This window comes from Minwuia sp., from assembly GCF_048263705.1.
GTDB lineage: Bacteria > Pseudomonadota > Alphaproteobacteria > Minwuiales > Minwuiaceae > Minwuia.
In genome coordinates, this window is sequence record NZ_JBLXDV010000006.1 from 1 (window position 1) to 55,687 (window position 55,687).

57 protein-coding genes and 1 pseudogene (1 of these 58 cut by a window edge) are annotated in these 55,687 nt (G+C 63.6%); 20 read left to right on the forward strand and 38 right to left on the reverse strand.

Annotation, left to right across the window (positions count from 1 at the left end; genetic code table 11):
- Both ACN0X7_RS09975 and ACN0X7_RS09980 read left to right on the forward strand, forming a co-directional pair.
- Positions 1–127: pseudogene (locus ACN0X7_RS09975) on the forward strand (IS5/IS1182 family transposase); the annotation flags it as partial.
- A gap of 102 nt (positions 128–229) precedes the next feature.
- Positions 230–796 (forward strand): rhomboid family intramembrane serine protease, encoded by a 567-nt coding sequence (locus ACN0X7_RS09980; RefSeq protein WP_417516709.1) that lies wholly within the window; start codon positions 230–232, stop codon positions 794–796.
- Positions 797–801: 5 nt separating this feature from the next.
- On the opposite strand, the gene ACN0X7_RS09985 is transcribed toward ACN0X7_RS09980, so the two are convergent.
- Positions 802–1,329, reverse strand: coding sequence for an acyloxyacyl hydrolase (locus tag ACN0X7_RS09985; RefSeq protein ID WP_417516711.1), 528 nt, complete (start codon positions 1,327–1,329; stop codon positions 802–804).
- Between ACN0X7_RS09985 and ACN0X7_RS09990 the strand changes: the two genes are divergently transcribed.
- From ACN0X7_RS09990 to ACN0X7_RS10010, 5 genes are all read left to right on the forward strand, one after another.
- Complete coding sequence (locus ACN0X7_RS09990) at positions 1,319–2,179, forward strand: thermonuclease family protein (RefSeq protein WP_417516713.1); 861 nt, start codon at positions 1,319–1,321, stop codon at positions 2,177–2,179. The two genes, ACN0X7_RS09985 and ACN0X7_RS09990, sit on opposite strands and share 11 nt — an antisense overlap.
- Positions 2,176–3,645, forward strand: a complete 1,470-nt coding sequence (locus ACN0X7_RS09995; RefSeq protein ID WP_417516715.1) for a M48 family metalloprotease — start codon at positions 2,176–2,178, stop codon at positions 3,643–3,645. The genes ACN0X7_RS09990 and ACN0X7_RS09995 overlap by 4 nt, the downstream gene beginning before the upstream one ends.
- Before the next feature lie 61 nt (positions 3,646–3,706).
- On the forward strand, positions 3,707–4,264 hold the full coding sequence (locus tag ACN0X7_RS10000; protein WP_417516717.1) for a helix-turn-helix domain-containing protein: 558 nt from the start codon (positions 3,707–3,709) through the stop codon (positions 4,262–4,264).
- Between the two features lie 8 nt (positions 4,265–4,272).
- Positions 4,273–4,809 carry a GNAT family N-acetyltransferase gene (locus ACN0X7_RS10005; RefSeq protein ID WP_417516719.1) on the forward strand — a complete coding sequence of 179 codons (537 nt, stop codon included), beginning with the start codon at positions 4,273–4,275 and terminating at the stop codon, positions 4,807–4,809.
- A gap of 128 nt (positions 4,810–4,937) precedes the next feature.
- On the forward strand, positions 4,938–6,140 hold the full coding sequence (locus tag ACN0X7_RS10010; protein ID WP_417516721.1) for a multidrug effflux MFS transporter: 1,203 nt from the start codon (positions 4,938–4,940) through the stop codon (positions 6,138–6,140).
- Here ACN0X7_RS10010 and argE read toward each other — a convergent pair.
- Complete coding sequence (gene argE / locus ACN0X7_RS10015; protein ID WP_417516723.1) at positions 6,137–7,300, reverse strand: acetylornithine deacetylase; 1,164 nt, start codon at positions 7,298–7,300, stop codon at positions 6,137–6,139. The genes ACN0X7_RS10010 and argE overlap by 4 nt on opposite strands.
- Before the next feature lie 50 nt (positions 7,301–7,350).
- Between argE and ACN0X7_RS10020 the strand changes: the two genes are divergently transcribed.
- The gene (locus ACN0X7_RS10020; protein ID WP_417516725.1) at positions 7,351–8,016 is read left to right on the forward strand and encodes an SOS response-associated peptidase; all 666 of its coding nucleotides are present in this window, start codon (positions 7,351–7,353) and stop codon (positions 8,014–8,016) included.
- 2 nt (positions 8,017–8,018) lie between these two features.
- Here ACN0X7_RS10020 and ACN0X7_RS10025 read toward each other — a convergent pair whose 3' ends face one another.
- From ACN0X7_RS10025 to ACN0X7_RS10085, 13 genes are all read right to left on the reverse strand, one after another.
- Positions 8,019–8,429 (reverse strand): DUF4864 domain-containing protein, encoded by a 411-nt coding sequence (locus tag ACN0X7_RS10025; RefSeq protein ID WP_417516727.1) that lies wholly within the window; start codon positions 8,427–8,429, stop codon positions 8,019–8,021.
- A gap of 55 nt (positions 8,430–8,484) precedes the next feature.
- Positions 8,485–8,721, reverse strand: coding sequence for a hypothetical protein (locus ACN0X7_RS10030; protein WP_417516729.1), 237 nt, complete (start codon positions 8,719–8,721; stop codon positions 8,485–8,487).
- On the reverse strand, positions 8,718–9,329 hold the full coding sequence (locus tag ACN0X7_RS10035) for a LysE family translocator (protein ID WP_417516731.1): 612 nt from the start codon (positions 9,327–9,329) through the stop codon (positions 8,718–8,720). Before ACN0X7_RS10035 ends, ACN0X7_RS10030 begins: the two co-directional genes overlap by 4 nt.
- Positions 9,326–9,655 carry a hypothetical protein gene (locus tag ACN0X7_RS10040; protein ID WP_417516733.1) on the reverse strand — a complete coding sequence of 110 codons (330 nt, stop codon included), beginning with the start codon at positions 9,653–9,655 and terminating at the stop codon, positions 9,326–9,328. The genes ACN0X7_RS10035 and ACN0X7_RS10040 overlap by 4 nt, the downstream gene beginning before the upstream one ends.
- A 145-nt stretch (positions 9,656–9,800) precedes the next feature.
- Positions 9,801–11,450 carry a chaperonin GroEL gene (gene groL, locus ACN0X7_RS10045; protein ID WP_417516735.1) on the reverse strand — a complete coding sequence of 550 codons (1,650 nt, stop codon included), beginning with the start codon at positions 11,448–11,450 and terminating at the stop codon, positions 9,801–9,803.
- A 58-nt stretch (positions 11,451–11,508) separates the two neighbouring features.
- Positions 11,509–11,796: a co-chaperone GroES gene (gene groES / locus ACN0X7_RS10050; RefSeq protein ID WP_417516736.1), complete on the reverse strand. Its 288-nt coding sequence runs from the start codon at positions 11,794–11,796 to the stop codon at positions 11,509–11,511.
- A gap of 157 nt (positions 11,797–11,953) precedes the next feature.
- Positions 11,954–13,255, reverse strand: coding sequence for a GTPase HflX (gene hflX, locus ACN0X7_RS10055; RefSeq protein WP_417516738.1), 1,302 nt, complete (start codon positions 13,253–13,255; stop codon positions 11,954–11,956).
- Between the two features lie 25 nt (positions 13,256–13,280).
- Complete coding sequence (gene hfq, locus ACN0X7_RS10060) at positions 13,281–13,523, reverse strand: RNA chaperone Hfq (protein WP_417516740.1); 243 nt, start codon at positions 13,521–13,523, stop codon at positions 13,281–13,283.
- 175 nt (positions 13,524–13,698) lie between these two features.
- Positions 13,699–14,586 (reverse strand): D-amino-acid transaminase, encoded by an 888-nt coding sequence (locus ACN0X7_RS10065; RefSeq protein ID WP_417516742.1) that lies wholly within the window; start codon positions 14,584–14,586, stop codon positions 13,699–13,701.
- Between the two features lie 14 nt (positions 14,587–14,600).
- Entirely contained in the window at positions 14,601–16,061 is a 1,461-nt protein-coding gene (locus ACN0X7_RS10070) for a TrkH family potassium uptake protein (protein ID WP_417516744.1), read from the reverse strand.
- A 17-nt stretch (positions 16,062–16,078) separates the two neighbouring features.
- Positions 16,079–17,455 (reverse strand): Trk system potassium transporter TrkA, encoded by a 1,377-nt coding sequence (trkA, locus tag ACN0X7_RS10075; protein WP_417516746.1) that lies wholly within the window; start codon positions 17,453–17,455, stop codon positions 16,079–16,081.
- Positions 17,456–17,508: 53 nt separating this feature from the next.
- Positions 17,509–18,903, reverse strand: a complete 1,395-nt coding sequence (locus ACN0X7_RS10080) for a sigma-54-dependent transcriptional regulator (RefSeq protein WP_417516748.1) — start codon at positions 18,901–18,903, stop codon at positions 17,509–17,511.
- Positions 18,904–18,912: 9 nt separating this feature from the next.
- Complete coding sequence (locus ACN0X7_RS10085; protein WP_417516750.1) at positions 18,913–21,186, reverse strand: ATP-binding protein; 2,274 nt, start codon at positions 21,184–21,186, stop codon at positions 18,913–18,915.
- Positions 21,187–21,300: 114 nt separating this feature from the next.
- Here ACN0X7_RS10085 and ACN0X7_RS10090 point away from each other — a divergent pair, with 114 nt between their 5' ends.
- The gene (locus tag ACN0X7_RS10090; RefSeq protein ID WP_417516752.1) at positions 21,301–23,082 is read left to right on the forward strand and encodes an acyl-CoA dehydrogenase family protein; all 1,782 of its coding nucleotides are present in this window, start codon (positions 21,301–21,303) and stop codon (positions 23,080–23,082) included.
- 5 nt (positions 23,083–23,087) lie between these two features.
- Positions 23,088–24,182 carry a sensor histidine kinase gene (locus ACN0X7_RS10095; RefSeq protein ID WP_417516754.1) on the forward strand — a complete coding sequence of 365 codons (1,095 nt, stop codon included), beginning with the start codon at positions 23,088–23,090 and terminating at the stop codon, positions 24,180–24,182.
- An 18-nt stretch (positions 24,183–24,200) separates the two neighbouring features.
- Here ACN0X7_RS10095 and ACN0X7_RS10100 read toward each other — a convergent pair whose 3' ends face one another.
- On the reverse strand, positions 24,201–25,343 hold the full coding sequence (locus tag ACN0X7_RS10100) for a pyridoxal phosphate-dependent aminotransferase (protein WP_417516756.1): 1,143 nt from the start codon (positions 25,341–25,343) through the stop codon (positions 24,201–24,203).
- A gap of 173 nt (positions 25,344–25,516) precedes the next feature.
- On the opposite strand from ACN0X7_RS10100, the gene ACN0X7_RS10105 reads away from it, so the two are divergent.
- On the forward strand, positions 25,517–26,785 hold the full coding sequence (locus ACN0X7_RS10105; RefSeq protein WP_417516758.1) for a M48 family metalloprotease: 1,269 nt from the start codon (positions 25,517–25,519) through the stop codon (positions 26,783–26,785).
- 82 nt (positions 26,786–26,867) lie between these two features.
- Positions 26,868–27,626, forward strand: coding sequence for a DsbA family protein (locus ACN0X7_RS10110; RefSeq protein WP_417516760.1), 759 nt, complete (start codon positions 26,868–26,870; stop codon positions 27,624–27,626).
- On the opposite strand, the gene ACN0X7_RS10115 is transcribed toward ACN0X7_RS10110, so the two are convergent.
- Both ACN0X7_RS10115 and ACN0X7_RS10120 read right to left on the reverse strand, forming a co-directional pair.
- A complete protein-coding gene (locus tag ACN0X7_RS10115) occupies positions 27,595–27,801 on the reverse strand; it encodes a DUF1289 domain-containing protein (RefSeq protein ID WP_417516762.1) in 207 nt (68 codons plus the stop codon). The two genes, ACN0X7_RS10110 and ACN0X7_RS10115, sit on opposite strands and share 32 nt — an antisense overlap.
- A 63-nt stretch (positions 27,802–27,864) precedes the next feature.
- Positions 27,865–29,418 (reverse strand): hypothetical protein, encoded by a 1,554-nt coding sequence (locus tag ACN0X7_RS10120; protein WP_417516764.1) that lies wholly within the window; start codon positions 29,416–29,418, stop codon positions 27,865–27,867.
- 90 nt (positions 29,419–29,508) lie between these two features.
- On the opposite strand from ACN0X7_RS10120, the gene ACN0X7_RS10125 reads away from it, so the two are divergent.
- Complete coding sequence (locus ACN0X7_RS10125; protein WP_417516766.1) at positions 29,509–30,435, forward strand: SMP-30/gluconolactonase/LRE family protein; 927 nt, start codon at positions 29,509–29,511, stop codon at positions 30,433–30,435.
- A 22-nt stretch (positions 30,436–30,457) separates the two neighbouring features.
- Here the strand turns inward: ACN0X7_RS10125 and ACN0X7_RS10130 are convergent, their stop codons facing one another.
- Complete coding sequence (locus tag ACN0X7_RS10130; RefSeq protein ID WP_417516768.1) at positions 30,458–31,075, reverse strand: acetyltransferase; 618 nt, start codon at positions 31,073–31,075, stop codon at positions 30,458–30,460.
- 130 nt (positions 31,076–31,205) lie between these two features.
- Here ACN0X7_RS10130 and ACN0X7_RS10135 point away from each other — a divergent pair, with 130 nt between their 5' ends.
- The gene (locus ACN0X7_RS10135) at positions 31,206–32,357 is read left to right on the forward strand and encodes a DegT/DnrJ/EryC1/StrS family aminotransferase (RefSeq protein ID WP_417516770.1); all 1,152 of its coding nucleotides are present in this window, start codon (positions 31,206–31,208) and stop codon (positions 32,355–32,357) included.
- Between the two features lie 2 nt (positions 32,358–32,359).
- Here the strand turns inward: ACN0X7_RS10135 and hemA are convergent, their stop codons facing one another.
- Positions 32,360–33,589 (reverse strand): 5-aminolevulinate synthase, encoded by a 1,230-nt coding sequence (gene hemA, locus ACN0X7_RS10140; protein ID WP_417517202.1) that lies wholly within the window; start codon positions 33,587–33,589, stop codon positions 32,360–32,362.
- A gap of 193 nt (positions 33,590–33,782) precedes the next feature.
- On the reverse strand, positions 33,783–34,307 hold the full coding sequence (locus tag ACN0X7_RS10145) for a hypothetical protein (protein ID WP_417516772.1): 525 nt from the start codon (positions 34,305–34,307) through the stop codon (positions 33,783–33,785).
- A gap of 122 nt (positions 34,308–34,429) precedes the next feature.
- Between ACN0X7_RS10145 and ACN0X7_RS10150 the strand changes: the two genes are divergently transcribed.
- Complete coding sequence (locus ACN0X7_RS10150) at positions 34,430–35,356, forward strand: MJ1477/TM1410 family putative glycoside hydrolase (RefSeq protein WP_417516774.1); 927 nt, start codon at positions 34,430–34,432, stop codon at positions 35,354–35,356.
- Here the strand turns inward: ACN0X7_RS10150 and ACN0X7_RS10155 are convergent.
- From ACN0X7_RS10155 to ACN0X7_RS10170, 4 genes are read right to left on the reverse strand one after another with little or no spacing between them, the layout of a single operon-like run.
- The gene (locus ACN0X7_RS10155) at positions 35,339–36,004 is read right to left on the reverse strand and encodes an ABC transporter ATP-binding protein (protein WP_417516776.1); all 666 of its coding nucleotides are present in this window, start codon (positions 36,002–36,004) and stop codon (positions 35,339–35,341) included. The genes ACN0X7_RS10150 and ACN0X7_RS10155 overlap by 18 nt on opposite strands.
- Positions 36,001–36,744: an ABC transporter permease gene (locus tag ACN0X7_RS10160; RefSeq protein ID WP_417516778.1), complete on the reverse strand. Its 744-nt coding sequence runs from the start codon at positions 36,742–36,744 to the stop codon at positions 36,001–36,003. The genes ACN0X7_RS10155 and ACN0X7_RS10160 overlap by 4 nt, the downstream gene beginning before the upstream one ends.
- Before the next feature lie 24 nt (positions 36,745–36,768).
- Entirely contained in the window at positions 36,769–37,743 is a 975-nt protein-coding gene (locus ACN0X7_RS10165; protein ID WP_417516780.1) for an ABC transporter substrate-binding protein, read from the reverse strand.
- Between the two features lie 53 nt (positions 37,744–37,796).
- Positions 37,797–38,738: a transcriptional regulator GcvA gene (locus tag ACN0X7_RS10170; RefSeq protein WP_417516782.1), complete on the reverse strand. Its 942-nt coding sequence runs from the start codon at positions 38,736–38,738 to the stop codon at positions 37,797–37,799.
- Positions 38,739–38,845: 107 nt separating this feature from the next.
- Here ACN0X7_RS10170 and ACN0X7_RS10175 point away from each other — a divergent pair, with 107 nt between their 5' ends.
- Both ACN0X7_RS10175 and ACN0X7_RS10180 read left to right on the forward strand, forming a co-directional pair.
- Complete coding sequence (locus ACN0X7_RS10175; RefSeq protein WP_417516784.1) at positions 38,846–39,070, forward strand: DUF1127 domain-containing protein; 225 nt, start codon at positions 38,846–38,848, stop codon at positions 39,068–39,070.
- A gap of 3 nt (positions 39,071–39,073) precedes the next feature.
- Positions 39,074–39,547, forward strand: coding sequence for an OsmC family protein (locus ACN0X7_RS10180; RefSeq protein WP_417516786.1), 474 nt, complete (start codon positions 39,074–39,076; stop codon positions 39,545–39,547).
- Positions 39,548–39,561: 14 nt separating this feature from the next.
- Here ACN0X7_RS10180 and ACN0X7_RS10185 read toward each other — a convergent pair whose 3' ends face one another.
- Positions 39,562–40,800 carry an acyl-CoA dehydrogenase family protein gene (locus ACN0X7_RS10185; RefSeq protein ID WP_417516788.1) on the reverse strand — a complete coding sequence of 413 codons (1,239 nt, stop codon included), beginning with the start codon at positions 40,798–40,800 and terminating at the stop codon, positions 39,562–39,564.
- Between the two features lie 118 nt (positions 40,801–40,918).
- On the opposite strand from ACN0X7_RS10185, the gene ACN0X7_RS10190 reads away from it, so the two are divergent.
- Positions 40,919–41,821 carry a DMT family transporter gene (locus ACN0X7_RS10190; RefSeq protein ID WP_417516790.1) on the forward strand — a complete coding sequence of 301 codons (903 nt, stop codon included), beginning with the start codon at positions 40,919–40,921 and terminating at the stop codon, positions 41,819–41,821.
- On the forward strand, positions 41,818–42,498 hold the full coding sequence (locus ACN0X7_RS10195; protein WP_417516792.1) for a 2OG-Fe(II) oxygenase: 681 nt from the start codon (positions 41,818–41,820) through the stop codon (positions 42,496–42,498). The genes ACN0X7_RS10190 and ACN0X7_RS10195 overlap by 4 nt, the downstream gene beginning before the upstream one ends.
- Before the next feature lie 14 nt (positions 42,499–42,512).
- Here the strand turns inward: ACN0X7_RS10195 and ACN0X7_RS10200 are convergent, their stop codons facing one another.
- The 6 genes from ACN0X7_RS10200 to ACN0X7_RS10225 form a co-directional block, all read right to left on the reverse strand.
- The gene (locus tag ACN0X7_RS10200; RefSeq protein WP_417516794.1) at positions 42,513–42,749 is read right to left on the reverse strand and encodes a hypothetical protein; all 237 of its coding nucleotides are present in this window, start codon (positions 42,747–42,749) and stop codon (positions 42,513–42,515) included.
- 137 nt (positions 42,750–42,886) lie between these two features.
- Positions 42,887–43,519 carry a MarC family protein gene (locus tag ACN0X7_RS10205; RefSeq protein WP_417516796.1) on the reverse strand — a complete coding sequence of 211 codons (633 nt, stop codon included), beginning with the start codon at positions 43,517–43,519 and terminating at the stop codon, positions 42,887–42,889.
- A gap of 25 nt (positions 43,520–43,544) precedes the next feature.
- Entirely contained in the window at positions 43,545–45,857 is a 2,313-nt protein-coding gene (locus tag ACN0X7_RS10210; protein WP_417516798.1) for a xanthine dehydrogenase family protein molybdopterin-binding subunit, read from the reverse strand.
- Positions 45,858–45,972: 115 nt separating this feature from the next.
- Entirely contained in the window at positions 45,973–46,824 is an 852-nt protein-coding gene (locus ACN0X7_RS10215) for a carbon-nitrogen hydrolase family protein (protein WP_417516800.1), read from the reverse strand.
- Positions 46,821–47,078 (reverse strand): glutaredoxin 3, encoded by a 258-nt coding sequence (gene grxC / locus ACN0X7_RS10220; RefSeq protein ID WP_417516802.1) that lies wholly within the window; start codon positions 47,076–47,078, stop codon positions 46,821–46,823. The genes ACN0X7_RS10215 and grxC overlap by 4 nt, the downstream gene beginning before the upstream one ends.
- Before the next feature lie 38 nt (positions 47,079–47,116).
- A complete protein-coding gene (locus ACN0X7_RS10225) occupies positions 47,117–47,989 on the reverse strand; it encodes a ComF family protein (protein WP_417516804.1) in 873 nt (290 codons plus the stop codon).
- Positions 47,990–48,019: 30 nt separating this feature from the next.
- Between ACN0X7_RS10225 and ACN0X7_RS10230 the strand changes: the two genes are divergently transcribed.
- Complete coding sequence (locus tag ACN0X7_RS10230; RefSeq protein WP_417516806.1) at positions 48,020–48,814, forward strand: methyltransferase domain-containing protein; 795 nt, start codon at positions 48,020–48,022, stop codon at positions 48,812–48,814.
- A 14-nt stretch (positions 48,815–48,828) separates the two neighbouring features.
- Here the strand turns inward: ACN0X7_RS10230 and boxB are convergent, their stop codons facing one another.
- The 6 genes from boxB to ureC all read right to left on the reverse strand — a co-directional run.
- A complete protein-coding gene (boxB, locus tag ACN0X7_RS10235) occupies positions 48,829–50,277 on the reverse strand; it encodes a benzoyl-CoA 2,3-epoxidase subunit BoxB (protein ID WP_417516808.1) in 1,449 nt (482 codons plus the stop codon).
- A 39-nt stretch (positions 50,278–50,316) separates the two neighbouring features.
- Positions 50,317–51,993, reverse strand: coding sequence for a 2,3-epoxybenzoyl-CoA dihydrolase (boxC, locus tag ACN0X7_RS10240; protein WP_417516810.1), 1,677 nt, complete (start codon positions 51,991–51,993; stop codon positions 50,317–50,319).
- Positions 51,994–52,108: 115 nt separating this feature from the next.
- Entirely contained in the window at positions 52,109–52,723 is a 615-nt protein-coding gene (ureG, locus tag ACN0X7_RS10245; RefSeq protein ID WP_417516812.1) for an urease accessory protein UreG, read from the reverse strand.
- Entirely contained in the window at positions 52,720–53,403 is a 684-nt protein-coding gene (locus ACN0X7_RS10250; RefSeq protein WP_417516814.1) for an urease accessory protein UreF, read from the reverse strand. Before ACN0X7_RS10250 ends, ureG begins: the two co-directional genes overlap by 4 nt.
- A 196-nt stretch (positions 53,404–53,599) precedes the next feature.
- The gene (locus tag ACN0X7_RS10255; RefSeq protein ID WP_417516816.1) at positions 53,600–54,058 is read right to left on the reverse strand and encodes an urease accessory protein UreE; all 459 of its coding nucleotides are present in this window, start codon (positions 54,056–54,058) and stop codon (positions 53,600–53,602) included.
- Positions 54,059–54,060: 2 nt separating this feature from the next.
- Positions 54,061–55,687 carry the 3' portion of an urease subunit alpha gene (ureC, locus tag ACN0X7_RS10260; RefSeq protein WP_417516818.1) on the reverse strand. Its footprint extends 86 nt past the window's final position, so only the last 1,627 of its 1,713 coding nucleotides appear in the window; the start codon falls outside the window, past its right edge — the gene reads right to left on this strand; its stop codon occupies positions 54,061–54,063.

The following is a 55,687-nucleotide window of genomic DNA, read 5'->3' on the forward strand; positions in this document are numbered from 1 at the left end:
CTTCAACAAGATCAAACACTTCCGTGCCATCGCAACGCGATACGAAAAGCACCCCGAGAACTATCTCGCCCTCATAAAGCTCGCGTCAGTTCGTATCTGCTTGAGAGCTAATGAGTCGGTGTCCTAGTCTGCGCCGTTGTGCACTTCCGCCCGATCGTCCGGGCCAACCGAGGAAACCGTCATTACCGATCGACTGAAACCGCCACCGCTCATCAACGCCCCCCGCGCCGTGATCTGGACCTGTCTGCTGCTGATCGCGATTCACCTCGTGCGGTCATTGCTGCCGCCGGAGACCGATGCCGAACTCCTGTTTCGCGGCGCGTTGATTCCTGCCGTGCTGGATCAGGGCGCGCCCTACTACTGGACGCTGGTCACCTACATGTTCCTGCATGCGGACTTCGGGCACGTCCTGATCAATGCGGCCTTCATCCTTGCCATCGGCAGCGGCGTGGCACGGTTGTCCAGCGGTCCGGTCTTCGTGACAATCTTCGTATTGAGCGGGCTGGGTGGCGGGCTGGCCATCTATCTGTTTTCGGATCCGCTGTCGCCCACGATCGGCGCGTCGGGTGGACTGAACGGCCTGATCGGCGCCGCCGCCGTGATGTTCTACCGTCATCGCGATCACGATCCCCGCGCCCGCATGATGGGAGCGATGGTTGCCATCGTCCTGATCATGAACGTGTTTCTGGCGCTTACGGGCGCGTCAGGCATCTCATGGCAAGGTCATCTGGGCGGTCTGCTGGCCGGACTGATCTATGGCTACGCGGCCCTGGGGCGTGCACCGCAACGAAGTTGAGCGGATCAGAAAAGCACGCTGAACGGGATCAGCAGTGAAATCACCGCAGACTCGGTGCCCGGATTGCGACGCCCCGACCCTGCATTGGAAATATGATTGAAACTGACCGAGGTACGGACCCCGTTGCCGAAGCGCCATCCCACTTCGATCTGCGAGCGGAATTCGATGGGGTGGCCCAGGTTCTTGCTTTGCCCGCGCAGGAAGACGCCGGGCGAGAAGCTGGGCGAAACGTAGAGATTCTCGGTCAGAAAGATCTCGGAATAGAGACCCACATGCAGGAAGACGCCGCCTTCCGTATTCGCCGTGACCCCGGCCAGCGGCTTGAACCACCAGTCGTTGTTCTGGCGATATTCGAGACGGCCTTCAACCGCGGGATCTTCCAACTGTACGGAATCGAAGAAACCGCCGCTGATGCCCAGCAGCGGTCCGGTCTCGTAGCGCGCCGCGTCCTTGGCCTGCACCGCACCGCAAAAAGCGACCGCCGTGCAGGCGACAGCGAATGCCATCGCCAGCCGAGACAGGATGGTCTTCATCAGAATCAGGCCCCTCTACCCATCGTTATTTGGTAATACGGAACAGTGGGATGGAGGTAAAGCATTGAACCGCGCTTTTGTGATCGCGATCTGCTTCATGGGCGCGTGCCTGGCCCAGCCGTCCGCCGCCGGATGGCAGGAACTGCCCGTGAAGCCCGGCGGTGCCGTCTCTGAAGTGATCGATGGCGACACCGTCATCCTGACCAATGGCGACGAGGTGCGGTTTGTCGGCATCCAGGCCCCGAAGCTGCCGCTCGGCCGGAAGGGTTTCCGCAAGTGGCCGCTTGCGGATGAGGCGCGGGAGACCCTGAGAACGCTGGTGCGGGGCCGAACCTTCGACGTCCGTATCGGCGAAACGGGGATGGACCGGCATGGCCGTGTGCTTGCACATCTGGTCAGCACCGAAGGCATCTGGCTCCAGGGCGAAATGCTGCGCCTCGGCATGGCCCGCGTCTACTCGTTTCCCGACAACACGGCGCTGGTCGGCGAGATGCTGCGGATCGAAAGACGGGCGCGCGCTGCCCGGTTCGGCATTTGGTCGCATCCATTCTACGCGATCCGATCCCCAGATGAACTGGGAGGACTGATCGGAACCTTTCAGATCGTGGAGGGTTCTGTTCAGGAGGCAGCGGATGCGAGGGGGACGATCTATCTCAATTTCGGTGAGGACTGGCGGACGGACTTCACGGTTGCCATCGACCGGCGTGCACGCAGCAGGTTCACCGATCCGGACCCGATCGACCTCGAGGGAAAACATATTCGCGTGCGGGGCTGGATCCGATCCCGGAACGGTCCCCTGATCCAGGTCACGCATCCCGAACAGATCGAGATAACGGAAGAAGAAAAATGATCAGATCACTACGTATTGTACTTCTGTCGGCGGGCCTGCTGTTCGCGGCTTCATGTCAGACGGTCCAGAATCCGGCGACAGGTGAAGACCAGTTCACCACCGTCTCGCCCGAACAGGAACGGCAGATCGGACGTCAGGAGCACCCGAAGGTGCTTGCCGAATTCGGCGGCGAATACAACGATCCGCAGCTGCGCGCCTACGTGGAGAATGTCGGTCGCAAACTGGCGGCCAATGCGGAACTGCCGGCCGAGCAGTTCACGTTCACCCTGCTGGACAGCCCAGTCGTCAACGCTTTCGCACTGCCCGGCGGCTATGTCTACATCACCCGCGGCATGCTTGCCGTTCTGAATTCGGAAGCCGAGATGGCCGGCGTTCTGGGACACGAGATCGGGCACGTGACAGCACGGCACAGCGCGACGCGCCAGACCAAGGGCCTGTTCGCCAATCTGGCCGTGATCGGTGCCGCCGTGCTGACCGGCAGCCAGCAGGTCGCCCAGCTCGGTCAGGTCGCGGCGCAGGGATATCTGGCCGGCCATTCCCGCGATCAGGAGCGCCAGTCCGACAGTCTGGGAATCCGCTACCTGTCCCGGGCCGGCTATGACCCGGACGGCATGGCCGAGGGTCTGAAGGCGCTGGGGCGCCACGGACAGCTGCTGGCCCGGATGTCGGGACGCGAAGCGCAGCAGATCAGCTTTCTTTCCACCCACCCCCAGACGCCTGAACGCGTCGCCGCCACCGAGCGCGAAGCACGTCAGACCGAAGTCGCCGGGGAAGCGCGCGTCGGTCGCGATGCCTATATGGATGCCATTGACGGCATGATCTACGGCAGCAGTCCCGAACAGGGCTATGCGCGCGGCAACCGCTTCTCGCACCCGCAACTGAGGTTCACCTTCACGGTGCCCGAGGGTTTCACGATGGACAACCTGCCCCAGGCCGTCGTGGCACGCGACCGCAACGGCCGGGCGCAGATCATTTTCGATCAGGAACCCGATCGTCGCGTGGCCGCCTCGGGCATCGGGATGGACAGTTACATCACACAGCAATGGGCCAGAGGTGCCAGGCTGGTCGACGTCGACCGGATTGATGTGAACGGCATGCCTGCCGCGACGGCGGTTGCCCAGATCAATTCGAACGGCCAGCAGATCGACGCCCGGCTTGTGGCGATCCGATATAATTCCGAGAAGATCTACCGGTTCGTGTTCGCCACGCCGGCCAGTCAGACGCGCAACTTCACCCGCGCCTTCCAGCGGACGACCTTCAGTTTCCGCAAGCTGAGCCAGCGTGAGGCCAGCCGCCTGCAGCCGCTGCGCATCGAGGTGCAGACCGTGCGGTCCGGCGACACGATCTCGAAGCTGACACGCGGCGATCAGCAGGACGGCTTCGAGGACGAACGCTTCCGCGTCATCAACGGCATGGGTCCTTCGGAGCAACTGCGGGCCGGCGAACTGGTGAAAGTCATCCGCTGACGGGCCGCGCTCCCGCGAATAAGCTATTGACGTGATCCATATGTGAGATAATTTCTCACATATGGATCATTCGCCTTTCGACATGAGGCTGGCCGCCCGGCTGAGGTCATTGAGAGATGACCGGGGCTGGTCATTGCAGAAGCTGGAACAGTTGAGCGGCGTCAGCCGTGCATCGCTTTCCCGGCTGGAGAATGGTGAGGTGAGTCCCACGACCCAGGTGCTCGCCAGGCTGTGCAACGCCTACGGGATGACCCTTTCGCGACTGCTGCTGTCAATCGAGGACGGGTTCGAACCCGTCGTCAGAACCGCTGATCAACCGGTCTGGCGGGACAGCGACGCCGGATTCGAACGGCGCTCGGTGTCGCCGCCGTCCCACGCGCTGGCCGCAGAGGTTCTATGGTGCCGGCTCGATCCGGGCGCATCCATTTCCTACGAAAGGCCGCCCCGGGAGGGGATGGAGCATCATCTGGTCATGCTGGAAGGTGCACTGACGGTCTTCCAGGACGGTCGCACGCATCGCCTGAAGCCCGGCGATTGTCTGCGCTACGTGCTGACCGGTCGGAGCCACTTCGAAACCGGCGATGATGCCGGTGCCCGCTATTTCCTGTTCATCATCTGAGACCCGCCATGACATCTGCCCCTGCCATTACCTACCGCGCCCTGACGGCCGACGAACTGGACGACCGTCTGGACGAACTGGTCAGCCTGCTGCACGACTGCGTGCATGATGGCGCGAGCGTGAACTTCGTCATGCCGTTCCCGCGCGCCGAGGCGGAACACTTCTGGCGGTCTATGGTGCTCGGCCCCGCACGCCGCGGCGACCGCACGATCCTGATCGCGGAAGCCGCAGGCCGGATCGTCGGTTCGGTGCAGCTCGACTGCGACACGCCGCCCAATCAGCCGCATCGGGCCGAGGTGACCAAGCTGCTGGTTCATCCGGATTTCAGACGGCGCGGCATCGCCAGACGGTTGATGCAGGATCTGGAGGCCCTGGCGATCCGGCGCGGACGCAGCCTGATCACGCTGGATACGCGGACGGGAGACAGCGCGGAACCGCTTTACACCTCGCTCGGGTATCAGACGGTCGGCTCGATCCCCGGTTTCAGCCGGGACGTGTTCACCGACAGGCTGGACGCGACGACTCTGATGTACCGGACGCTCTGAATTCCGGTCACCGTGCGCTGGTCCGACTTGATCCGCAGCACGTACCGCGTCATCTATTCATTCCGCGAACGGTCAGGCGACTCGGCAGTCGCAACGGGGCATGTCGCAACATTGCTGCGGGGGTTCGCATGACATCCACCACATCCGACCGACTGCGCGTGACCGGTTTCCTGATTGCGCTGCTGGCGGCACTGTCGGCCATCGGCCAGTTTGCCACGAACATTTATCTGCCCGCGCTGCCGTTCATCTCGGGCGAACTGGGTGTCTCCCCCGCCGAGGCCCAGCTGACGCTGACAGCCTATCTGCTGACCTTTGCCGCGACGCAGCTTTTCTACGGCCCGCTTTCGGACCGGTTCGGACGCCGCATCATCCTGACCGTCGGAATCCTGATCTTCATCGCGGGCAGCATTGTCTGCGCGCTGGCACCGGACCTGGAAACACTCGTGATCGGCCGCGTGCTGCAGGCGGCGGGCGGTGGCGGCTGCACGGTGGCTGCGCGCGCCGTGGTCCGCGACTGTTTCGACGGTCCGGCCCTGCAGAAGGTGATGGCACTGATCGCGATCCTGTTCGCGCTGGTGCCCGGCCTGTCGCCACTGTTCGGTGCGCTGCTACAGGAATATGCCGGCTGGCGGACGATCTTCTTCGTGACCGGTGGTGCCGGGGCGATCGTCGCCGTCCTGATGATCAGCCGCCTGCCCGAGACACTGATGCAACGGCTGCCGAAGCTGGATCTGCGGGAACTTGTCCACGGCTATGCGGTCGTTCTCGGTCAGCGCGAGTTTCTGCGCTACGCCCTGCCGACCTGTCTGATCTTCAGCGCGATGTTCGCCTTCTTCGGTGGTTCGCCCTACACCTTCATTCGCTTTCTGGACGTGTCGACGACCGAGTATGGTTTCTATCCGCCCTTCGCATCGACCGGGTTCGTCATCGGAGGTCTGGTCGTCCGGCAGTTGGCGGGCAAGGTCAGCGGACCCGGAATCTGCGCCATCGGTCTGGGCGTGGTGACGCTGGCCTGCGCCGTCGGCGTGATCGTTCCGGCGTTCATCGTCGTCCACAAGATGGCCTACATCATTTCGGTTGTGATGTTCGTCGCCGGTCTGGGCGTCTTCATGCCGACCGCCATGGCCAGCGCGCTGCAGCTCTTTCCGGAACGCGCCGGAACGGCGTCGGCCACGCTGGGCTTTCTGCAGATGGCGGGTGCCGGGCTCGGCAGCGCGCTGGTCGGCGTATATCAGGAACAGGCGCCGCTCTTCGCCTATCCGGCGATCATGCTCGTTTCCGTCGTCACCGCCGGACTGCTGTTCGCCGTGCTGAGGCCCTCGCGACCCTAGTTCTTTCCGGCCCAGTCGATCAGGCGGGCGAAGAAGCCCTCGCATCTGGCGATCTGGTCGAGCGCCACGAACTCGTCCGGCTTGTGAGCCTGCTCGATGTCGCCGGGCCCGCAGATGATCGTCGGCACGCCCGCATCGTGGTAATGCCCGGCTTCCGTACCGAAGCTCACCTTCGAGGTATCGTTCGACTGCGCGAACGCCTTGGTCAGTGTCACGACCTCGGACTCCTCGTCCGTGCCCAGGCCGGAAAACCAGGAAATGCGTTCGATCCCGATGCCCGTGTCTGGCTGTATGGCCTGCATTTCGACCGACAGTTCCGCCGCGCGGGCCTCGACGATACGGAACATGTCATCGATCTCGTCGGCAGGCAGATTGCGGAACTCGAACAGGAACTCGCAGTCCTTCGGCACGATGTTCAGCGCGGTCCCCCCCTGAATGACGCCAGTGTGGACCGTCGTGTAGGGCGGATCGAACGCGTCATCGAACGGGCCGTTGTCGCGCTTGTCGTGAGCCAGCTTTCGGATCGAACTGATCAGTTCCGCCGCATATTCGACCGCGTTCACCCCCTGATGGGTCAGCGAGGAATGGCATTCATGGCCGGTCAGCTTCACCCGCCACGAGGACTTGCCCTTGTGGCCGGTCACGACGCCCATGCTGGTCGGTTCGCCCACGACACACAGGCGCGGCTTGATCTCCAGCCCGCGCAGCATCGCGGCAAGCTGACGCCCGCCCAGACAGCCGACTTCCTCATCATAGGAGAAGGCGATGTGCACCGGCGTCTTCAGATCCGCCGCCGTGAAGTCCTCGACGTGCGACAGGCAGATGGCCAGGAAGGCCTTCATGTCCGCCGTCCCGCGCCCGTAGAGCAGGCCGTCCTTCTGGCTGAGGGTGAACGGATCGGTCGCCCAGTCCTGCCCGTCGACCGGCACCACGTCCGAATGGCCGGAAAGCATGATACCGGGCGTATCCGCCGGGCCGATGGTCGCCCAGAGATTGGCTTTCTCACCGGTCTCGTCGAATTGCAGTTCCGACGCGACGCCGCGTGCCTTCAGATAGTCTTCCGCCCAACGGATGAGATCGAGGTTGGAATTGCGGCTGGTCGTATCGAAGGCGATCAGGTCGCGCAGGATTTCGACGGTCTTGGTTCTTGGAGTGCTCATGGGACCGGATGTAGCATTTCCCGGGATTCCCCGAAAGCAGGATGGTTTCGATGTGCGGACGCTACAGTTTCACTTCCCCGTTGGAAGCCATGCGCCGGACGTTTCCGATCGAAGGTTCACCGAACCTGCAGCCCCGATACAATATCGCGCCGACGCAGACCGCACCCGTCCTGCGGCGGCACCCCGACGGACGTCTGCTCTGTCACGAGATCCGCTGGGGCCTGATCCCCTCCTGGTCGCGGGACATGACCGGCGCGGCCCGGATGATCAACGCGCGCGCCGAAACGGTTGACGAGAAACCGGCCTTCCGCGCCGCGTTCGGGCGGCGGCGCTGCCTGATCCCGGCGGACGGGTTCTACGAATGGGAAAAGCTGCCGGACGGTACGAAACAGCCCTGGCGCATCGTCATCGGCGACGGCCAGCCGTTTGCCTTCGCCGGACTGTGGGAACGCTGGGCGCATCCCGAAGAGGGCAATATCGATACCTACACGATCATCACGACAGAGGCCGCCGCGACCATCTCCTCGATCCACCACCGGATGCCGGTCATCCTGCAGGACACAGATCACCGCAACTGGCTCGACCCCGAAGCCGATGCGCCTGCGCTGAAGGCGCTGCTGCAGCCGAACGCCGGCGCGCGCGGTTATCGCGTGTCCTCCCGGGTCGGCAATGTCAGGAACGACGACGCAGCACTTTTCGACGAAGTGGACGCCTGACGTCAGACACCCAGTTCCGGGGCCTGACGCAGATCGACGCCGGTGATCTTCCAGACACCTTCGGCGTTCTGCTGCATGAAATAACGCGCTACCACGGCAGACCCGTTCTGGCCGAAGAAGAAGACTTCCTGAATGGTCAGCGACCCGGACTGTTCAAGCTGCTGGAACTCGACGGCGCGCGGCCGGTAGACCTGCGGATAGCCGGTCCGGACCATCTCCATGAAGTTCTCCGGGTTCCGGAAACGGGCCTGGATGCCGGGCGAGGCATGGCTGAAAGCCCGGTCGCCATCGTCCGTCTCGAAGGCCGCGATCTGATCCTCGATCACGGCGCGGATATCGTCCGCAGACCCGGCGAGCACCGGCGTCGTCAAGAGGACCGCAAGGCTCAGCACGACAATCTGCACCAGTTTCATAATCGCCTCCGATTTCCCGCTTCGACAATGTTACGTCGCGTCGGGCCGATGTGGATCACGTTGGTGCGCGTTGCCGAACCCTGATCCAGCGCCGCAACGCTATCAGCGACCACAGCCCTTCCGCGATCAGGAACGGCCACGACCCGATCAGCCAGGCATAGGTCGCTGCCAACGCACAGCCAGCGCTGAACAGGATGATGAAGTGACTGCTGGCGTCTTCCAGGGCATAGCTGCCGACCATGATGATGATCGCCACAACACCGAGGGTCTCGATCCAGCTTTCAGGGCTCACCGATCCGCCAGCGCCAGCTTCAGGCCGAGCAGACCGAAGGCACCGGCGAACGAGCGCCGAAGCCATTTCATCACGCCGGGACGGGAGATCACGTGGTCCCGCGCCAGGGCCGCGCAGGCCCCGTAGCCGACGAAAACGGCAAGGGTCATCGCCATGAAGACCAGCGCAAGTCCCAGCATGACGACGGTCGAACCGGCGGCACCCGTATCCACGAACTGCGGCAGGAACGCCAGGAAGAACAGCGAGAGCTTGGGGTTCAGGACATTCAGCAGAATGCCGCTGCGGATGATGCGCAGCGCCGACATCCGCGTCTGACGTTCAGGCATCTGCAAGGCCCCGCTTTCACGACTGATCGACCAGGCCATGTAGATCAGATAGGCGACACCGAGGTAGCGCACGACCTCGAAAGCGACGGCGCTGGTGTGCAGGATGGCCGACAGGCCGACAATCGACGCCACGATATGCGGCACGATTCCCAGGGTACAGCCGAAGGCCGCGACGACGCTCGCTCGCATCCCCTGCCCCAGCCCGATGGCCAGCGTGTAGATGACGCCCGTCCCGGGCAGCAGCACGACGACCAGCGACGTCAGCAGAAACTCGATGCTCATGCGTCAGCCAGCGCCTTGCCGTCAACACGCACCTCACCGGCTTCATTGTCGACGATGACGGCATTGTCGAAGATTTCGAGCGTCGGACGCACACCGAAGCGGCTCTCCATCCAGTCGGCCCAGCCCTCGTGGTACCAGGCGTCGGCATTCTCGCGGGTATCGAACATGTAGACCCCGCCGTTGGCCGCGTCGCCCATCAGATAATGCTTGCTGATCAGCCCCTTCACGTCGCGATAGATCGGCGTCGATTTCAGCGAATTCTCGATCACTGCATCTCGCGGGGCGCGGTCGCCCTCGAACGGAATGCGGACAATGGCGATGATCATGGCAAAGCTCCCTCTCGATACGGAGCGCGAGCCTACGCCTGTTTTCCGGAAACAGAAAGGCCGCACCCCTTTCCGGAGCGCGGCCTTCCCGTTCGTTCTTCAGGCAGATGCCCGTCCGGCGAACCGGCCGGGCGTCAGCGCATGATTACATCATGCCGCCCATGCCGCCCATGCCGCCCATGTCGGGCATGCCGCCGCCGCCGGAGCCGCCCTCATCGGGCTTGTCGGCGATCATGGCTTCCGTGGTGATCAGCAGACCGGCGACCGAAGCCGCGTCCTGCAGCGCCGTACGGACGACCTTGGTCGGGTCGATGACACCGGCCTTCACCAGATCGACATATTCCTCGGTCTGCGCGTTGAAGCCGAAGTTGGTCTTCTTCTGGTCCAGCAGCTTGCCGGCGACGACCGCGCCGTCAACACCGGCGTTCTCGGCGATCTGACGGGCCGGCGCCTGCAGCGCACGACGCACGATCTCGATACCGACGGTCTGGTCGTTGTTCGCACCTTCCATACCTTCGAGGATACGGCTGGCGTACAGCAGGGCCGTACCACCACCCGGCACGATACCTTCTTCAACGGCGGCACGGGTGGAGTGCAGGGCATCGTCAACGCGATCCTTCTTCTCCTTCACCTCGATCTCGCTGCCGCCGCCGACCTTGATCACGGCAACACCGCCGGCCAGCTTGGCCAGACGTTCCTGCAGCTTCTCGCGGTCGTAGTCGGACGTGGTCTCTTCCGCCTGGCGACGGATCTGGCCGCAGCGCGCCTGGATGTCATCCTTGGAGCCCGCACCATCGACGATGGTCGTGTCTTCCTTGTTGATGGTGACGGTCTCGGCGGTACCCAGCATGTCCAGCGTGACGCTTTCCAGCTTGATGCCCAGATCTTCCGAGATGACCTCACCACCGGTCAGGATGGCGATATCTTCCAGCATTGCCTTGCGGCGATCGCCGAAGCCCGGTGCCTTCACGGCAGCGATCTTCAGGCCGCCACGCAGCTTGTTGACGACCAGCGTGGCCAGGGCCTCGCCCTCGACGTCTTCGGCGATGATCAGCAGCGGACGCTGGGACTGAACGACGGCTTCCAGGATCGGCAGCATCGACTGCAGGTTGGACAGCTTCTTCTCGTGCAGCAGGATATACGGCTTTTCGAGCTCGACCGTCATCTTGTCGGCGTTGGTCACGAAGTACGGCGACAGGTAGCCGCGGTCGAACTGCATGCCCTCGACGACGTCCAGTTCGGTTTCCAGACCCTTGGCCTCTTCAACCGTGATGACGCCTTCCTTGCCGACGCGCTCCATGGCCTCGGCGATGATCTTGCCGATCTCGGCCTCGCCGTTGGCGGAAATGGTGCCGACCTGGGCGACCTGATCGTTGGTCGTGACCTTGGTCGTGCGGCTCTTCACATCCTCGACGACCTTGGCGACGGCCAGATCGATGCCGCGCTTCAGATCCATCGGGTTCATGCCGGCGGCAACGGACTTCAGACCCTCACGGAAGATGGCCTGTGCCAGAACCGTCGCGGTGGTGGTGCCGTCACCGGCCTCGTCGTTGGTGCGCGAAGCGACTTCGCGGACCATCTGCGCGCCCATGTTCTCGAACTTGTCCGTCAGTTCGATTTCCTTGGCAACGGAAACGCCGTCCTTGGTGATGCGCGGGGCACCGAACGACTTGTCGATCACGACGTTGCGGCCTTTCGGGCCGAGGGTCACTTTCACGGCGTCGGCGAGGATATCCACACCCTTCGCCATACGCGTGCGGGCATCAGAGCCGAATTTTACGTCCTTGGCAGCCATAGCTGTTTGAACTCCTTGTTTAAATTTCGTCGAATGGGTCGGTCAGAGCAGCGGCTGATCAGCCGATCACGCCCATGATGTCCGACTCCTTCATGATCAGCAGGTCTTCACCATCGATCTTCACCTCGGTGCCGGACCACTTGCCGAACAGGACGCGGTCGCCCTTCTTGACGTCCAGCTTGATCAGGTCGCCGGCGTCATTCCGCGCACCGTTGCCCACGGAAACGACCTCGCCTTCCGACGGCTTTTCCTTGGCGTTGTCCGGAATGATGATGCCGCCAGCGGTTTTCTCTTCCGACTCCACGCGGCGAACAACCACGCGGTCATGCAAAGGCCGAAAGCCCATCTTGTACCCTCCATCAGGTCATTGATCTTTTCGGATCATTAGCACTCACCGAAGTCGAGTGCTAATGATCACCATGGCGGAGATAATTGGAGCGGCATGCAGTGTCAACACGCAGCATCCGAAAATTTGTCAAAGGCCGGGAAACAAGGGGAAGCAGTCAGTCTTTCACCGACAGCGCCCGCCGTTTGGTCCAGCGGCCCGCATCCGCTTCGGAAAGACGGAAGGTGACGTGAATGCCGTCCTGTTCGTCCGTCCGGCTGACGATCTCGCCATTTCGATACAGCCAGGCGAGGGCCTCTCCCTCTGCCGGATCGACGACATCGGAGATCTCGACGCGGTCCCGGGCGATGCGCTGCCCCACCTCCGCCGCCAGATCATCCAGGCCCTCTCCCGCCAGCGCCGATATGACAACGCCGGGATGAGTCAGCGCCGCTGCGTGCTGGCGTATGCGTTCTGTCGATTCGGGATCCAGGAGGTCGACCTTGTTGTAGACCTCGACGATGCGCGGATTGTCTTCGGTCTCGATCCCCATGCTCTCCAGGATGGCATAGACGTCGTCGGCCTGGGCGTCCATTTCCGGATCGGACGCGTCACGCACATGCAGGATGATGTCGGCCTCAAGCACCTCTTCCAGCGTGGCACGGAAGGCGGCAACCAGTTGCGTCGGAAGATCGGCCACGAATCCCACCGTATCCGACATGATGACCGGACGCCCGTCCGTCAGCTCGACCGCCCGCATGGTCGGGTCCAGCGTCGCGAACAGCAGATCCTTGGCGAAGACGTTGGCACCGCTCAGACGGTTGAACAGGGTCGATTTGCCAGCATTGGTATAGCCGACCAGAGAGACCACAGGAAAGGGCACGTCGCGCCGGGTCTTGCGATGCAGTTCGCGCGTGCGGCGGACCTTCTCCAGCGCCTTCTCAAGCTGAACGATGCGGTCGTCGATCAGGCGGCGGTCGATCTCGATCTGGGATTCACCGGGCCCGCCCATGAAACCGGCACCGCCGCGCTGGCGTTCCAGATGCGTCCATGACCGGACAAGACGGCTGCGCTGATAATTGAGATGAGCTAGTTCCACCTGAAGGCGGCCTTCGCGCGTGCGCGCCCGTTCCCCGAAGATTTCCAGAATGAGGCCCGTCCGGTCGATCACCTTGAGCCCGACGGCCCGCTCCAGATTGCGCTGCTGGGTCGGTGTGAGTGCGGCATCGACGACCAGCAGTTCAAGCTCTTCCGCCTCGGCAGAGTTCGCGATCTCCTCGATCTTGCCCGCCCCGACCAGGGTGGCCGGGCGCGGCGCAACCATGCGCACCTGATCGCGCCAGACGATGTCGAGATCGATCGCCCTGCACAGGCCCACTGCCTCTTCCATCGCTGCGTCCTCGGACCGGGATGCAGACGAAGGGAAATAGGGTGCCAGCAGGGCGGTCCGAACGCGCTGCTTTTCGTGGTTCAGACTCAATCCGGTTGCGAGACGGGGCTTGCCGTCATTCCTGTTCGCCGCCTTCGAAGAGATCGATCGGATGCGACGGCATCACCGTCGAGATCGCGTGCTTGTAGACAAGCTGAACGTGCGCATCCCGACGCAAAAGCACGCAGAAATTGTCGAACCAGGTGATGATCCCCTGCAGCTTCACCCCGTTCACGAGGAAAACCGTCAGCGGCACCTTGTTCTTGCGCACGTGGTTGAGAAAGACATCTTGAACATTCTGTGGACGTTCGCTGGGCATTTGGCGTCGTTCCTATTGTTATTGCATCCTGGGACGTGGTCTGCGGCACTCCTTCTCTCGCTGGAAAGTCGAGCTGTCCCCGGATGATGGTTGCGAGACTCACATTAACAAAAGACATGGGGCCAAGCCACGCGTTTGCAAGAGATTCGGTTGCCTCGCCGCCCCGATGCGTCAATCAGGCGACAGTTTTCCCCGCGGCAATATTTGTATCTGCGCCAGATACATAGCGCTCGAAGGTTTCCACGATCCTCGTCGAGATGCTGCCGGGCCGCCCGTTCCCGATCACCTTGTCATCCACCTTGACGACAGGCAGGGCCAGACCGCTCGCGCTGGTCAGGAAAACCTCCCGCGCGTCGCGCAGTTCTTCAACCGAGAACGGCCGTTCGACGATCTCCAGACCAAGCTCCTGATTCAACGCGATCAGGGCCAGGCGGGTGATGCCGTTGAGGATCTCGTTGCCGGCCGGACGGGTGATCAGCCGGCCCTCCTGATCGACGATCCACGCATTGGTCGAGCTGCCTTCGGTGATCATGCCGTCGCCATCGACCATGAAAGCCTCATAGGCCCCCGCTTCCTTGGCGGCCTGCTTGGCGATGCAGTTCGCCAGCAGCGACACCGTCTTGATATCCCGGCGGGCCCAGCGCTGATCCGGCGCCGTGATGATCGCGACGCCGTTCTCGGCATTCTGCCGCCGGGCGGTAGCGGGCTTGGGACGGGCGTAGATGACCAGCGCAGGCTCCACATCCTTCGGAAAGGCGTGATCGCGCGGGGAAACGCCCCGGGTCACCTGAATGTAGACCCAGCCGTCCCGTACGCGATTGCGCCGCACCACCTCATCGATGATCATGCTCATCGCGCGGTCGCTCATGGGCCGGGCGATCTTCAGTTCCCGCAGGCTGCGGTCCAGGCGCTCCAAGTGGCCGATACCGTCGATCTGCTTCCCGCCCATGACGGGGATGACCTCATAGACGCCATCGGAAAACTGATAGCCGCGATCCTCGACATGCACCGCCGCCATGGTCTGGGCGGTATATTGTCCGTTCACGAATGCGATCCTGTTCACGGCGGCATCTCCGGTCAGCGGCCCCAGAAGGAGGGCGAGAAAAGTCCGAGCAGGGCCAGCAGTTCAAGCCTGCCGGCCAGCATGCCGACGATAATACCGAACTTCGAGACATTATCGAGGTCGGCAAGGCTGATTGCCTCGACGGTGACATAATCCGCCGCGGGTCCCGCATTGCTGAGCGCACCGACGGCCAGAGCCAGCGCCGTCGGCAGGTCGTAGCCGTTGAGATCGATCAGCACCGTCAGGACCGCAACCGAAAGCATGAACAGCATCAGGAAGTTCCACGCCGATCGCAGAACCGGCGGTTCAACGCGATATCCGCCATATGTCACGGTGGTGATCGCGTTGGGAAAGGACAGCCGGGTCAGTTCGGCACCGCCCTGGCGGAGCAGCAGCGCGAAACGCATCAGCTTGAACCCGCCCGCCGTGGAGCCCGCCGCGCCACCGATCATCATCAGGGTAAGCAGAAGGATCGAAAGCGATGTCGGCCAGGTACCCACGATGATTCCGCCTTCGGTGGACAGGCTCATGAATCCGGTCGTCGATGCGACCGATGCCACCGCGAACAGGCCACGCCCCAGGCTGGACCAGATGTCGGCGTCCGTACCCAGCCAGATGATCAGAAAGGCGATAGAGGCCGAAACCCCGCACAGCCTCCCGAACGCGCGGATCTCCGGGTCCTCGCGGTAGACCGAGAAGCGGCCGTGGAACGCCGCCCAGTGCAGCGTGAAGTTCAGCGCGCTCGCCAGCATGAAGACCACCAGCACGCCGCGGGACGCATCGCCCATGTTGGCGACACCGTTCGCGCTGGTCACGAAACCGCCGGTCGATACCGTGCTCATGGCGTAGCAGATGGCGTCGAAGGGCGGCACGCCGGTGATCCAGAGCATGGTCGCGCACACCAGCGTAATGATCAGGTAAACCCACCAGACAGCCGACAGCGTATCCTTGAGGCGGGAAATCAGAGCATCGGAGTCGCCTGACGGGATCGCGCTGCGGTAAACGGCCAGGCCACCCAGACCAAACAGGCCCAGCAGAACGACCGCGAGCATGATGGTCGCCAGCCCCCCGACCCATTGCATCTCCGCCCGCCAGAACAGCAGCGAGCGCGGCAGGTCCTCAGGGTTGAGAAAGACGCTGTAGCCGGTCGTCGTCAGGCCCGACATGGCCTCCAGATACGCATTGATCGGACCCGCAGCGGTATAGAATGGGATTGCCGCGAACACGGGCAGGAAGGTCCACAGCAGGAAAGCCAGCAGGAACGCCTCGCGCCGCCCCGGCTTGCGATCCCTGCCACCGACCCGGGCGAGCGTCAGCGATCCGCCCACCGCTGCGGTGATCAGCATCGTGATCAGAAAGATCCCGGGCGTATCGATCTCGCCGAAGAAGACGGCAAGCCCCAACGGCAGGATCATCGTCAGCGCGAACATCACTGCCGACCAGCCGAACACCCTCAATACGGCCGTCAGCGCCATGGTTCAGACCGCCCGCATCAAAAGAACCGCAAACCGACCGACAGCATGGCCTCCAGCTTCTTCACACTGCCCCGCAGTGCGAAGATGATGACACGGTCCTTGCGCTGGATCACGAAGGAACCGCGGGGCTTGAACACCTCATCGCCGCGCACGATGGCGCCGATGATCACATTGTCCGGGAACTCGATCTGACCCAGCGGCTTGCCGATCAGCCCGGATGTCTCCAGGGCCTCGGCCTCCATGATCTCGGCCGAACCGTCGCGGATGGAGTAGATCTGCCGGATGCGGCCGCGACGGACATGCTGCAGGATGCTGGAAACCGTGGTCGCGCGCGGATTGACGGCCACATCGATGCCAAGCGAGCCGATCAGAGGTTCGTAGGCGCGGTTGTTGACCAGCGTGATGGCCTTTTCGCACCCCAGTTGCTTGGCCATCAGGGAGGCGAGAATGTTGGTCTCGTCATCGTTGGTCAGCGCCACCACCGCATGCGCGCTGGAGATGTTGGCCTCTTCCAGAATTTCGTTGTCCAGGGCATTGCCGCACAGCACGACGGCGCTGGAAAGGCGATCCGCGACGAATTCCGCCCGGCGGCGGTCCGTCTCGATGACCTTCAGATTGACGCGGTCCTTCTCCTGCTCAAGATCGCGACCCAGCACCAGGCCGATATTGCCGCCGCCGACCACGACGATCCGGTGGGCGTCTTCCTCCTCGTGACCGAACAGGGGCATGGCGCGGCGGGCATGCTTCGTATCGACCACGAAATAGACATCGTCACCGGGGAACATCTGGTCGTCCGGGGCCGGCACGAACAGCTTGCCCGCGCGCACGATGCCGGTGACGATGATGTTCAGGTTGGGGAACAGTTCGGTCAGTTGCCGCAACGGCTGGTGCGCGATCGGGCAGTCGTCTTCGATCCGGACGCCGATCATCCTGACCTTGTCGTCCGCGAACGGCAGCATGTCGAACGCGCCCGGCATGTGCAGCGCGCGGTTGACCGCGTGCGCCACCTCGACTTCGGGAGAGATGATGGCGTCGATCGGCATGTGATCGCGGGTGAACAGGTGCGAGAACGAGGGCTTCAGATAGTTCTGCGCACGGATTCGCGCGATCTTGGTCGGCACGTTGAAGATCGAATGCGCGACCTGACAGGCGACCATGTTGACCTCGTCTGCGAAGGTCACCGCGATCAGCATGTCGGCGTCGGGTGCGCCCGCCCGGTCCAGCATGTCCGGATGAGAGGCAAAGCCGACAAGGCCCTGAATATCGTAGGACTCGCTGATCCGGCGGATCAACTCGGGTGACTGGTCGATGATCGTGACGTCGTTCTGTTCCTCCGCCAGATGACGGGCGATGTTCGAGCCGACCTGACCTGCGCCGCAAATGATGACTTTCATGGGCCGAACCTAGCGCGTTTCGAAAGGGCAAGAAACCGCAGAGAGGTCCTGCGCTACTTCGTCCTTTCGGACCCGACCCCGAGCAGCTTCAGCTTGCGATGCAGGGCCGAGCGTTCCATGCCCACGAACGCGGCCGTCTTGGTCACATTGCTTCCGAACCGCTCGATCTGGGCCAGCAGATACTCGCGCTCGAAGATCTCCCGGGCCTCTCTCAGGGGCAGCGACATGATCTCCTGACTGGTTTCAGGGCGCAGCGTTGCCGCCGCCCCGCCACCGAGGATCTCGGCGGGCAGCATGTCCACCGTAATCGGGGTGCGCGAATCGCCCGGTGCCATGATCAGCAGCTGTTCGATGGTGTTCTTCAACTGGCGCGCATTGCCCGGCCAGTCATGGGTCTGAAGCGCCGTCAGCGCGGCTTCGTCGATGGTGCGTGGCGGCAATCCGACCGCATCCGCGGACCGTTGAAGGAAATACCGCGCCAGCGCTGGAATATCGTCGCGCATCGAACGCAGCGGCGGCGTCTGGACCGGCACCACGTTCAGCCGGTGATACAGGTCGGACCGGAAGCGGCCCTCGGCCACCTCCTGCTGCAGATCGCGGCTGCTGGACGACAGGACGCGCACATCCACGTGCACGGGCCGGGCACCGCCGACCCGTTCGAAGGTCTGATCCAGCAGCACGCGCAAGATCTTGTTCTGCGTCTGCGCAGGCATGTCCGAAACCTCGTCGAGGAACAGCGTGCCGCCATGCGCCTGTTCCAGCAGGCCGATCTTGCGCGACTGGATATGGCCGTCCGTCGGGGCTTCCTCGCCGAACAGTTCGAACTCCATGCGCTCCGGCTCTATCGTCGCCGCATTCACCACGACGAACGGGCCGCCGGACCGCTTGGAGAGCGCGTGGATCCGCCGCGCGACCACTTCCTTGCCCGAGCCGGGCGGGCCGCTGACCAGCACCCGGCTGTTGGTCGGGGCGAGTTTCTCGATCGTCGACCGTAGCGTGCTCATGGCCTGGGACGCACCGATCAGCGCAGCCTCGCCGCCCGCCCTCAGCCGAAGTTCGGCATTCTCCCGGCGCAGTCGGGCGGTCTCCAGTGCGCGCTCGACGATCAGCACCAGACGGTCGGTCTGGAAGGGCTTCTCGATGAAATCGAATGCGCCGCGCTGGATCGCTGCCACGGCGGTCTCGATGTTGCCGTGACCGCTGATCATGACGATAGGAATATCCGGCAGACGCTCGCTCATGATGTCGAGCAGTTCCAGGCCGTCCAGGCGGCTGCCCTGAAGCCAGATGTCCAGGATCAGAAGCGCCGGCGCGCGGTCGGCAACGGCCGAGAGCGCACTGTCGGCATCGCTGGCGACGCGGGTTTCGTAGCCTTCATCGGACAGGATGCCTGCAACCATGGTCCGGATGTCGGCTTCATCGTCGACGATCAGAACATCTAGGGCCATATCGTGTCGTTACCTGCCATCTTGCTCGACCGCGGGGTTTCCGCTCGACTGCTGCGCCAGCGGAAACGTGAGTGTTACCCTCGCACCACTGGTATCCGGACTGTCACCCAGATGCAACACCCCGGCGTGATCTTCCATGATCTTGCGAACGATCGCCAGACCAAGACCTGTACCCTTATCTCTGGTAGTCACATAGGGCTCGGTCAAGCGGTCACGTTCGTTCACGGGCAGGCCAATACCGTTGTCCGTGACTGTGATCACCGCCGCATCGGTGTTGCACATCAGCTTCACTGTGACCAGACCGGGCGGGTCGTCGCTCTCGCGCGCTTCGATCGACTGGCAGGCGTTCATCAAGACGTTGGTCAGCACCTGTCCGACCTGGCGCCGGTCGCACGGAATCGGCGGTACATCGTCATCAAGGCTGGCCTCAATCTGCACCCCGGGGTGGGCGACCTGCACCGAGAACACGGTCTGCTTGATCAGTTCGTCCAGGCTTTCGATCTTCATGCTGGGTGCGGGCATGCGCGCGAAGGACGAGAATTCCTCGATCATCCGGCCGATATCGCCGACCTGCCGCACGATGGTGTCGGTGCACTGCTGGAAGATCTCCCGGTCCTCCTCGTCGTCCAGACGTTTCAGGTACCGTCGGCGCAGGCGCTCGGCAGAGAGCTGTATGGGAGTCAGCGGATTGCGGATCTCGTGCGCGATCCTGCGCGCCACATCCGCCCAGACCGCCGTCCGCTGCGCCGCCACCAGGTCGGAAATGTCATCGAACGTCACGACATACCCCAGAACCTCGCTGCCGTGACGTTCGGCACCGACGCGCGTGAAGAACGTCTTTCGGTCCCCGTCCACAGTCCTGATCACCTCGCCTTCGGCGACGCGATGCGGCCGCGCCCGGGCCGCGTCGAACAGTTCGATCATCTCCGGCACGGAATCGATCAGCGGCTGTCCGACCATCTCCTCGATCGGAACCCCCAGCAGGCGGCTGGCGGAGCGGTTCGGCAGGTCGATGATGCCGCGTTCGTCGGTGCCGATCACACCGGCACTGACACCGGCCAGCACCGTTTCCATGAAACGCCGCCGCTCCTCGACAGCCTGATTGGCGCGCACCAGTTCGCCCTGCTGGCTCTCGATCTGGCGGGCCATCCGGTTGAACGTGCGCCCCAGCATGTCGATCTCGTCATCCTGTCCGGCGGTCACCACCCGGGCCCGCAGGTCGCCGCTGCGGATGGTCTCGGCCGCCGCGACGACCCCGCCCAGACGGGCCGCGATCCGGGTCGAGAAGTTCAGCGCCAGCCAGACCGCCGCCAGCATCAGCAGAACCGCCACCACGATGAACATCAGCACGAAGACCAGTTCGAAACTGAACCGCTGGGCGGCCAGCCGTTCGTATTCTGCCGCGGCCTGCTGGGCGCGCTCGACCTGTGCCGCCACGCTCGGCTCGACGAACCGGGCGATGTAGAGATAGGTGCGGTAGGCGCCCAGAAATCCGTCCAGACGGATCAGTGCGCCGGATTTCTCGGTCGAGGCGAGCGTTCCTCCCGTCAGCGAATCTTCGCGCGGGAACGTCACGACGCCGCCCTCGTCCGCCTCTTCGATCGCCGAAATCGGCAACTGTTCGGCCAGCGTGTCGACGGTCAGGCTCGTCTGGGCCAGCACGGTCCCCGACCGGTCGAAGACCATCGCCTCGCTGAGCCCGCGCGCGCCCGCCTGCGATGCGATCAGCCGTGTCAGCAACGCGGGATCGCCCTGAACCTGCGAGGCGACACGGTTGAGATCCTTGGCCATGGCAAGCACATCGGCACCGATGGTCGCGCGATGTTCCTGGATCAGGGATTCGGCGACGGCGACCGATTCGGAGACCGCCTGCTGCGCCTTGTCGGAAAACCACCCCTCGATGCGCAGATCGAAGAACAGCATGGAAAAACCCGCGACCAGCACGGTCGGGATCATCGCAGCCCCGGCAAACAGCATGGCAAGGCGCATGTGCAGCCCGGCACCGGCACGCCCGTCCCGATGGGCGACCCAGATGCCATAGGCGCGGCCGATGATGGCCGACGCCAGCAACAGCAGCACAAACAGGTCGAAGAGTATGATTCCCAAGGGAATTTCTCCGAGACTGCTGGGCGGGCGTTCGGATCCGAACAAGGTCCCATAGGTCAGCGCACCGGCGATCAGGGCCAGCGCCGCAATCGCGAAAGCACCGTTGCGCCCGAAGTCGAACGCAACAAGGCGCCGCCATGCGGAACGATTCCGGATGCGGTCACGGGTTTCGGTCATTGGAGACATCATGCTTCCATGGCATCGTAAGGGCCGGACTATACCGCCGCCAGCGTCGCGGCGCATCGCCGGTGTTTGTTGACCCGCCAATTAGGACGGAGAGATGCTGAAGACATGAATATCCATTCTGGAAATGACGCGTTGCGGTCCGGCGGCCACGGCGACACCAACAACGTTGCAGGTGACGTGCGCGGCAGGAACTTCTTCGAGATGGATCACAGCCTGCGCTCCATCCTGCAGCTCTACTGTCCGGACGACCTGCGAACCCACATGTGGCCGCACTGGCAACGGCTCGGCGAGCTGGCCGGCGGGCGGCTGGACGAACTGGCCGACATCGCCGACAAGCATCCGCCCGTGCTGCATCACCGCGACAGGTTCGGTCGCGACGAGGCCTGGATCGAACATCATCCGGCCTATGCGGAAATGGAGCAGGTCGCGCTGGGTCAGTTCGGCCTGCATGCGATGAGCCACATGCCCGGCGTGCTGGACTGGCCCGAACCCGTGCCGCCGATCGCGAAATACGCCTTCACCTATCTGTTCGTCCAGGCGGAGTTCGGCCTGATGTGTCCGATCAGCCTGTCGGATACGGGACTGGCGATGATGAAACGCTTCGGCGACGATTTCATCCAGAAGAACTTCGTGCAGCGAATGCTGACCCTGGACACGTCCACACTGTTCCGCGCCGCGCAATTCATGACCGAGAAACCCGGCGGTTCGGACGTCGGACGGGTCGAGACAGTTGCGCGCGACTGCGGCGATCACTGGAAACTGGACGGCGAGAAATGGTTCTGCAGCAACCCCCATGCGGATGTCGCGCTGCTGCTGGCCCGGCCCGAGGGCGCGGCGGCGGGCACCCGCGGTCTGGGCATGTTCGTCATGCCGAAAATCCTGCCGGACGGCACCCGCAACAGCTATCGGATCGCCCGGCTGAAGGACAAGCTGGGCACCAAGTCGATGGCCTCTGGCGAAATCATCATGCAGGGCGCAACCGCCTATGCGCTGGGTGACGTGAACAACGGGCTGCGCCAGATGATGGAGCAGGTGAACCTGTCCCGGCTGTCGCATGGCGTGCGCGCGTCGGCGATGATGCGCCGGTGCCTGAACGAGGCCCTGGTCGCGGCACGCGAGCGGCAGGCCTTCGATCAGGCCGTGATCGACATGCCGCTGGTCCAGCGGCAGCTGATGAAGCTGATGGTGCCGACCGAGCAGTCGCTATCCATGTACGCCTATGTCGCCGAAAATCTCGGCGCATCGAAGGAGGGGGACAAGGAAGCCTCGACCCGGCTGCGCATGGCGACCGGCCTGTTCAAGTTCCGCGCCTGCCGCGACAATCCGGTCGTTGCGACCGGCTCGATGGAGCAGCGCGGCGGCAACGGCTACATTGAGGACTTCATCGGCCCGCGCCTGATCCGGGACGCCCAGATCGGCCTGCTCTGGGAAGGCACCAGCAACATCAACGGCCTGGATGTGCTGAACAGGGCCGTGGCCAAGGTCGGCGCCCACAATGAACTGCGCAAGGATCTGGAGCACCGCATTGCCGGCTCGAACGCGATCCCGCCCGGTCTGCGGGAACAGGCGGGGGAAACGCTGGATCGCGCCGTCCGGATGGCCGACGAGGTGGCGCGTCGCGAGGATGAGACACAGGCACGGCGTGTTTCCAGTGCGCTTTACCATGCGACCACTGCCGCGCTGATGGCATGGGAGGGTGCGACACTGGGCGCGCGCGGCGGCGATGCCCGGCGGATGCTGCTGTCACGCATGGTGATCGACAAGCGGTTGTCGCCGGACGATCCGCTGGCTGTTGAGGATACGCGCTTCGACAGGCAGGCCGCACCGCTGCTGCTGTCCGACAGGCCCGTATCGCTTGATGCGGCCGCTGCACTGCTTGCCGTCTGAGTATCATGCGCGCACCCGCCCCCGATGATCCCGATCTGATCGAACCCCACGATCCATGGCTTGTCGGCATCAAGCGGCGCATGGTCGAGAACTACGGCGTCGTCGGCAGTTCCGCGATCACGTCCATCCTGATCATGTTCGTGTCGATCGGAGTCAGCCTGATCGTCTACGAGATCATCGATCTGAACTACTGGGCCGAGCCGATCGCGATCATCATGCCGATCGTCCTGCCGCTGCTGACCGCCTTTCCCGTCACCCTCATCATTCACCGGCTGGTGGAAGGGCTGATCGAACGGGAAGAGATCAATCGCAGGCAGCGGGAAAAGCTTCAGGAGCTGGCGGATGAAGCCTCCCGGCAGCGCCAGGCGGCGGTGGCGGCAAGTCAGGCCAAGTCGGCCCTGCTGGCCAACATGAGCCACGAACTGCGCACGCCGCTGAACGCCATCATCGGTTTCTCCGATGTCTTCCAGGGCGACATGCTCGACCGTCTCAGCCGGGAGCAGGTCAGACAGTATGCCGCCGACATCAACATCAGCGGCCGTCACCTGCTTTCGCTGGTGAACGATCTGCTGGAGCTCGCCCGTATCGAACGTGGCAGCCGCGATTTCCATCCGGAACCCATCGCCTTCTCCGAAAAGGTCGATGAGGTCTGCCGGATCATGCGCACCCAGGCGGATGAAGCCCGCGTCACGATCACGGTCACCGAAAACGATCCGAAGGTCATCGCCATGACCGATGACCGGGCACTGCGCCAGATCCTGCTGAATCTGCTGTCGAACGCGATCAAGTTCACGCCCGCCAAGGGCAGGATCACCATCACGATTGCCGAAAGCGCCGCAGGGCCATCGATCAGCATCGCCGACACGGGTATCGGCATTCCCGCCGATCAGCGCGAGCGGATTTTCGAACCCTTCAGCCAGATCGACAACAGTTTCACCCGCCGCAAGACCGGCACCGGCCTGGGGCTGGCGCTGGTGAAGACGATGGTCGAACAGCAGGACGGCAGGGTCTCCGTCGAAAGCACCGAAGGCCAGGGCACCACTTTCACGCTGACCTTTCCCGCCCCCGGGACTCCGGCCGACCAACTCGCAGCAGAGTGAGGGTGCCGGCGGAACCGTTCAGTTCAGCCAGTTCCTGAGCAGAGAGGCCGCCTCCTCGATCTCCGCGGTCGCTCCCGCAAACGAAAACCGGACGAAATGATGTCCGCGCGCGGGATCGAAATCGATCCCGGGCGTCGCCGCGATCCCGGTTTCAGCCAGCATTCTCTGGCAAAAGACGACGGAATCATCGGTGACGTCGCTGACATCGGCGTAGATGTAGAAAGCTCCGTCCGCCGGCGCGAGCCGCGTGAGCCCCGCCTTCGGCAGTTCCCGCAACAGGATTTCACGGTTCCGGGCGTATCGCGCGACATTCTCTTCAACCTCGTCGATGCAATCGAAGGCGGCGATGGCTGCGGCCTGCGAATGCGCGGGTGGGGAAATGAAGTGATTCTGCGCCAGACACTCGACAGACCGGTGCAGGTCCTCCGGCACGATCATCCAGCCCAGCCGCCAGCCGGTCATCGAGAAATACTTGGAGAAGCTGTTGATCACGATGACGCGGTCCGACAGCGAGGCCGCGCTCACCGCCGGACCGCCATAGGTGATGCCGTGATAGATCTCGTCGACGATCAGCCGCATGCGGTTGCCATCGCAGTAGCTGATCAGCGCGCGCATCGCCTCGGTGTCGATCATCGTGCCGGTGGGGTTGGCCGGGCTGGCCACCAGCAGGGCATCAAGATTCCCGTCAACGCCAGCAAGCACCTCCGGCGTCGGCTGGAAGCGGGTTTCGGGTCCGACCGGCACGCCGACCGCCTCGATATCCAGTGACGTCAGGATATTGCGGTAGGCCGGATATCCGGGCTCACCGAGCGCGATCCGGTCGCCCGCATCCATCGAAGCCAGGAAGGCGAGCAGGAAAGCCCCTGAAGACCCGGTGGTGACGGCGATCCGCTCCGGCGCGACGCGTATCCCGTAGAAATCGCGGTAGTGGCGGGCGATCCGTGCCCGCAGTTCCGGCATGCCCAGCGCATCGGTGTAGCCCAGCCGCTGGGTCTGCAGCGCCTCGGTCGCCGCCCTCAGCACACCCGCAGGTGCCTGTGTCGCGGGCTGCCCGACTTCCAGATGCAGCACTTTCCGGCCCGCCGCCTCGCGCGCGGCCGCCGCCTTCATCACCTCCATCACATAGAACGGCGGTACGGCCCCTCGTTTTGACACTTTCATGCCCACATTCACTCCCATAGTCTGTGGCAGACGGCTGTCTTCCGGTGCGGAGCGCGGCCCGTCCAGTGGAGTAACTGCCAGTGCATTTGTTGAAACATGTCGCCTCTTTCGCCCTCGTCGCATGGATCGCGATGGCGTTAGCCCCTGTGCACGCACAAGAGCGAAGCCTGTCCATGGTCCGCGACGCGGAAATAGAACATATCCTCGCGATTTACGCCAAGCCCCTGTTCGAAGCGGCAAATCTGAGCCCCGGTGCCGTGAAGACCTATCTGGTGCATGACGACACGCTGAACGCGTTCGTCGCCGGCGGACAGCGCATCTTCGTCTTTACCGGCCTGATCCTGGCGACGCGCAGTCCGGGGGAACTGGTGGGCGTGCTGGCGCACGAGACGGGCCATATCCGCGGCGGGCATCTGTCGCGCACACGCGATGCCATTGCCAACGCCCAGACCTTTTCGATTCTCGCGGCACTGCTGGGCGGTCTCGCGGCAGCGGCGAGTGGCAATGCGGACGCGGCGGCAGCCGGCCTGCTTGGCGGGTCGGCCGGCAGTCAGCAGCTTTTCCTGCAATATTCACGGACTCAGGAATCAACGGCAGATCAGGCGGCCATCAAACTGATGGAGCGGGCGGGCTGGTCCCCCCGCGGCATGGTCGACTTCCTGGGTGTGCTGGAGGAACAGGAGATCATCCTGGGCCAGCGCGGCAACCCCTATCTGCGCAGTCATCCGCTGGGCTATGAGCGTATTCAGGCCCTTGAGAACCTGGTCCGTCAGTCACCGTTGCGCGACCGTCCCGATCCGCCCGAACTGGTGCGCGCCCATACGATGATGCAGGCCAAGCTCTACGGCTTTACACAACGGCCCAGCGAGACCTTCCGCAAATATCCCGAGAGCGACACCTCCGATCAGGCGCATTACGCGCGTTCGGTTGCGCTGATGCAGCAGGCCCGCACGGATGAGGCGATCCGGGAACTCGCACCGTTGCTGGAGAAGGAACCCAACAATCCGTTCTTTCACGAACTGAAGGGCCAGATCTATCTGGAAGGCGGGCGCATCGAGGAAAGCATCCCGCCGCTGCGTGAGGCACTGAGCCTCTCCGGTCACGAGACCATCGCGGTTCTGCTGGCCCAGGCGCTGATCGCGCGCGATACCGAACAGGACAACCGCGACGCGCTGAAGATACTGGAAAGCGTCGTGCGCACCGATCCCGACTCGCCGGCAGCCTGGCAGCAGCTGTCGATCGCCTATGGCCGCGCGGGAGAGATCGGCAAGTCCATGCTGGCCGGGGCCGAACAGCACCTGCGCAGCGGCAAGCCGAAGTTCGCCCGCGAACAGGTACAACGGGCACTGGGGACCCTGAAGCCCGGCACGCCCGAATATTTTCGCGCCCAGGATCTGGACATCGCGGTCGAGGCTCTCGAACGGCAGTTGAAGGATCGCTGATCCCGGCCGATCACAGCCAATTGCCTTGCCCGCCCAGCCAATTGAGGGCATCCACATGCCCATGAAAATCCGGAGATTTCTGATGCCGTATCTTGTTCGCACGATAGTCCTGATCGCCATGATGTTCGGCCTGTTGCAGGCCGCCATCGCGGACGATGCCAGACCGACCGCAGCCAGCGGTCTGACCGAACCCGAGATCCGGACCATCGTGCGCGAGTATCTGATGGAACACCCCGAGATCATCGTCGAGGCGCTGCAGATCTATCAGCAGCGCGAGGAGATGGCCGAAGCCGCGCGTGCGCGGGAGATGCTGCTGGCCCATCGCGACCGGCTCGACGATCCGACGGGCAAGTTTGTCGCCGGCAATCCCGACGGCGACGTCACCATCGTCGAATTCTTCGACTACCGCTGCGGCTTCTGCAAGAAGGTGATGCCGGCGCTGCTGGATGAGGTTGCCCGCGACGGCAACGTCCGGCTGGTGCTGAAGGAATTCCCGGTGCTAGGCGAGGATTCGGTGCGCGCCGCACGCGCCGCCATCGCCGCCGCGCGTCAGGATCGCTACTACGACATGCACCTGGCGATGATGCAGACGCGCGGGAACCTGACGGAAGCCAAGATCATGTCCATCGCGCTCGATCTGGGCCTGGACGTGGATCAGTTGAAGACCGACATGGCCAGTCCCGAGGTCGAAGACGAGATCACGCGGAACTATGAACTGGCCCAGTTGCTCAACATACGCGGCACACCGGGCTTCATCATCGGCGACACCATGGTCCCGGGCGCGATCAACGCGCAGCAGTTTCGCGAACTTATCGAGAAGGCGCGTCAGTCGAAGGGGTAGCCAGCGCAGCGCGACGCGCGGTGCAGGAGGCGACGATCTCGGCACGGCGTGCGGCATCCGCCCTCGACCACTCTCCGATCTCGGCCCGGCTGCGATAGCAACCGACGCAGACGTCGCGTTGCGTATCCAGGTAGCAGACCGAGATGCAGGGCGATGGGATGTCGGTGGCGGACATGCGGCGCCTCAGGTCAGGTGATCGAGGGGTCCCTGTTCACCACGGGCGGTGGGCAAACGCAAGTCAGCCTGCTGACCAGCCGCCGATCTTCGTACCCTTCGCATAGCGGACCTCAAGGTCTTTCAGCAGGTCGAAGTCCCCTGCGCTGTCGGTCGCCGTCGCGATCACCTCGATGCCCTTCTGCCGCCAGGTCCTGATCAGGGAACGGACCAGAAAGGCACCGTCCTTCTGGCCGGCCAGTCCATGGAACCGGTCCGCGGCGACCTCGATATAGGCGTCGGGGACATCCTTTCCCGATGCCTTCCCCGTCACGGCGCTGTCGCCCTTCAGAAAGGCATAGAAGTCCGGGACGATGGTCCGCCAGGCGGTTGCCTCGTCATTGCGGATCATCGCGTCGCCCCTGCCGGCCATGTCGCCTCCCAGAGGCAGAAAGGGCCGCAGAAGCAGTTTGCCGTCGGAGATCTTCCGCCGCGAGATCATCTTGCCGATCTTTCGCGACACGGACGCATCATTCAGATTGTCCGCGCCGATCGACACCGCGACTCTCAGGGATACGGCCTTCCAGATCTTCCATTCGACCTGCTGGTCCAGGGCTTTCTCGATGGTTGCCAGTTCCAGATCGCGTGCAAAATCCGGCGCATCGCCCAGCGCCGCGATCGCGTCCGGATCGACGGGTCTGCCATCGATGACGGGATGCGCACGCACCTGGCGCATGGCCACGGCCTGCTTCGCCAGACTGAGGATCGGCCGGCTCTCGACCAGCAGGTCTCCCTGACGGATCGCGCGGCGCGCCCCGGCAAGCAGTTTCGCCACCTGCTGTTTCGCTTCATCATGACGTGCACCAAGTCCGATCCGCCGCAGGCCCGACAACAGGCCACCGCGCATCCCGCTTGCCGACTGCGAGAGGACCGCCCGGATCTGATCGGCAGGCAGTGCTGCACCGTCCGACTCGATCCGTTCTGCCGCGACGGCCTCGCGGTCCGCGATCACGCCCTTCTCCAGCGCCTGATCCGAGATCGATCCGACCAGTGCCGCATCGTCCAGATCCGCGCTATGCAGAATGCCGTAGTGCGCATTGCCCAGCCGGGCCGTGCCCGTCGCACCCCGTTGGCGCGCCGTTTCCTGCACGACGCGGCCCAGTTCCTGATCCGACGACGCCTCCAGACCGCCGTGGACCTGAACCATGGTCATCGCCGCTTCGCTGCCGTCGGCGAAGGCCATCGCGGCCTTGTCGAGGAAGTCATCCTTCTCGAACTGGCCATCCGGGGCGTTCGCGGCTTCGGCCTGTTCCCACCACTCAGCCTCGCCCGACAGGCGATAGAGACTGACGGTCACGCTGTCCTTGTCGGTGTGCGCGCCGAGCCTTGCGCTCACCATCAGTTCACCATTGGAGCCGTCGCTGCAGATCTGGGGTTCCTTGCCACCCTGCCGGGCCCCCACGATCACGGTCTGCACGGCGGACGCAACCGACAGGGGCAATGCGGTACCCACCGGCTGACGCCAGAGCGTGACGGCATTGACGCCGAAGATCGTCTCGACCTCGCCGGAGACTTCCTGAATTTCCAAATCCGGTGTGATGCGCAGTGTGACGGAAGGTCGGCCTGACCCGATAGGCATGGGAGCGTTCATGAGGCAATCCTGAATCCTGTTGGCGCGCTATCCTGTCTGACGCATCATCAAATTTCGGTTAACTGCGGGGAGACGATCATGACTGAACACAGACTCATCACCGAAGGGCTCAGGTTTCCGGAAGGCCCCGTCGCACTACCGAACGGCGATGTTCTGGTCGTCGAGATCGGTGGCGGCTGTCTGACACGTGTCCATCCGGACGGATCGAAGAGCATCGTCGCAGAACCCGGCGGCGGCCCGAACGGTGCCGCGATGGGTCCGGATGGCAAGTGCTACGTCTGCAACAATGGCGGTTTCCGCATGCTGGAACGCGACGGGCGCATGTTCCCGCTGGGGCAGGACGAGAACTATTCCGGCGGGCGCATCGAGCGGATCGACATCGACACGGGCAAGATCGAGGTGCTTTACACCCATTGCGACGGCGTGGCCCTGAAGGGGCCGAACGACATCGTCTTCGATGCCCATGGCGGATTCTGGTTCACCGATCATGGCAAGGAGCGTCGCCGCGACCGCGACGTCACCGGTGTCTACTATGCGCTGGCGGACGGCTCCGCGATCACCGAAGCCATCTTCCCGTCCGAGGCCCCGAACGGGATCGGTCTCTCCCCTTCCGAGGATGAACTGTATGTGGCCGAAACCCACACCGGCCGCCTGTGGGCCTATGCGCTGGACGGGCCGGGCAAACTGGCGGGTCCGAAGACACCGGTCAGGGGACATCAGGGGCGGCTGGTGGCCGGACTGTCCGGCCTTCAACTGTTCGACTCGCTTGCCGTGGATGGTGCCGGCAACGTCTGTGTCGCAACGATCCACAACGGCGGCATCACGGTGATACCCCCCGACGGCAGCCACATCAGCCATGTGCCCATGCCGGACCCGATCACGACGAATATCTGCTTCGGCGGCGAGGATCTGAAGACGGCCTACATCACACTGAGCTCGACCGGAAAGCTGGTGGCGATGGACTGGCCGCGGCCCGGACTGGCACTGAACTATCTGAACAAGTAGGCGCCAGCACTTCGCAGGGATATCAGCGCGGCACCGCCCGGCCCTGCCCGAACGCGGTCGCGCCTGCGGGCACATCATCTATGACCACGGCACCCGCGCCCACGGTGGCCCAGTCTCCGACAGAGGCACCGGGGCGTGCGGCAACGCCTGCGCCGATCAGCGCGCCTGCGCCGATGGTCACATTGCCCGCCAGACGGGCACCGACCGCGACGTGGGAGAAATCGCCTGTCGCGCAGTCATGGCTGAGCGTTGCCCCCGTGTTGAGAATTCCGTGCCTGCCGACCTGCGCTCCGTTCTGGACCACGCATCCGGCGAAGATCATTGCGCCTTCGCCAATCCGGGCGGTGGGTGATATCCACGAGAACGGATGGATCAGCGTGGCGAAGGACCGACCGGTCAGGTCAGCCACGATCCGCTTGCGCGCCGCGTTGTCCCCGACGGCTACCAGAAGGTCGACGTCCCCCGACAGGCGGCTTATGGCGTTCAGGCCATCCCGCGCGACCTCCACATCCAACACGCGACTGCCCCAGAGGGACGCGTTCTCGTCGATCAGGCAGACGACGTCGATCCCGCCCGCCCGGGCCGCCTCGATACATTCGCGACCGTGGCCGCCCGTACCGATGATCGCGATCTGTCCCATCTATCGAATCCCTGCTGAGCAGCTATCATGCGGCTGCCATTCTGCGGTGACGCCGCCCTGCCCGCAATCATGTGATCGCCTGCGGCCCGTATCCGCGGAAAACCACGCGTTTCATTGACAGGAAAATCCGATGAACACCCCCGACGAGCCGATCCTGTTGTCCCCGCCCCACATGGGAGAGGAAGAGCGCGCCATGGTCACGGAGGCGTTCGACACCAACTGGATCGCCCCGGTCGGCCCGCACATCGACGCCTTCGAGAAGGAACTGGCCGAGAAGGTCGGGACACGGGGCGCGGTCGCGCTCAGTTCGGGCACCGCGGCGCTGCATCTGGCGCTGCGCCTGCTGGACATCGGCGAGGACGATACCGTCTTCTGTTCGACGCTGACCTTCATCGCCAGCGTCAATCCCGTGCTTTACCAGGGCGCAGGGCCCGTTTTCATCGACAGCGAACCGGTCAGCTGGAACATGAGCCCGGCGGCCCTGGAGCGCGCGCTGGCCGATGCTGACCGGAACGGCAAGCTGCCGGCGGCAATCATGATCGTGCACATCTACGGACAGAGCGCGGACATGCCGGCGCTGCAGCAGCTCGCCGAACGATACGGCGTTCCGATCGTCGAGGATGCCGCCGAATCCCTTGGCGCGTTCTGCGGCGGCGCGGCTTCCGGAACGCTCGGGCGCTTCGGCATCTACTCCTTCAACGGCAACAAGATCATCACCACCTCGGGCGGCGGTGCCCTGGTTTCCGACGACCTGGAGGCGCTGGCGCTGGCGCGCAAGCTGGCCACGCAGGGGCGCGACCCGGCCGAGCATTATCAGCACAGCACGATGGCCTACAACTACCGCCTGTCGAACGTGCTGGCCGGTATCGGGCGCGCGCAACTGGTGAAACTGGAAGACCGGGTATCCAGACGACGTACAATCTTCGATCGCTATCGCGACTCACTGGCGGACATCGATGCCATCGCCTGGATGCCCGAGCCGAACTGGAGCCGCGGCAACCGCTGGCTTTCGGTCTGCACCTTCGATCCGGGCAAGACGGCCGTGACGCCGGAGCGGATGATGCTGGCCCTGCGCGCCGAAAAGATCGAAGCACGCCCCGTCTGGAAGCCCATGCACCTCCAGCCCCTCTTCGAAGGTGTGCCGTACTACCCGCACGAAGACGGATATTCCGTCAGCGACCGGCTGTTCGAAACGGGCCTGTGCCTGCCCTCGGGCAGCGCCCTGACCGAGGCTCAGCAGGACCGCGTGATCGACATCATGCGCCGGACCATGGCCGGCTGATCTCACTCGGCCGCGTTGGCCGCCGGTACGAGATCAAGCTCAAGCCGGTCCCAGACTTTCAGCAGCGAATCGACCAGATGATCCATCATCCGGTTGTCATGACCCGGTCCCGGCGTGATGCGCAGACGTTCGGTCCCGCGCGGCACCGTCGGATAGTTGATAGGCTGGATATAGATGCCGTAGTCGTCGAGCAGCATGTCCGTCGCCTGCTTGCACAGCGCCGGATCGCCCACCAGCACCGGGACGATGTGCGTGTTGGACGGCATCACGGGCAGGCCCACTGCGGCCAGACGCGCCTTCAGCTCCGCCGCACGTTCCTGCTGCTTCTCGCGTTCGACGTTGCTGGTTCTCAGATGCCGGATGCTGGCAAGCGCCGCTGCGGCAATGCCCGGCGGCAGGGCGGTCGTGAAAATGAAGCCCGGCGCATAGGACCGGACCGTATCGACCAGATCCGACGAGGCCGCGATGTAACCCCCGATCACACCGAATGCCTTCGCCAGCGTGCCCTGAATGACATCGATGCGGTCCATCACCTGGTCCCGTTCGGCGACGCCTGCACCAGTGGGACCGTACATGCCGACCGCGTGCACCTCATCCAGATAGGTCATGGCACCGAATTCCTCGGCCAGGTCACAGAACTTCGCCAGGGGCGCGATATCGCCATCCATCGAATAGACGGATTCGAAGATGATCAGTTTCGGCAGGTCCGGATCCGTCTCCTGCAGCAGTTCGCGCAGATGATCGACGTCATTGTGGCGGAATATCTTCTTCTCGGCACCGGAGTGGCGGATACCGGCGATCATCGACGCATGATTCAACTCGTCTGAAAAGATCACGCATCCGGGCAGAAAGCGGGCAATCGTGGAGATCGCAGCCTCGTTGGCGACAAACCCCGACGTCAGGACCAGCGCCGACTCCGTGCCGTGCAGGTCGGCCAGTTCCTTCTCCAGTCCGACGATGGCGTGATGCGTGCCGGAGATGTTGCGCGTGCCCCCGGCCCCCGCCCCCATCCGGTCGACGGCTTCCTTCATGGCGTCGGTCACCACCGGATGCTGGCCCATGCACAGATAGTCGTTCGAGCACCAGACCGTGACATCGGGCGCGCCGTCGCGGGAATGGTTGGTCGCCTTCGGAAAGGCCCCCAGATGACGCTCCAACTCGGTGAAAATGCGATACCGGCGCTCCTCGTGCAGTTGCTGCACGGCATTGGAGAATATGCGACCGTAATCCATCAGATCGACCCCTGTGACTGTCTCTGCGACGGTCTGTGCGACCGTCCCCGTGACCCGCGGTTCCGCAAAACGAATCCGCATCAGTTCTCATAGGCTTCACGCCCGAGTTGATAAAATCACATTAGCCGGAAGGCATCAGCGGGCAATGTGACACACGCCACGCGCGCGTCAGCCGGCGTCATCGCACGGTCGGCTATTTCATGCGCAGGGTCAGTTCGTACAGACTGTCGACGATCTTCTGTCCGATCGGGTCGTCGCCGCCCTGGACATCGAACCGGATCACGGCCCTCAGGGCGTCGACGTGGGGCGCGATGATCGTCAGTTGCTCCAGGGACGGTTCGTCGTGTTTCATCATGTAGCGGCAGAGATTGTCGCCAATACTGGTCAACAACGTATAGCCGAACGTCGATCCCTGCCCCTTGAGATCATGAATCACCTCGAAGATTTCCGCGTAGTGCGCCCGCAGTTCATCCGCCCGGCTTTCGCTCAGCCCGACCAGACGGTGAACCTTTTCGAGATCGTTGCCCGCGCGCTCCCGGAAATCGCCGGCAAGGTCGTCGATGGCAGCCTGCGCCTTTCGGATCATCGCGGGATCGATCTTCGTCCCGGAACCGACCTTGGCGCGCAGCGTGTTCGGGACGTGGATGACCTGGCATCCATCGCCCTCGACCGTTTCGGAAGCATCGGCGATTTTCGCAGCACCTGCCGGATTGTCCATGTGATCTGCTCCCGCAGTCTTGAAGAAAAACGTTACCGGGTCCGATATTGAACCCTTGCCGGTAAACAATCCGATAATGATCTGTGCAACAGTCGACGGCGTTCGGACAGCGAGGTATCTGCATGAAACGGTTTCTCACCCTGCTGGCCATTGCCGGATCGATGGCCCATTCTGTCGGCGCAATGGAACTGCAGGATGTCAAAAGCTTCACCTACTGGCTGTCAAATCCACGCCCCGCCCTGATCGCGGCGAGCGGCTTTGATCTGGCCATCGTGGATCATTCCCGCGACGGGACCGAATCCGGCATGTTCAGCGCGGATGAAGTCGCGAGGATGCAGGCCCGGCCGGACGGCGGGCGCCGGATCGTGCTGTCCTACATGTCCATCGGCGAGGCGGAGGACTATCGCGGCTACTGGAACCCCGACTGGTCGAAGAACCCGCCCGATTGGCTGGAGAAGGAAAACCCGGACTGGGAAGGCAACTTCAAGGTCCGGTACTGGCATCCGGGCTGGCAGGCGCAGATATTCGGTGCGCCGGAAGCCTATCTGGACCGGATCATCGCCGCCGGTTTCGATGGCGTCTATCTGGATATCGTCGATGCCTACTGGTACTTCGAGGAACAGGGCCGAAAGACCGCGGCAGCCGAGATGGTCGGGTTCGTCACCGCGCTGGCGGTCTATGCCCGTGCGCGAAAGCCCGGCTTCCTGATCGTGCCACAGAACGCCGAAGACCTGCTGGTGCATGAAGCCTATCGTGAGATGATCGACGCGCAGGCCAAGGAAGACCTGTTCTTCGGGCTGGACGATTCCGATACGGCGAACCAGAAGGATTCCGTCGACTGGCCGATGAAGCATCTGAAGATGGCGCTGAACGCCGGCAAACCAGTTCTGCTGGTGGAATATCCCGAAAAGCGGAAGACCATCGAGCAGGTCTATGCAAAGGCGAAACAGGCCGGTCTCAAACCCTATGCATCCGTGCGCGCGCTCGACCGTCTGATCATCAACCGTGGCCTGGACCCGGAGGTCAAAGGTCTAGCTGTCCGCGACTGATGCCGCGATCTCAGTGACAGTCAGGTCCGCGGCGGGCCGGTCGAGAACGACGGTTGCAGGTTTGCCGCCCAGCACGATGATCCGGTCGGCCAGTTCGAGCGCCTCTGCGGGGTCATGGGTCACGATGACCGCTGGAATCGTGATCTGGTTCAGCAGTTCTTTCAGCGATCCGCGCAGCCGCCGCGCCGTATCCCCGTCCAGCGAGGCGAACGGTTCGTCGAGCAGCAGCACCTCGGGTTCGACGGCCAGCGCGCGGGCGATCGCGACCCGCCGCGCCATACCGAGCGAAAGCTGCGCCGGGTACATGTCGGCGGCATCCGGCACACCGGCACGCGCCAGCAGGGCACGCAGCACGCCCTCGGGCTGTTCGGGTGCGACGATGGCGAGGTTCTGCAGCGCGGTCCGCCACGGCAACAGGCGCGGGGACTGAAAGACATGACCGATGCGGCCTTCGACACCGGTGATCTGCCCCTCGAACTGACGATCCAGATCGGCGAGCAGACGCAGCAATGTGGTCTTGCCGACGCCGGACCGCCCGAAGATCGCCAGCGTCTCGCCCGCCGCAAGATCGAACGCGATATCGCCCAGCACGGGTGTGGACCGGTCCTCACTCCCGAAGCCCTTCTCTGTGACGCGAACGCTGATCATGCGTGCCGCCACCGGTTCGCGCGACGTTCCAGCGGGCGCAGGATCAGCCATTCGACCAGTTGCATGACAGCGATGAAACTCAGCGCATAGGCCAGGATGGCGTCGATCTCGAACAGCTGAAAATGGATGTGCAGCTTGAAGCCCACACCGTTGCCACGTCCCAGCAGTTCGACCACCAGAACGATCTTCCAGATCAGCGCGATGCCCGAGCGGGTCGCGGCTGCCAGATAGGGCGTCAGTTGCGGCAGCACGAAGTCGATCAATCTCGTCCGCCAGGGCACGCGATAGACCCGCGCCACTTCGTTCAGATCGCGATCCAGTGCCCGTGCGCCTTCACGCATCGTCACGACGACGTTCGGGATCTTGTTGACCGCGACGGCCAGCACCGCCGCCACTTCCGTCAGTCCCAGCCAGACGTAGGCCAGAATGATCACCACCAGCGCAGGCAGGTTCAGAAAGAACACCAGCCACAGATCGAGGAACCGGTCCGCGCGGCGGCTCAGGCCCATGAGGATCCCCAGCGCGACGCCGATGCTCATGGCGATCATGAAGGCGGCGGCAACACGGAGCAGGGTCACGCCGATATGGAAAAACAGATCGCCGGTCCGGGCTTCGTGGGCAATCCGGCCGAGCACCTCAGCCGGACCGGGCAATGTCTGCGGATCGCTGACTGCCGCCGCGAGAACCCAGATCAGGATCATCACCAGCAGCGACAGCAGCCAGTAGAAGCTTCGCAGCATCACCGGCCCTGCGCCCCGTCCCACCTAGAAACGCGCATCGGGGTGATAGGCGGCCGCGTCCAGTGCCTCGGCCTCTCCGACAAGCTGGGCACCGCCGGTTTCGGCCAGCACCCGGAACAGCCGTTGAGCCGCGGCAATCTCGGCATCGCCGAAGCGCGGCGCGATACCATCGCGAAACCGGCGCTTCAGTTCGGCAAGTTCGGCGTCCGAGCCCGCGCGCGTCAAGGGGCGCAGCCGCGCCCATTCCCCGTCATCGGAGAGCAGGATCTGCTTCGCCGCCCGTGAAGCCTTCAGGAACGCGCGGGCGGCGTCCCTGCGTGCATCCGAATACGCAGGCGCGAAGACGTATCCGACCAGTGCGACGTCCCGGACACCGGCAACGCGCTCGGCGATGTCATTCATGTCCGCGAGCCTTCGGAAGCCCGCCGCTTCAAGCCGGGCGGCGTAATGCCAGAAAGTCAGCAGCGCATCCATGCCACCGCTCTCGAACTGCCGCCGCAACAGGGGCGGCGCGCCGAACACGGCTTCGCCTCGGTCAGCCAGGTCGTAGCCGAAATCACGGCTGGAAAGCGACCGCAGCAGCAGCCAGGACTTGTCGAGCGGCCCGCCTGCGACGCCCATCTTGCGCCCTTCGAGATCGGACAGGGTCTCCACGGGACTGCCCTGCGGCACAATGATCGCGCCGACCGTGGTCGAATAGGGTGCGAATGTGATCATCCGCCCGGCCGCGCGCTGACGGGCGACCCAGACGATATCGGTGACGATGGCATCGACCTCGCCGCCCTGGAACGCAATTGCGGCGGCCTGCTTGCCCGCGAACCCGGTCACCTCCAGCTCGATGCCCTGTGCGCGGTCGAGGCCGTGGTGGCGGATCGTGTCCAGTTCCCAGGCCACGGTGCCGAACTTCAGGATGCCGAGACGCAGGGTCTCCGCACCCGCGGGCATGGCACACAGGAACGCGCCGCCCAGAACCATCATCGCCACGACATGCCGCAACATGAGCCCTCCCACAGGGTTGAAGGCTGTACCTTAGCGGCGGCACGAGTCAGATGTCAGCCCGCATCCTGCTCGGCGCGGTAGGTGCTGGCCTCCGCGATCACCCATTCCCTGAACGCCACGATCTTCGGCTGATCCGCCGCACGCGGCAGATGCACCAGAAAGTAGGCGAAGTCGGAGGCCAGCGTGATCGGAAACGGCCGCACCAGCCGGCCCGCCTGCAGATCGGAGAACGCGAGCGCATGCCGCGCCATGGCGACCCCGATACCCTCGACCGCCGCCTGCAGCAGCATCGCCGAATTGTCGAATGTCGGGCCCCGCTTCGGGTCCACGGTCGTGACACCCGCCGCCACCAGCCATTCGGCCCAGCCGACAGGATAGTCATCGTGCAACAGCGTATGGCCGGCCAGGTCGTCGGGACTGCGCAGGGCCTTCGGTCCGACCAGCAGATCCGGACTGCAGACCGGAAAAACCGAATCGTCGAACAGCCGGTAGACGTTCAGTCCAGGATAATTCCCCGGCCCGGAGCGGATACCGATGTCGAAGGGTTCGACCTCCAGATCCACCAGCCCTTCCCCCGTCGACAGCAACACGTCGATATCCGGGTACTGGTCGCGAAAGTGCACCAGCCGCGGGATCAGCCATTTCGCGGCGAAGGACGGCATGCAGGTAATGCGCAGTTCGCTGCCCCCGTCGCTGCCGGAGATGCGCTGTACCGACGACTCCAGCAGATCCAGCGCATCCCGCACGCCGGGCAGCAGCATCTGCCCCGGTTCGGTCATCAGGATCTCGCGATTGCGGCGCTGGAACAGCTTGATTCCAAACCAGTCTTCCAGCCCCTTCACCTGATGGCTGATGGCCGCCGGGGTCACGTTCAGCTCATCCGCTGCCCTTGTGAAACTTAAGTGACGGGCAGCGGCCTCAAAAGCGCGGATAGCGTTAAGAGGCGGTAAACGGCGGGACACGGCAAATTTCTCCGGATTAAATTTTCTAATCATTATGCTGAGAAACCGTCGTTTGTCACTTTCTCTTTACCGGCCTACTTACACAGCATGCCGCAACAGACGGCGCAACGCTGGAAACAGCTGGATAAGGAGCAAGAAACATGACGAAGTTCATCGGAACAGCCAACCGCACCGGTCATGGTTTCAACATTCTCGCCGCATTGGTCGACGGTGTGTTGCATACGGGTGCAACCCTTCACACCTGGCAGCAGCGTGCCAACGAGCGCGCCGCTCTGGACGGCCTGGACGATCGCCTGCTGCGCGACATCGGACTGGACCGCGCACGGGCCGAGAAAGAAGTGAAGAAGGCTTTCTGGAAGGTCTGATCGTTGAGTCAGAACAACGAACATCACTATCGCACCAGCCTGACCTGGACGGGCGCCGCAGCGGGTTTCCGGTCATATGACGACTATGACCGCACCCATCAGATCGTCGCGCCGGGCAAGCCGGTCCTGACCACGTCATCCGATCCCGCATTCCTCGGCGTTCCGGAACTCTGGAACCCCGAGGACATGCTGGTCGCGGCCCTGTCGAGCTGTCACATGCTCAGCTATCTCGCCTGCTGCGCCCGCGCCCGCATCGAGGTGCTGGACTATGCGGACACGGCAACCGGCACGATGCGGGAGGACGGCAAGGGCGGCGGCTATTTCGCCGAAGTCATTCTAAATCCGCGCGTGGTGATCGCGCAGGCCGACAAGGTCGAACACGCGACGCGCCTGCACGGCACGGCGCACAAGGTCTGCTTCATCGCCAACTCGGTGAACTTCCCCGTCGCGCACCGCCCGACCATCAGCGTGCGCTGAAGGATTTCCCGAACCTAGTCCCTGAATTTCCTGAACAGTTCCGACGACACCTTCCGGATCTGGATTTCTTCCGTGCCCTCGGTGATGCGGTAGCGGCGGTGGTGGCGGTAGATGTGCTCGAACGGCTTGTAGCGGGTGTAGCCCATGCCGCCATGCACCTGCATCGCCCGGTCCGCCGCCTCGCAGACGAAGCGGTTGGCGCGGTAGTTCGCCATGGCGACCCAGTGCGTGACGCTCATGTGGTCGGTCTGGTCCAGGTGCCAGGCTGACTTGTAGACCAGATTGCGCAGCATCTCGGCCTCGGTATTGAGCTCGGCCAGCGGCCACTGGATCGCCTGGTTCTTCGACAGCGGCTGACCCCAGGTGACCCGGTTGTTCGCCCACTTCACTGCCTCATCGACGCAATATTGCCCGGCCCCGAGACTGGACGCTGCCTGACGGATGCGGTTCTCGTGGAAGAACGCTTGCATGCATTCCAGCCCCCGCCCCTCTTCGTGCAGGATCGCACTGTTCGGCACCCGGACGTCGCGGAAATGCACCTCGGCGTGATCCGAGGGCATGTTGAAGGTCCAGTGCATGTAGGCGATGTCCACGCCCGGTGTCTCGACCGGCACGATGAAGGCCGTGATGCCCATCGGTTCTCCGGGCGTGCCGGATGTGCGTGCGAAGACGACATCGTGACTGGCATTGGACATGCCGGAGTTCCAGCGTTTGGTGCCATTGATGACCCAGTCGTCGCCGTCGCGTTTCGCTTCGGTTTCCATGAAGGTCGCATCGGACCCGTGATTGGGCTCGGTGACGCCGAAAGCGACCCGCTTGCGGCCCGTGATCATGTCCTCGATGAACTCTTCCTTCTGGGCGTCGGTGCCGACGGCGCGGAAGATGTGCACGACGGGGAAGTTGCCGACGATCGAGCTTTCGTTTTGCAGGTCGTTGTGCAGTCCCAGACCCTTGTGCGCCAGATGCTCGCGGATGATGGCCATCCCCAGATTGGACCCGCCCGAACCGCCGACATCCTTCGGCAAAGCCCAGCGCAGATGGCCGGCCCTGTCGGCACGGTTCTTCATCTCGCGCAGCAGTTCTTCCCATTCTTCCTTCGGCGCGCCGCCGTTGTCCCAGTCGGTGCGTTCGTATTCGCGCCGATGGTCGAAGAATTTGATGTTCTCCTCTTCCAGCGGCTTGATCTCCTTCGCGATGAAGTCGTCGAGCACGACCAGATAGTCGCTGATGTCGTCCGGAATGTTGAAGTCCATGAAAGCATCCTCCCCAGGGCTTTGCCGAGTGTAGAGCCTTTCCGGCTTGCCCCACAAGAAACGGGAGGGGGGAATCGGCCGGGCGCGCTATCTGTAGCGTCCTGAAAGAGGAGACGGCATGGCATCGAAGCAAATGGGACCGGTCGAATGGGGCCTGCTGCTGGGCCTGAGCGCCCAGTGGAGCGCGACATTCTTCTTCGTCGAGATCGGGCTTCGGGAAGTCGGACCCTTCTGGCTGGTCTTCGGCCGGGTCGCCTTCGGTGCCGCAACGCTCTGGATCCTGGTGTTCGCAACCGGCGCAGTGCGGCCGAAGACCGCCAGGGATTGGCGCGACCTTGCCGTCATGGGTCTGCTGAACAACGCGATCCCCTTCACGTTGATCTTCTGGGGGCAGGTACATATTACTGCCGGACTCGCCTCGATCCTGAACGCGACGACACCGATCTTCGGCGTCATCGTCGCGCACCTGATGCTCGCCGACGAGAAGGCTTCCCCACTCAAGGGACTCGGCGTGCTGTTCGGACTGGCAGGGGTCGTCGTCCTGATCGGACCGGATGCGCTTGAGGGGCTGTCAGGCAGCCTTTGGGGGCAGATCGCGGTGATCGGCGCGGCCGTCTCCTATGCGCTCGCCGGCTCCTTCGGCCGGCGTCTGGGACGATTTGCGCCACCGGTTGCCGCCGCGGGCATGCTGACCTGCTCGACCGTGATGATGCTGCCCGTCGCCCTGATCGCCGAGGGCGTGCCGCAGGCCATGCCCGGCTGGGCAACCTGGGGCAGCATCGTCGTCCTGGGCGTTGCCGGGTCGGGGGTGGCCTACATTCTCTACTTCCAGATCCTGGAGCGGGCGGGCGCAACCAATCTGCTGCTGGTCACATTCCTGATCCCGCCGGGCGCGATCCTGCTGGGCGTGCTGTTTCTCGACGAGACCCTCATGATGTCCTCGATTCTGGGCCTTGTCCTGATCCTGATCGGGCTGGCCTGTGTAGATGGACGGATATTCCGGCGGAAGGTGCGAACATGATCGACTGGCAAACCATTCGGGCGAATCTGGACGCGCGCGGCTTCGCCGTCAGCACCTCTGTCCTGTCTGCCGACACGTGTGAAGAAATCGCAGCCACCTATCAGGACCGATCGTTGTTCCGCAGCCGCGTGATCATGCGCAGGCACGGTTTCGGCGACGGCGAGTATCAGTATTTCACCTATCCCCTGCCCGATCCGGTCCAGCGCCTGCGCGAAACGGCATATCCGGAACTGGCACCGCTGGCCAACCTCTGGGCCGGACGGATGGGCCTGGACCGGTCCTTTCCCGTGCGGCATGACGACTATCTGGAGACATGTCATGCGTCAGGCCAGCAGAAGCCGACGCCACTGGTCCTGAAATACGTGGAGGGCGACTACAACCGCCTGCATCAGGATCTCTATGGCGACCTGTATTTCCCGATCCAGATGGCCGTGCTGCTCAGCGACACGTCCAGCTTCACCGGCGGGCAGTTCGTGCTGTCGGAGACGCGCCCGCGCATGCAGACACGCGCCGAGGTCATCGATCTGAAACAGGGCGATGCCGTGTTCTTTGCCGTGAACCAGCGTCCGGTGCCATCAGCCCGCGGCTACAGCCGGGTGACGATGCGGCACGGGGTATCGACGGTCCGGTCGGGCCATCGCATGACGCTGGGCGTCATCTTCCACGACGCCCGTTGAACGCCTGTCGGGCGTTACCGGCGCGGGCGGCGTGCTGTCCGCATCGTGCCGATGCTGTCGGCGGTCACCGACTGATCCAGGCGATTGAAAGTCTCGATCATCGTGCGGAACTGTTCCTCGGGCGTGTTGGCCTCGGCCTCGCGCTTCTTCCGGCGGCGCCTGACGCGATCAAGACCGACCAGAACCGCAAACGCCAGCAGCATCAGCGCGCCACCGGCCATCGCCATCAGATCTGGGTTCCAGACGAACACGTCGTGCCATCCCGGGTGGTGAACAGTTACCGCCGGAACCTATCGCGATGATGGCCCGGACCGCAACACGACAGGGATCACATCGCCGACCCGCCGTGATCGGACCGGCCATCGTTTCGTCGCGCGTGTGACCGCCCTCACGCGGGCAGAAACGTGTTGGCGATGCCATCGAAGACCAGTTGCACCGCAAGCGCGGCCAGGATGACCCCGAGGATTCGTCCGATGGTCTGCGCCACCGTGTCCCCGACCAGCCGCATGATCGGACCGACGGCAAGAAAGATAATCAGACAGATCAGAAGCACGGCCCCCGCCGCACCCAGAACGGAAACCTGGGCGGCAGCATCCCCCGTCGCCCCCTTCATGTAGAGCATGATGGTCGCGATCGCGCCCGGCCCCGCCATCATCGGGATCGCCATCGGAAAGACCGAGATGTCATTCGCCGGAGCGGTGTGTTTTTCCTTGTAGTCGTCAGTCCGCTTCTCGCGCCGTTCCGTCCGCTTCTCGAAGATCATGTCCAGCGCGATCATGAACAGCAGGATTCCGCCTGCGGTCCGGAACGCATCCAGACTGATCCCCATCGCACCCAGCAGATAGGCGCCGCCATAGGCGAAACCCGCGAGGATCATCGCAGCGATGACCGTCGACTTGACGGCCATCGCGATCCTGTGTCGCCGGGTCGTGCCCTCGGTCAGGGTCGCGAAGACCGGTGCAATGCCGATCGGATCGATGATGACGAAGAACGTCACCAGTGCCGGGACGAAGGGTTCCATTACAGAACGCCGTCCCGGCCCGGCATCACTTCGCGGCCTGTATCGCGCGCCAGACCGCCTGCGGCGTTGCGGGCATGTCGATTTCCTTCACGCCGTAGTCCGAAAGCGCATCGATGATGCCGTTGACCAGCGCGGGCGGGCCCGCGACGCAGCCGGCCTCACCGCAGCCCTTGGTGCCCAGCATGTTCGACTTGCAGGGCACTTCCTCGCGGTGGAAGGCGATGTTCGGCAGGTCATAGGCGCGCGGCATGGCGTAATCCATGAACGAACCGCCCAGCATCTGGCCGTCATCGTCGAAATAGCCATGTTCCAGCATGGCCTGTCCGACACCCTGCGCGATGCCGCCGTGCACCTGGCTTTCCACGAACAGCGGATTCACCACGCGACCGAAATCGTCGACCACTGTCCAGCTCACGATGTCGGTAACGCCGGTTTCCGGATCGACCTCGACCTCGCAGACATGGCAACCGTTCGGATAGGTGATCGGATTGAACTTGGCGGTCTCGCGGGTATCCAGCGTCTCGATCTGACCGGCCAGCGCCATGGACTTGGCTTCCTCGGCCAGATCGATGATGTCGATCCGGCGATCCGTGCCTGCGACCTCGAAGGTGCCGTCATTGAACTCGATATCGATCGCGTTGGTCTCGAACAGCTGCGCCGCAGCCGCCTTGCCCTTCTCGATCACCGTGTCGGACATGGCGTTGATCGCGGTCCCGGTGGATACCAGCGAGCGCGATCCGCCCGTGCCGCCGCCCGTCGGGATGGCGTCGGTATCTCCCATCACGATCTTGATCTTCTCGGCATCGATGCCCAGCCGGTCGCAGATCAGCTGCGTGAAGGCGGTCTCGTGGCCCTGGCCGTTCGACTGCGTGCCGACCAGCACGGTCACCATGCCGCCCTCTTCGAAACGGATGGCCGCGGATTCCTCGGGCATGCCCGCCGTCGCCTCGACGTAGTAGCAGATGCCGCGCCCGCGCTTCAGGCCCCGTGCCTCGGTCTCGGCCTTGCGGGCGTCGAACCCGTCCCAGTCGGCCTCCTTCAGCGCGCGCTCCATGATCATCTTGAACTCACCGGAATCGTAGGTTTCGCCGGTCGAGGTCTTGTAGGGCAACTGTTCCGGCGCAATGAAGTTGCGGCGGCGGACCTCGTCGGCGCCCAGCCCGGTTTCCATGGCAATCCGATTGACCAGACGTTCGATCAGATAGATCGCTTCCGGACGGCCCGCGCCGCGATAGGCGTCGACCGGGGTCGTATTGCTCAGCACCCCGTGCACGTTCAGATACATGACCGGGATGTCATAAACGCCGCACAGCACCTTTGCGTGAGCTGCCGTCGGGATCAGGCAGGACATGGTGGACAGGTAGCCGCCCAGATTGGCGGTCGTATGCACCTTCAGCCCCAGGAACTTGGCGTTCTCGTCGATGGCCATCTCGGCCCAGGACCAGTGATCGCGGCCCTGCGTGTCGGTCAGGAAGGCTTCCTGACGGTCCGATGTCCAGCGCACGGGACGCTTGAGCTTGCGCGCCGCGAACGACGACAGGATGTGCTCGGGATAGAAGAACAGCTTCATGCCGAAGCCACCGCCCACGTCCGGCGTCACGACCCGGATCTGGTCTTCCTCCATGCCCAGGCAGCCGGCCAGCTGGCGCTTGATGCCCCAGCCGCCCTGCGTCGGCGTGTACAGCGTGATCTTGTCGGCATCGGCGTCATAGTCAGCAATGGCGACACGGGCCTCCATCGAGTTCGCAACAACGCGCTGATTGATGACTTCGACGCGCACGGTCCTGTGGGCTTTCGCGAAGGCTTCCTCGGTCCCGGCCTCGTCGCCGTTCTCGAAATCGAAGACCATGTTGCCCGGTGCCTCGTCGTGCAGTTGCGGCGCACCGTCCTGCTTGGCCTTGCGCGCATCGGAAACGGCGTCCAGCGCATCATAGTCGACCATCACCATTTCAGCCGCATCGCGGGCCTGGGCCAGTGTCTCGGCAACCACGAAGGCCACGCCGTCGCCGACGTGACGAACCTTGTCGTGGGCCAGCGCGAAATGCGGCGGCTCGGCACGTTTGGAGCCATCCCGGTTGGTCACCGGCCAGAGGCTCGGCAGCCCCTTGACGCCCGCATCCTGCAGATCGGCACCGGTGATGATGTCCAGCACGCCGGGCATGCCCTTCGCCTCCTCGACATCGACCGAAACGATCTTCGCATGGGCGTAGGGCGAACGAACCACGACAGCATAGGTCTGGTCTTCAAAAGCCAGATCGTCCGAATAGCTGCCGGTGCCCGTGATGAAACGGATATCCTCTACGCGGCGAACCGCCTGCGCGACACCAAACTTGGTCATGTGCCCCTCCCACGAAACCTGCCGATGCGGCAGTCAGAAACAAGAAAAAGGCCCCGCCTGCAGCGGGACCGATCTGGAAACAAGATTAAAGCCCGGGGGCCAATTGGCAAGTGCGCTACTCAGCCGCCGCTGCCGCGTCCGGCGCATGCAGCGTGTAGGTCCTGTCATTGGAGAGCGACGGCACGGACTGGCGCGCCTTCGCAACCCTGGCCATGTCCAGTTCCGCCGTCACATAGCCCGGCTGCTCCCCGCCGTCGGCCAGCACCTTGCCCCAGGGATCGACGATCAGCGAATGGCCATAGGTATGCCGCCCGCCGTCATGCTCGCCCACCTGTGCCGCGGCGATGACGAAACATCCGTTCTCGATGGCGCGCGACCGCAGCAGAACGTGCCAGTGCGCCGCGCCGGTTTCCGCCGTGAAGGCCGACGGCATGGTCAGGATATCGGCGCCGGCCTTGGCCAGATCGCGGTACAGGTGCGGGAACCGCATATCATAGCAGATGGTCATGCCCAGCCGCCCGAACGGCAGATCGACGACGTTCACATGCTCGCCCGGTCGGTAGGCGCGGGATTCGGTGAACTTCTGGCCCGACGGCAGTTCCACGTCGAACATGTGGATCTTGTCATAGCGATTGGCGATGGCCCCGTCCGGCGCAAGCAGGAACGACCGGTTGACCAGCCGCTCGTCCGCTTCGCCGCGCAGGGCCAGCGAACCGATGTTCAGCCAGACACCCAGCTTCGCGGCGAGGTCGCGATAGGCGGAAAGCGTGGGATCGTCGGCTTCCGCGTGGGTGTTCGCCATCGTGTCCTGACGACGCCTGAAGATGAAGTTCGACACCTCGGGCGTCTGGATGAAGGTCGCGCCATCGGCGGCCGCAGCCTCGATCCAGCCGGTACACGCTGCCAGATTGGCTTTCCAGTCGGTGCCGGTGTTCGGCTGGATACAGGCGGCGGTGACGGTCGTCATGCGTTCTGCAGCAACGGATCCAGCGTGCCCGCGCTGTCCATGGCCGCCAGATCATCGAAGCCACCGACATGGGTGTCGCCGATGAAGATCTGCGGGACCGTGCGCCGGCCCGACCGCTTGATCATCTCGTCGCGCTTGCCCGCCGTGAACATGATATCGATCTCTTCGTAGGAAACGCCCTTGCCATCCAGCAGCTTCTTGGCGCGGTAGCAGTAGGGGCAGAGACCTGTCGTGTACATTTCGACCTTGGACATGAGCTTCAATCGACCCTTTTTTGTTTGACCCATGACATTTAGTGCACCTGGCCGCTTCGGACAACGCGTGCGATCACAAGCACGCTGACCGTCGCCGCGCCCGCCAGCTTCAGCACGCGCGCGCAGGCTTCCACCGTTGCGCCGGTCGTGTAGACATCGTCGACCAGCACCACGTGGCGTTCGGCGATCGCAGTCCGGTATCGGTCGTTCAGTGCGAAGGCACCGCGCACGTTCCGGCGCCGGGCCGTCGCGCTCAGCCCGCCCTGGGTCCGCGTCTGCCGCTTCCGGATCAGCAGATCGGGGATGCTTGCCAGGGCGTCGCGCCGGGCCACGGCTGCGGACATCAGTCCTGACTGGTTGTAGCGGCGGTGCCAAAGGCGGCGCGGATGCAGCGGCACGGGGGCGACAAGGTCTGCCGAGCCCAGAAAATCACGTCCGGCCCGGATCAGCAGGTTCGCCAGACCGTCGGCCATGTCCGTGCGGTCGCCATGCTTGAACTTCAGCAGCGCCGACCGGAGCGGCTCGTCATAGTGAACCGCCGCGCGGCAATGATCGAACGAGGGCGGTACGGCGACACACAGGCCGCAGACCCGGCCTGCTTCCGCCTCGAACTCGAAGGGCCGCCCGCAGGAGACGCACATCGGATCCGCAATGAACACGCTGTCGCCGAAGCAGGAGCCGCACAGGCGCGCCGGATCGGCCATCGGCGCACCGCAGCCGAAGCATTGTGCAGGCAGCAGCAGATCCAGCGCCTGCCGTCCGAATGTGGAAAACGCGCCCATGGCCGAAAGTGTGGCATCGCCGTCCGCGCGGTGCCATATCTTTCGCCCATGAGCGACAGCATCGACATCTTCGACCGCAGATTGCATCGGCGAAACCGTGACCGCGCCGCCGGGGGCTTTGCCGACCACGACTTCCTGTTCCGGGAGATCGCGGATCGCATGGCAGACAGGCTGCTGGATGTGAACCGTTCGTTCGATCTCGCCCTGGTTCCGGGCGGCAGGGCCCCTCTGCCCGCTGGGCTGATCGGGCAGCAGGGACGGATCGGCCATGCCGTGACGATGGATCTGTCGCTGCGATTTGCGCGGAACGGCATCGTCGCCGACGAAGCCTTCCTGCCGTTCGCGGCGCAGAGCTTCGACCTGATCTTCAGCCCGCTGGCCCTGCACTGGGTGAACGATCTGCCGGGTGCCCTGATCCAGTTGCGCCGGGCGCTGAAACCCGATGGCCTGCTGCTCGCCGCGATGTTCGGTGGCGGCACGCTGATCGAACTCCGCCAGTGCCTGATGGCAGCCGAACTGGAGATCGAGGGCGGCGCCAGCCCCCGCGTCTCCCCCTTCGCCGAACTGGGCGACGCATCGGGCCTGCTGCAGCGCGCGGGGTTCGCATTGCCTGTCGCGGACATGGACACGATCACGGTGACCTATGCGCACCCGCTGAAGCTGCTGGCCGACCTGCGCGGCATGGGCGAACAGAACGCCGTCATCGAGCGCCGCAGAACCTTCCTGCGGCGTGCTACGCTGCTGCGGGCCATGGAAATCTACGTCGAGCGGTTCGGCATGGCCGACGGCCGCGTACCCGCGACCTTCGAGATCATCTATCTGACGGGCTGGTCCCCGCACGAGAGCCAGCAGAAGCCGCTCCGGCCAGGCGAGGCGTCACTGAGGCTCGCAGACGCGCTGGGCTCGGACGAAGTCGGGGCAGGCGAAACAGTCCGCCCGCCCCGAAAACCTTAGCAGTTCTTCTGCGATCAGGAATCGTGCAGCTGCACGTACTCGAACTCGCCGGGGCGGTTGTTGATGCCGCGGCGCGGCGGGGCGATCCAGCCGGCGTATTCGCCGGGTTCGGTGACCGGCACCATCAGGGATTTGACGAATTCGCCGTCTTCCGCTGTCGGCAACCATTCGTCGCGCTTGGCGTCCCATTCTTCCTTGGAGATGATCTTGCCTTCAGGTGAAACCGGAACATTGGCAAAGAAGCCTATGTTTCTGTTGAATCCTTCATGCGGCATGGTCAGTTCGAAATCGACGCCGGCCTTGCTGATGATCCGGTTCCAGCGCGTCACGCCGATGGCGGCATCCCGGCTGTAATCGTCGCGCAGACGCATGTTGATGGCCGAAAGGGCCGGCAGGTCCTTCACGACGATCTGGCCGTCGACGATCTGGCTGACGGGATAGGTTGCATCCTTCAGCCTGTGATCATCGTCGATCCTGTTCTCCATGAAGCGGCCCTTCAGGCCTGCATTGAAGGCGTTCGCCGCATTGGTCGAGACCTCCTGCCCGAACAGGTCGAGCGACAGCGTGTAGTGCAGGTTCAGCTTCCGCTGGATCGTCGGCAGATCAATCACGCCGAGCGCCCGGATCTTCTCGACATCATGGGGATCGCTGATGCCCGCATCGACCATCGCATCGACGGTCCGCTGAATGACGCGCCCCACGCCTGTCTCGCCCACGAACATGTGGTGCGCTTCCTCGGTCAGCATGAATCGGGTCGTCCGCGCCAGCGGGTCGAAGCCCGACTGCGCCAGCGATTCCAGCTGCATCTTGCCGTCACGGTCGGTGAAATAGGTGAACATGAACAGCGACAGCCAGTCGGGCGTTTCCTCATTGAAGGCCCCCAGCATGCGCGGCGCATCCTGGTCGCCCGAACGGCGGCGCAGCAGATCGTCGGCTTCCTCGCGCCCGTCGCGCCCGAAGTATTTCTGCAGCAGGTAGACCATCGCCCATAGGTGACGCCCCTCCTCCACATTGATCTGGAACAGGTTGCGCATGTCATAAAGCGACGGCGCGGTCTTGCCGAGGTGACGCTGCTGTTCGACGGATGCGGGCTCGGTGTCGCCCTGGATGACGATCAGACGGCGCAGCATGGCGCGATATTCGCCCGGCACCTCGTTCCAGACCGGCTCTCCCATATGCTCGCCGAAACCGATCGTGCGGCCCTCGACTTCGGGTGCCAGAAGGATACCCCAGCGGTATTCGGGCATTTTCACATAGTCGAACTTGGCCCACCCCTTCGGATCGACCCCGACGGCGGTGCGCAGATAGACCGGCACATCCTGAAAGCCTTCCGGCCCCAGGTCCTTCCACCAGTCGATGTAGCCCGGGTGCCATTTCTCCAGCGCCTTCAGCACCTTGCGATCCTCGGAGAGACCGACATTGTTCGGAATGAGGGTATCGTAGCTGACGTTCATCTCGCCCATGGGATTGTCCTTTCAGCCGTCAGGTTTCAGTTCGACGCCTTACACGCGCCGCATGTCATATTCGCCGCGCTGGCCGGAGCCATAACGTTGCAGCGCGCCCGCTTCGCCGACGGCGTTCGGGCGCTGGAAGATCCAGTTCTGCCAGGCGGTCAGCCGCCCGAAGATCCGCGTCTCCATGGTTTCGGGTCCGGGGAAGCGCAGATTGGCCTCCATGCCGGTCATCGCATCGGGCGAGAAGCTGGCGCGTTCCTCGATGAACATGCGCACTTCATCGTCCCAGTCGATATCGTCCAGGGCCTGGGTGATCAGGCCAAGATCATCTGCCTGCTCTGCCTCAAGCGCTTCGCCCGCAGTATCCTTCGCCCTGTCGACGGCTTCGGGCTCGCCCAGAAACCGGGTCTGAAGACGGGTCAGATCATTCGACATCGGAAACGGGCCGAAATTCGACCTTGTCAGCGTGATCGTCGCGACGGGCCGGTTGTCGCCCTCGAACTCGTCCAGCATCATGTAGCTGCGATCGACGGCAAACAGGATCTCGGCCAGCACGCCCGCAAAGCACGAGCCATGCTCGACCATGGCGACCAGCGAGCGGGAGGTCATGTCGATCCGTTTCAGCACACGTTTCCAGTACAGCAGGATCTCGTTCGCCAGCCAGTCGTCGGCATTGTCGTGCAGCAGTTTCTCATGGGCGACCAGCTTCCCGGGATCGCCCTGCGACTTGAAGATGATGACGCCGGTTTCCAGTTCGTTCAGACGCAGGTGCAGGATCGCGTCATCCAGCTCGCGGGCCAGTTTCAGCAGGTACCCGTCCGCGCCCTGCCCGTGCAGTTCGTCCACCGAAGTGGGCGCATCGTCGTCCGGTCCGGACAAGGTGATCGTCGCGACGCCGGCGTCGCGGTCCAGCGCAACCTCGACCAGCGAATAGGTCACGGAGCCGTCCTCCGAAATCGTGCGCTCCAGCGGGGTCAGTTCGATGCCCTTCGCGTTACGGTCGCGGGATGACTTCTCCGCGAACTCGGCTGCACGCTCCGCCACCGTCTCGTCGAACACCGAGTTGCGGACCACCTCGTCGACCAGCCGCCAGTCTTTCGCACGCTGACCGCGCACGCCTTCTTCCGTCGAACAGAAGATATCGGCACGGTCACGCCGCACCTTGCGCTTGTCGGTGACGCGGGTCAGGCCACCGGTGCCCGGCAAAACCGCCAGCAGCGGCACCTCGGGCAGGGCGACCGAGGACGCGCCGTCGTCGGTCAGCATGATATAGTCGCATGCCAGCGCCAGTTCATAGCCGCCGCCCGCGCAGGCGCCCTTCACGGCACAGATGTAATGCTGCCCGCTTTCCTCACCTGCTGCTTCAAAGGTATTCCGTGTCTCATTGGTAAACTTACAGAAATTTACCTTGTGGGCGTGTGCCGCACCGGCGAGCATGCGGATGTTCGCACCGGCGCAGAACACCTTGTCCTTGGCGGACTGCATGACGACGGCACGCACTTCGGGATGCTCGAAACGCATGCGCTGAACGATGTCCGCAAGCTCGATATCGACGCCCAGATCGTAGGAATTCAGCTTGAGCTCATAGCCCTCGAAAAGCCCGCCATTCTCGTCGACGTCCATGAACAGCCGCGCCACCGGCCCGTCATATTCGACTTTCCAATGACGATACCTGGACGGATCAGTCCGGAAATCGATCTGCTTGGCACTGCTTCCGTTACCCAAGGCGCATCCTCCAGAGGGTTATCCCTTCTTCTGGAGATGCATTATAATGCGTTTTCTCAAATGCACAAGCCGCCGGCGACGAATGCAACATTCTGCATTCGGTCGCGCCGGACGGCTACAGGCCGCCCTTCGCGATCACGAAATCCCGGATCGTTTCCACGCCCACGCCGGACTTGATCCGGGTGAAAACGAAAGGCCGGTCTTTCCGCTGTGCCTTCGCATCGCGGTCCATGCGCGACAGGTCTGCGCCGACCAGTTCGGCCAGATCGGTCTTGTTGATGATCAGCATGTCCGAGCGTGTGATGCCCGGCCCGCCCTTGGCCGGAATCTTGTCGCCCGCCGAAACATCGATGACGTACAGCGTGATATCGGCGAGTTCCGGGCTGAAGGTCGCGGCAAGATTGTCGCCACCGCTTTCGATCAGGATAACATCCAGATCCGGGAAGCGCCGCCACATGTCGGACACCGCTGCCAGATTGATGGATGCGTCCTCGCGGATCGCGGTGTGCGGACATCCGCCGGTCTCGACGCCCATGATCCGCTCCGCCGGCAGCGCGCCGGTCCGGGTCAGGATCTCGGCATCTTCCTTGGTGTAGATGTCGTTGGTGATGGCGGCGACCGAATAGTCGCGGCTCAACTCGCGCGACAACTGTTCCATCAGGGCTGTTTTGCCGGACCCGACCGGGCCGCCGATGCCGATCCGCAGCGGACCGTTGGGTGATGTCGTCATGAGCGGAAAAGCCTCGTTCTCTGGGTTTCATGTTGCATGGATTTCAGATCGGCCATGAATGTCATGGTGGAGATGCCGTCGAGGGGCGTGACCAGCGCCGTCGCCGCGACCTTCGGGATCAGCGGTTCCAGCGCACTGGTCAGCAGCAGGCCGTCGGTCTGTCCCAGCGGCACCAGCCGGACAGTCGCCGAGATCAGGTTGGCGGCATAGGCGTGCAGGTAGGCGACGGCAGCCTCCGTCAGCGGTACACCGTGCCCCGCCGCGGTGACACCGACCGCCACCGGATAGGCGATTGCGCCATCATGACGGACGCGCAGCAGATCCGTTGCTTCGGTTGGCCAGGCTGAATCGACGGCTTTCAGGAAGGCAGCACCTTGCGATTCCGTTTCAAGCGCCAGTTCCGACGTCGCGGACAGCGCCTCGGCCATCTCCGCGACGTCCACCAGAAGATCGTCATCCTCGTTCACGACGGCACGCCACGCGTGGATCATCAGGACCGCGTCCATGCGGCCTGCCCCCTGTGCCACCATGTCGGTGATCCAGATGCCCGCGCTCGCTCGATCCTTGATGTCGCCATCCTCGACGGCGGTTTCCAGACCGTGGCTGTAGGTGTAGGCGCCGACAGGAAAGCTCGGCGACAGCCAGCTCATCAGTCTCAAAAGGGCTGTGTTCTCAGGCATGTTTTCTCCCCGTTTCGGTCCCCGATGCGGATTTTTCGTCTGCACCAGTAGCAATATTGATCCCGGAGGGTCATGCCCGCCCTCGCGCGGGCATCCGGCGAACTTCGAGATTTGCGGCAAAGCCGCCCCGGATCCCCGCGCGAGGGCGGGGATGACCCCTGTTCGATTGATGCGATCAGTTCAACATCTGCTCTTCTCAGTGGCTGTGGTGGTGGACCGGTCCGGCCCCATAGGCACCGCTCTCGGGATCGAAGGCGGCAACCACCTCGGATGTCCGACCGCCCAGTCCCTTGACCATCTGCTCGATCACATGGTCCGCACGGATGCGGAGACGGTCACCGAGCAACTGCGTCGGCAAATGGCGATTGCCCAGATGCCAGGTAATCCGCACCAGATGCGCGGTATCGTCCGCCCTGATTTCCAGCAGTCGCTCTTCCGCCGCACGCACCAGAACAATCTGGCCGCCGGTGAGCTTCAATCCGTCGCCATCCCGGATCGACGGCACCTCGGGCAGATCCAGCAGAAAAGATGTCCCCCCCTCACCTTCCAGCGCCAGCCGACGCCGGCGCCTGTCCTCCAGATCGATGGTCACCCGATCGACAACGGAAGCCGCATCGAAGGACCCGCGCTCCAGTACTTCATGGCTTTTCAACATGATCAGAACAGGAAGTACCGCTGCGCCATGGGCAGCACTTCGGCCGGTTCGCAGGTCAGCAGTTCGCCGTTCGCGCGCACCTCATAGGTTTCAGGATGCACCTCGATCTCGGGCATCATGTCGTTGAGCACCATCGACTTCTTGCCGATGCCGCCGCGCGTGTTCTCGATGGCGACGAGTTCCTTCGACAGGCCGAGCGACTCCCCGACACCGGCATGCAGCGCGACCTTCGAGACAAAGGTAACCGATGAATGCTGCATGGACTTGCCGAACGATCCGAACATCGGGCGGTAGTGGACGGGTTGCGGCGTCGGGATCGAGGCATTGGGATCCCCCATCAGCGCCGCCGCGATCGTGCCGCTCTTCAGGATCAGGTCCGGTTTGACACCGAAGAAGGCCGGCGACCAGACCACCAGATCGGCCAGCTTGCCCGGTTCCACGGACCCGATGTGTTTCGACATGCCGTGCGCGATGGCCGGATTGATGGTGTATTTGGCGATATAGCGGCGGACACGGAAATTGTCGTTGTCGCCGGTCTCCTCGGGCAGCGGCCCGCGCTGCTTCTTCATCTTGTCGGCGGTCTGCCAGGTGCGGATGATCACCTCGCCCACACGGCCCATGGCCTGACTGTCGGAGGCGATGATCGAGAAGGCACCCATGTCGTGCAGAATGTCTTCTGCGGCAATGGTCTCGCGCCGGATGCGGCTTTCGGCGAAGGCCACGTCCTCGGGGATGTTCGGGTCGAGGTGATGACAGACCATCAGCATATCCAGATGCTCATCCACCGTGTTGACCGTGAAAGGCCGCGTCGGGTTGGTCGAGGACGGGATCACATTGGGTTCGCCGCAGACCTTGATGATGTCCGGCGCATGTCCGCCACCCGCGCCCTCGGTGTGGAAGGCGTGGATGGTGCGGCCCTTGAAGCTGGCCACCGTGTTCTCGACGAAGCCGCTCTCGTTCAGCGTGTCGGTGTGGATCATCACCTGCACATCCATCGCGTCGGCGACGGACAGGCAGCAGTCGATGGCCGCAGGCGTGGTGCCCCAGTCCTCGTGCAGCTTCATCGACGACGCACCGGCCATGACCATTTCTTCCAGCGCCTTCGGCGTCGAGGCGTTGCCCTTGCCCGACAGTCCCAGATTCACCGGGAAACTGTCGAAGGCCTGCAGCATACGTCCGATGTGCCAGGGGCCAGGCGTGCAGGTGGTGGCGTTCGTGCCCGTCGCTGGACCGGTGCCGCCGCCCAGCATGGTTGTGACCCCGCTTGTCAGCGCTTCCTCCATCAGTTGCGGACAGATGAAGTGGATATGTGCGTCGAAGCCGCCAGCGGTGATGATCTTGCCCTCACCGGCGATGGCTTCGGTGCCGGGACCGACGATGATGTCCACGCCCGGCTGGGTATCCGGATTACCGGCCTTGCCAACGCCCGCGATGCGACCGTCCTTGATGCCGATGTCGGCCTTGATGATGCCGGTATGATCGACGATCAGCGCGTTTGTGATCACCGTATCGACGGCCCCCTCGGCACGGCTGACCTGCGACTGGCCCATGCCGTCGCGGATCACCTTGCCGCCACCGAACTTCACTTCCTCGCCGTAGATCGTGCGGTCTTCCTCGACCTCGATGAAC

Excerpts from the sequence above, each read along its gene's own strand:
- ACN0X7_RS10210 (WP_417516798.1), bottom strand. The coding sequence starts at position 45,857 with ATGACCAAGTTTGGTGTCGCGCAGGCGGTTCGCCGCGTAGAGGATATC.
- ACN0X7_RS10255 (WP_417516816.1), bottom strand. The coding sequence starts at position 54,058 with ATGTTGAAAAGCCATGAAGTACTGGAGCGCGGGTCCTTCGATGCGGCT.
- ACN0X7_RS10150 (WP_417516774.1), top strand. The coding sequence starts at position 34,430 with ATGAAACGGTTTCTCACCCTGCTGGCCATTGCCGGATCGATGGCCCAT.
- ACN0X7_RS10170 (WP_417516782.1), bottom strand. The coding sequence starts at position 38,738 with ATGATTAGAAAATTTAATCCGGAGAAATTTGCCGTGTCCCGCCGTTTA.
- ACN0X7_RS10040 (WP_417516733.1), bottom strand. The coding sequence starts at position 9,655 with ATGATCATCGCCATTGTCCGCATTCCGTTCGAGGGCGACCGCGCCCCG.
- ACN0X7_RS10100 (WP_417516756.1), bottom strand. The coding sequence starts at position 25,343 with ATGAAAGTGTCAAAACGAGGGGCCGTACCGCCGTTCTATGTGATGGAG.
- ACN0X7_RS10165 (WP_417516780.1), bottom strand. The coding sequence starts at position 37,743 with ATGTTGCGGCATGTCGTGGCGATGATGGTTCTGGGCGGCGCGTTCCTG.
- ACN0X7_RS10090 (WP_417516752.1), top strand. The coding sequence starts at position 21,301 with ATGAATATCCATTCTGGAAATGACGCGTTGCGGTCCGGCGGCCACGGC.
- groL (WP_417516735.1), bottom strand. The coding sequence starts at position 11,450 with ATGGCTGCCAAGGACGTAAAATTCGGCTCTGATGCCCGCACGCGTATG.
- ACN0X7_RS10020 (WP_417516725.1), top strand. The coding sequence starts at position 7,351 with ATGTGCGGACGCTACAGTTTCACTTCCCCGTTGGAAGCCATGCGCCGG.
- ACN0X7_RS10035 (WP_417516731.1), bottom strand. The coding sequence starts at position 9,329 with ATGAGCATCGAGTTTCTGCTGACGTCGCTGGTCGTCGTGCTGCTGCCC.
- ACN0X7_RS10070 (WP_417516744.1), bottom strand. The coding sequence starts at position 16,061 with ATGGCGCTGACGGCCGTATTGAGGGTGTTCGGCTGGTCGGCAGTGATG.
- ureG (WP_417516812.1), bottom strand. The coding sequence starts at position 52,723 with ATGACGACATCACCCAACGGTCCGCTGCGGATCGGCATCGGCGGCCCG.
- ACN0X7_RS09990 (WP_417516713.1), top strand. The coding sequence starts at position 1,319 with ATGGTCTTCATCAGAATCAGGCCCCTCTACCCATCGTTATTTGGTAAT.
- ACN0X7_RS10125 (WP_417516766.1), top strand. The coding sequence starts at position 29,509 with ATGACTGAACACAGACTCATCACCGAAGGGCTCAGGTTTCCGGAAGGC.
- ACN0X7_RS10155 (WP_417516776.1), bottom strand. The coding sequence starts at position 36,004 with ATGATCAGCGTTCGCGTCACAGAGAAGGGCTTCGGGAGTGAGGACCGG.
- hfq (WP_417516740.1), bottom strand. The coding sequence starts at position 13,523 with ATGCCCAGCGAACGTCCACAGAATGTTCAAGATGTCTTTCTCAACCAC.
- ACN0X7_RS10120 (WP_417516764.1), bottom strand. The coding sequence starts at position 29,418 with ATGCCTATCGGGTCAGGCCGACCTTCCGTCACACTGCGCATCACACCG.
- ACN0X7_RS10110 (WP_417516760.1), top strand. The coding sequence starts at position 26,868 with ATGCCGTATCTTGTTCGCACGATAGTCCTGATCGCCATGATGTTCGGC.
- ACN0X7_RS10130 (WP_417516768.1), bottom strand. The coding sequence starts at position 31,075 with ATGGGACAGATCGCGATCATCGGTACGGGCGGCCACGGTCGCGAATGT.
- argE (WP_417516723.1), bottom strand. The coding sequence starts at position 7,300 with ATGAGCACTCCAAGAACCAAGACCGTCGAAATCCTGCGCGACCTGATC.
- ACN0X7_RS10185 (WP_417516788.1), bottom strand. The coding sequence starts at position 40,800 with ATGGACTTCAACATTCCGGACGACATCAGCGACTATCTGGTCGTGCTC.
- ACN0X7_RS10230 (WP_417516806.1), top strand. The coding sequence starts at position 48,020 with ATGGCAGACAGGCTGCTGGATGTGAACCGTTCGTTCGATCTCGCCCTG.
- ACN0X7_RS10135 (WP_417516770.1), top strand. The coding sequence starts at position 31,206 with ATGAACACCCCCGACGAGCCGATCCTGTTGTCCCCGCCCCACATGGGA.
- ACN0X7_RS10195 (WP_417516792.1), top strand. The coding sequence starts at position 41,818 with ATGATCGACTGGCAAACCATTCGGGCGAATCTGGACGCGCGCGGCTTC.
- ACN0X7_RS10250 (WP_417516814.1), bottom strand. The coding sequence starts at position 53,403 with ATGCCTGAGAACACAGCCCTTTTGAGACTGATGAGCTGGCTGTCGCCG.
- ACN0X7_RS10000 (WP_417516717.1), top strand. The coding sequence starts at position 3,707 with ATGGATCATTCGCCTTTCGACATGAGGCTGGCCGCCCGGCTGAGGTCA.
- boxB (WP_417516808.1), bottom strand. The coding sequence starts at position 50,277 with ATGGGCGAGATGAACGTCAGCTACGATACCCTCATTCCGAACAATGTC.
- trkA (WP_417516746.1), bottom strand. The coding sequence starts at position 17,455 with ATGAAAGTCATCATTTGCGGCGCAGGTCAGGTCGGCTCGAACATCGCC.
- ACN0X7_RS10010 (WP_417516721.1), top strand. The coding sequence starts at position 4,938 with ATGACATCCACCACATCCGACCGACTGCGCGTGACCGGTTTCCTGATT.
- ACN0X7_RS10025 (WP_417516727.1), bottom strand. The coding sequence starts at position 8,429 with ATGAAACTGGTGCAGATTGTCGTGCTGAGCCTTGCGGTCCTCTTGACG.
- ACN0X7_RS10005 (WP_417516719.1), top strand. The coding sequence starts at position 4,273 with ATGACATCTGCCCCTGCCATTACCTACCGCGCCCTGACGGCCGACGAA.
- ACN0X7_RS10215 (WP_417516800.1), bottom strand. The coding sequence starts at position 46,824 with ATGACGACCGTCACCGCCGCCTGTATCCAGCCGAACACCGGCACCGAC.
- ACN0X7_RS09985 (WP_417516711.1), bottom strand. The coding sequence starts at position 1,329 with ATGAAGACCATCCTGTCTCGGCTGGCGATGGCATTCGCTGTCGCCTGC.
- hemA (WP_417517202.1), bottom strand. The coding sequence starts at position 33,589 with ATGGATTACGGTCGCATATTCTCCAATGCCGTGCAGCAACTGCACGAG.
- ACN0X7_RS10085 (WP_417516750.1), bottom strand. The coding sequence starts at position 21,186 with ATGACCGAAACCCGTGACCGCATCCGGAATCGTTCCGCATGGCGGCGC.
- ACN0X7_RS09995 (WP_417516715.1), top strand. The coding sequence starts at position 2,176 with ATGATCAGATCACTACGTATTGTACTTCTGTCGGCGGGCCTGCTGTTC.
- ACN0X7_RS10205 (WP_417516796.1), bottom strand. The coding sequence starts at position 43,519 with ATGGAACCCTTCGTCCCGGCACTGGTGACGTTCTTCGTCATCATCGAT.
- ACN0X7_RS10145 (WP_417516772.1), bottom strand. The coding sequence starts at position 34,307 with ATGGACAATCCGGCAGGTGCTGCGAAAATCGCCGATGCTTCCGAAACG.
- ACN0X7_RS10175 (WP_417516784.1), top strand. The coding sequence starts at position 38,846 with ATGACGAAGTTCATCGGAACAGCCAACCGCACCGGTCATGGTTTCAAC.
- ACN0X7_RS10160 (WP_417516778.1), bottom strand. The coding sequence starts at position 36,744 with ATGCTGCGAAGCTTCTACTGGCTGCTGTCGCTGCTGGTGATGATCCTG.
- grxC (WP_417516802.1), bottom strand. The coding sequence starts at position 47,078 with ATGTCCAAGGTCGAAATGTACACGACAGGTCTCTGCCCCTACTGCTAC.
- ACN0X7_RS10080 (WP_417516748.1), bottom strand. The coding sequence starts at position 18,903 with ATGGCCCTAGATGTTCTGATCGTCGACGATGAAGCCGACATCCGGACC.
- ACN0X7_RS10095 (WP_417516754.1), top strand. The coding sequence starts at position 23,088 with ATGCGCGCACCCGCCCCCGATGATCCCGATCTGATCGAACCCCACGAT.
- groES (WP_417516736.1), bottom strand. The coding sequence starts at position 11,796 with ATGGGCTTTCGGCCTTTGCATGACCGCGTGGTTGTTCGCCGCGTGGAG.
- ACN0X7_RS10115 (WP_417516762.1), bottom strand. The coding sequence starts at position 27,801 with ATGTCCGCCACCGACATCCCATCGCCCTGCATCTCGGTCTGCTACCTG.
- ACN0X7_RS10105 (WP_417516758.1), top strand. The coding sequence starts at position 25,517 with ATGGTCCGCGACGCGGAAATAGAACATATCCTCGCGATTTACGCCAAG.
- ACN0X7_RS10190 (WP_417516790.1), top strand. The coding sequence starts at position 40,919 with ATGGCATCGAAGCAAATGGGACCGGTCGAATGGGGCCTGCTGCTGGGC.